Annotated in this window: 53 protein-coding genes (1 of these 53 running past the window's edge); 24 read left to right on the top strand and 29 right to left on the bottom strand. The window is 68.1% G+C overall.

Translation table 11 applies throughout. From position 1 onward, the window contains the following. Positions 1-854, bottom strand: the 5' portion of a protein-coding gene (locus HDC94_RS08020; RefSeq protein WP_179498938.1) for an FAD-binding oxidoreductase. 529 nt of this gene lie to the left of the window's left edge; the window shows 854 of its 1,383 coding nt (coding positions 1-854); its start codon is at positions 852-854; its stop codon lies beyond the left edge, outside the window. Between the two features lie 111 nt (positions 855-965). Here HDC94_RS08020 and HDC94_RS08015 point away from each other — a divergent pair, with 111 nt between their 5' ends. From HDC94_RS08015 to HDC94_RS08005, 3 genes are read left to right on the top strand one after another with little or no spacing between them, the layout of a single operon-like run. Next, a complete protein-coding gene (locus HDC94_RS08015; protein ID WP_179496479.1) occupies positions 966-2,462 on the top strand; it encodes an AlkA N-terminal domain-containing protein in 1,497 nt (498 codons plus the stop codon). A gap of 16 nt (positions 2,463-2,478) precedes the next feature. Then, a complete protein-coding gene (locus HDC94_RS08010; RefSeq protein WP_179496477.1) occupies positions 2,479-2,988 on the top strand; it encodes a DUF6328 family protein in 510 nt (169 codons plus the stop codon). Next, the gene (locus HDC94_RS08005; protein ID WP_179496476.1) at positions 2,985-3,995 is read left to right on the top strand and encodes a YihY/virulence factor BrkB family protein; all 1,011 of its coding nucleotides are present in this window, start codon (positions 2,985-2,987) and stop codon (positions 3,993-3,995) included. Before HDC94_RS08010 ends, HDC94_RS08005 begins: the two co-directional genes overlap by 4 nt. Here HDC94_RS08005 and HDC94_RS08000 read toward each other — a convergent pair. Then, positions 3,992-4,861, bottom strand: coding sequence for a Ku protein (locus HDC94_RS08000; RefSeq protein ID WP_179496475.1), 870 nt, complete (start codon positions 4,859-4,861; stop codon positions 3,992-3,994). The two genes, HDC94_RS08005 and HDC94_RS08000, sit on opposite strands and share 4 nt — an antisense overlap. Positions 4,862-4,970: 109 nt before the next feature. Here HDC94_RS08000 and HDC94_RS07995 point away from each other — a divergent pair, with 109 nt between their 5' ends. The 3 genes from HDC94_RS07995 to HDC94_RS07985 are packed head-to-tail and all read left to right on the top strand — an operon-like array spanning position 4,971 to position 8,020. After that, a complete protein-coding gene (locus HDC94_RS07995) occupies positions 4,971-7,493 on the top strand; it encodes an ATP-dependent DNA ligase (protein WP_179496471.1) in 2,523 nt (840 codons plus the stop codon). A 9-nt stretch (positions 7,494-7,502) separates the two neighbouring features. Further along, positions 7,503-7,817 (top strand): hypothetical protein, encoded by a 315-nt coding sequence (locus HDC94_RS07990; RefSeq protein ID WP_179496469.1) that lies wholly within the window; start codon positions 7,503-7,505, stop codon positions 7,815-7,817. Further along, positions 7,769-8,020, top strand: a complete 252-nt coding sequence (locus HDC94_RS07985; RefSeq protein WP_179496467.1) for a hypothetical protein — start codon at positions 7,769-7,771, stop codon at positions 8,018-8,020. Before HDC94_RS07990 ends, HDC94_RS07985 begins: the two co-directional genes overlap by 49 nt. 9 nt (positions 8,021-8,029) lie before the next feature. Here the strand turns inward: HDC94_RS07985 and HDC94_RS07980 are convergent, their stop codons facing one another. Beyond that, the gene (locus tag HDC94_RS07980) at positions 8,030-9,133 is read right to left on the bottom strand and encodes a polyprenyl synthetase family protein (protein ID WP_179496465.1); all 1,104 of its coding nucleotides are present in this window, start codon (positions 9,131-9,133) and stop codon (positions 8,030-8,032) included. Between the two features lie 277 nt (positions 9,134-9,410). Here HDC94_RS07980 and HDC94_RS07975 point away from each other — a divergent pair, with 277 nt between their 5' ends. The 7 genes from HDC94_RS07975 to HDC94_RS07950 are packed head-to-tail and all read left to right on the top strand — an operon-like array spanning position 9,411 to position 16,414. Beyond that, complete coding sequence (locus tag HDC94_RS07975) at positions 9,411-10,589, top strand: inositol-3-phosphate synthase (RefSeq protein WP_179496463.1); 1,179 nt, start codon at positions 9,411-9,413, stop codon at positions 10,587-10,589. Continuing rightward, entirely contained in the window at positions 10,589-11,497 is a 909-nt protein-coding gene (locus HDC94_RS07970; RefSeq protein ID WP_218870519.1) for an SCO3242 family prenyltransferase, read from the top strand. The genes HDC94_RS07975 and HDC94_RS07970 overlap by 1 nt, the downstream gene beginning before the upstream one ends. Continuing rightward, entirely contained in the window at positions 11,494-12,378 is an 885-nt protein-coding gene (locus HDC94_RS14440; protein ID WP_218870518.1) for a sugar phosphate isomerase/epimerase, read from the top strand. The genes HDC94_RS07970 and HDC94_RS14440 overlap by 4 nt, the downstream gene beginning before the upstream one ends. Further along, on the top strand, positions 12,375-12,992 hold the full coding sequence (locus HDC94_RS14435) for an EboA domain-containing protein (protein ID WP_218870516.1): 618 nt from the start codon (positions 12,375-12,377) through the stop codon (positions 12,990-12,992). Before HDC94_RS14440 ends, HDC94_RS14435 begins: the two co-directional genes overlap by 4 nt. A gap of 4 nt (positions 12,993-12,996) precedes the next feature. Then, complete coding sequence (locus tag HDC94_RS07960) at positions 12,997-13,890, top strand: TatD family hydrolase (protein ID WP_179496461.1); 894 nt, start codon at positions 12,997-12,999, stop codon at positions 13,888-13,890. Next, positions 13,887-15,008, top strand: a complete 1,122-nt coding sequence (gene eboE / locus HDC94_RS07955) for a metabolite traffic protein EboE (protein WP_257021643.1) — start codon at positions 13,887-13,889, stop codon at positions 15,006-15,008. Before HDC94_RS07960 ends, eboE begins: the two co-directional genes overlap by 4 nt. Next, positions 15,005-16,414, top strand: a complete 1,410-nt coding sequence (locus tag HDC94_RS07950; RefSeq protein WP_179496459.1) for a nucleotide pyrophosphatase/phosphodiesterase family protein — start codon at positions 15,005-15,007, stop codon at positions 16,412-16,414. Before eboE ends, HDC94_RS07950 begins: the two co-directional genes overlap by 4 nt. Positions 16,415-16,502: 88 nt before the next feature. Here HDC94_RS07950 and HDC94_RS07945 read toward each other — a convergent pair whose 3' ends face one another. Beyond that, on the bottom strand, positions 16,503-17,990 hold the full coding sequence (locus HDC94_RS07945; RefSeq protein ID WP_179498932.1) for an aspartate ammonia-lyase: 1,488 nt from the start codon (positions 17,988-17,990) through the stop codon (positions 16,503-16,505). A 41-nt stretch (positions 17,991-18,031) separates the two neighbouring features. Further along, the gene (locus HDC94_RS07940; RefSeq protein ID WP_179496458.1) at positions 18,032-19,879 is read right to left on the bottom strand and encodes a DUF2207 domain-containing protein; all 1,848 of its coding nucleotides are present in this window, start codon (positions 19,877-19,879) and stop codon (positions 18,032-18,034) included. Positions 19,880-19,927: 48 nt separating this feature from the next. On the opposite strand from HDC94_RS07940, the gene HDC94_RS07935 reads away from it, so the two are divergent. Next, positions 19,928-20,680, top strand: a complete 753-nt coding sequence (locus tag HDC94_RS07935) for a glycosyltransferase family 2 protein (protein WP_179496457.1) — start codon at positions 19,928-19,930, stop codon at positions 20,678-20,680. Here HDC94_RS07935 and HDC94_RS07930 read toward each other — a convergent pair. Both HDC94_RS07930 and HDC94_RS07925 read right to left on the bottom strand, forming a co-directional pair. After that, the gene (locus HDC94_RS07930) at positions 20,668-21,561 is read right to left on the bottom strand and encodes an alpha/beta fold hydrolase (RefSeq protein WP_179496456.1); all 894 of its coding nucleotides are present in this window, start codon (positions 21,559-21,561) and stop codon (positions 20,668-20,670) included. The genes HDC94_RS07935 and HDC94_RS07930 overlap by 13 nt on opposite strands. 20 nt (positions 21,562-21,581) lie before the next feature. Further along, positions 21,582-22,529, bottom strand: a complete 948-nt coding sequence (locus HDC94_RS07925) for an alpha/beta hydrolase (protein ID WP_257021641.1) — start codon at positions 22,527-22,529, stop codon at positions 21,582-21,584. 109 nt (positions 22,530-22,638) lie between these two features. Between HDC94_RS07925 and HDC94_RS07920 the strand changes: the two genes are divergently transcribed. Further along, entirely contained in the window at positions 22,639-24,024 is a 1,386-nt protein-coding gene (locus HDC94_RS07920) for a phosphotransferase (protein WP_179496455.1), read from the top strand. 20 nt (positions 24,025-24,044) lie between these two features. Here HDC94_RS07920 and HDC94_RS07915 read toward each other — a convergent pair whose 3' ends face one another. The 3 genes from HDC94_RS07915 to HDC94_RS07905 form a co-directional block, all read right to left on the bottom strand. Beyond that, complete coding sequence (locus HDC94_RS07915) at positions 24,045-26,183, bottom strand: DEAD/DEAH box helicase (protein ID WP_179496453.1); 2,139 nt, start codon at positions 26,181-26,183, stop codon at positions 24,045-24,047. A 169-nt stretch (positions 26,184-26,352) separates the two neighbouring features. Beyond that, complete coding sequence (locus HDC94_RS07910) at positions 26,353-26,697, bottom strand: DUF6804 family protein (RefSeq protein WP_179496451.1); 345 nt, start codon at positions 26,695-26,697, stop codon at positions 26,353-26,355. 21 nt (positions 26,698-26,718) lie between these two features. Next, on the bottom strand, positions 26,719-28,548 hold the full coding sequence (locus HDC94_RS07905) for a DUF2207 domain-containing protein (protein ID WP_179496449.1): 1,830 nt from the start codon (positions 28,546-28,548) through the stop codon (positions 26,719-26,721). 44 nt (positions 28,549-28,592) lie between these two features. On the opposite strand from HDC94_RS07905, the gene HDC94_RS07900 reads away from it, so the two are divergent. Beyond that, positions 28,593-29,921, top strand: a complete 1,329-nt coding sequence (locus HDC94_RS07900) for a M20/M25/M40 family metallo-hydrolase (RefSeq protein WP_179496448.1) — start codon at positions 28,593-28,595, stop codon at positions 29,919-29,921. Positions 29,922-29,936: 15 nt separating this feature from the next. Here the strand turns inward: HDC94_RS07900 and HDC94_RS07895 are convergent, their stop codons facing one another. The 7 genes from HDC94_RS07895 to deoC form a co-directional block, all read right to left on the bottom strand. Next, positions 29,937-30,809, bottom strand: coding sequence for a glycerophosphodiester phosphodiesterase family protein (locus HDC94_RS07895; protein WP_257021813.1), 873 nt, complete (start codon positions 30,807-30,809; stop codon positions 29,937-29,939). 87 nt (positions 30,810-30,896) lie between these two features. Then, positions 30,897-31,772: a ribokinase gene (locus HDC94_RS07890; RefSeq protein WP_179496446.1), complete on the bottom strand. Its 876-nt coding sequence runs from the start codon at positions 31,770-31,772 to the stop codon at positions 30,897-30,899. 3 nt (positions 31,773-31,775) lie between these two features. Continuing rightward, positions 31,776-33,254 carry an SDR family oxidoreductase gene (locus tag HDC94_RS07885; protein ID WP_179496445.1) on the bottom strand — a complete coding sequence of 493 codons (1,479 nt, stop codon included), beginning with the start codon at positions 33,252-33,254 and terminating at the stop codon, positions 31,776-31,778. 291 nt (positions 33,255-33,545) lie between these two features. Further along, positions 33,546-34,760, bottom strand: a complete 1,215-nt coding sequence (locus tag HDC94_RS07880; protein ID WP_308495667.1) for a Fic family protein — start codon at positions 34,758-34,760, stop codon at positions 33,546-33,548. A gap of 231 nt (positions 34,761-34,991) precedes the next feature. Next, positions 34,992-35,852, bottom strand: coding sequence for an aldehyde dehydrogenase (locus HDC94_RS07875; RefSeq protein ID WP_179496444.1), 861 nt, complete (start codon positions 35,850-35,852; stop codon positions 34,992-34,994). After that, positions 35,846-37,288, bottom strand: coding sequence for an aldehyde dehydrogenase family protein (locus HDC94_RS07870; protein WP_179496443.1), 1,443 nt, complete (start codon positions 37,286-37,288; stop codon positions 35,846-35,848). Before HDC94_RS07870 ends, HDC94_RS07875 begins: the two co-directional genes overlap by 7 nt. 3 nt (positions 37,289-37,291) lie before the next feature. Next, positions 37,292-38,311 carry a deoxyribose-phosphate aldolase gene (gene deoC, locus HDC94_RS07865; protein WP_308495666.1) on the bottom strand — a complete coding sequence of 340 codons (1,020 nt, stop codon included), beginning with the start codon at positions 38,309-38,311 and terminating at the stop codon, positions 37,292-37,294. Positions 38,312-38,378: 67 nt separating this feature from the next. On the opposite strand from deoC, the gene HDC94_RS07860 reads away from it, so the two are divergent. Beyond that, entirely contained in the window at positions 38,379-39,308 is a 930-nt protein-coding gene (locus HDC94_RS07860; protein WP_179496442.1) for an ROK family protein, read from the top strand. Here HDC94_RS07860 and HDC94_RS07855 read toward each other — a convergent pair. From HDC94_RS07855 to truB, 5 genes are read right to left on the bottom strand one after another with little or no spacing between them, the layout of a single operon-like run. After that, the gene (locus HDC94_RS07855; RefSeq protein ID WP_308495665.1) at positions 39,296-40,570 is read right to left on the bottom strand and encodes an MFS transporter; all 1,275 of its coding nucleotides are present in this window, start codon (positions 40,568-40,570) and stop codon (positions 39,296-39,298) included. The genes HDC94_RS07860 and HDC94_RS07855 overlap by 13 nt on opposite strands. A gap of 5 nt (positions 40,571-40,575) precedes the next feature. Further along, positions 40,576-41,526, bottom strand: coding sequence for a bifunctional riboflavin kinase/FAD synthetase (locus tag HDC94_RS07850; RefSeq protein WP_179496440.1), 951 nt, complete (start codon positions 41,524-41,526; stop codon positions 40,576-40,578). Further along, positions 41,526-41,936 (bottom strand): hypothetical protein, encoded by a 411-nt coding sequence (locus tag HDC94_RS07845; protein ID WP_179496439.1) that lies wholly within the window; start codon positions 41,934-41,936, stop codon positions 41,526-41,528. The genes HDC94_RS07850 and HDC94_RS07845 overlap by 1 nt, the downstream gene beginning before the upstream one ends. Positions 41,937-41,966: 30 nt before the next feature. Next, positions 41,967-42,353, bottom strand: a complete 387-nt coding sequence (locus HDC94_RS07840; protein ID WP_179496438.1) for a hypothetical protein — start codon at positions 42,351-42,353, stop codon at positions 41,967-41,969. Further along, the gene (truB, locus tag HDC94_RS07835) at positions 42,350-43,309 is read right to left on the bottom strand and encodes a tRNA pseudouridine(55) synthase TruB (protein ID WP_179496437.1); all 960 of its coding nucleotides are present in this window, start codon (positions 43,307-43,309) and stop codon (positions 42,350-42,352) included. Before truB ends, HDC94_RS07840 begins: the two co-directional genes overlap by 4 nt. A 51-nt stretch (positions 43,310-43,360) precedes the next feature. Here truB and HDC94_RS07830 point away from each other — a divergent pair, with 51 nt between their 5' ends. Further along, positions 43,361-44,365, top strand: a complete 1,005-nt coding sequence (locus tag HDC94_RS07830) for a ketopantoate reductase family protein (RefSeq protein WP_179496436.1) — start codon at positions 43,361-43,363, stop codon at positions 44,363-44,365. A 3-nt stretch (positions 44,366-44,368) separates the two neighbouring features. On the opposite strand, the gene HDC94_RS07825 is transcribed toward HDC94_RS07830, so the two are convergent. Continuing rightward, positions 44,369-45,034, bottom strand: coding sequence for a uridine kinase (locus tag HDC94_RS07825; protein ID WP_179496435.1), 666 nt, complete (start codon positions 45,032-45,034; stop codon positions 44,369-44,371). 79 nt (positions 45,035-45,113) lie between these two features. Here HDC94_RS07825 and HDC94_RS07820 point away from each other — a divergent pair, with 79 nt between their 5' ends. From HDC94_RS07820 to HDC94_RS07805, 4 genes are all read left to right on the top strand, one after another. Further along, positions 45,114-45,980: an A/G-specific adenine glycosylase gene (locus tag HDC94_RS07820; RefSeq protein ID WP_308495664.1), complete on the top strand. Its 867-nt coding sequence runs from the start codon at positions 45,114-45,116 to the stop codon at positions 45,978-45,980. 81 nt (positions 45,981-46,061) lie between these two features. After that, complete coding sequence (locus HDC94_RS07815) at positions 46,062-46,937, top strand: Fpg/Nei family DNA glycosylase (RefSeq protein WP_179496434.1); 876 nt, start codon at positions 46,062-46,064, stop codon at positions 46,935-46,937. Next, a complete protein-coding gene (locus HDC94_RS07810) occupies positions 46,934-47,395 on the top strand; it encodes a hypothetical protein (RefSeq protein WP_179496433.1) in 462 nt (153 codons plus the stop codon). The genes HDC94_RS07815 and HDC94_RS07810 overlap by 4 nt, the downstream gene beginning before the upstream one ends. Positions 47,396-47,412: 17 nt before the next feature. Then, positions 47,413-47,721 (top strand): hypothetical protein, encoded by a 309-nt coding sequence (locus tag HDC94_RS07805; RefSeq protein ID WP_179496431.1) that lies wholly within the window; start codon positions 47,413-47,415, stop codon positions 47,719-47,721. A gap of 7 nt (positions 47,722-47,728) precedes the next feature. On the opposite strand, the gene rbfA is transcribed toward HDC94_RS07805, so the two are convergent. From rbfA to HDC94_RS07785, 4 genes are all read right to left on the bottom strand, one after another. Next, on the bottom strand, positions 47,729-48,160 hold the full coding sequence (rbfA, locus tag HDC94_RS07800) for a 30S ribosome-binding factor RbfA (RefSeq protein WP_179496429.1): 432 nt from the start codon (positions 48,158-48,160) through the stop codon (positions 47,729-47,731). 168 nt (positions 48,161-48,328) lie between these two features. Continuing rightward, positions 48,329-51,076 carry a translation initiation factor IF-2 gene (infB, locus tag HDC94_RS07795; protein WP_179496427.1) on the bottom strand — a complete coding sequence of 916 codons (2,748 nt, stop codon included), beginning with the start codon at positions 51,074-51,076 and terminating at the stop codon, positions 48,329-48,331. Between the two features lie 95 nt (positions 51,077-51,171). Next, positions 51,172-51,441: a YlxR family protein gene (locus HDC94_RS07790; protein WP_179496425.1), complete on the bottom strand. Its 270-nt coding sequence runs from the start codon at positions 51,439-51,441 to the stop codon at positions 51,172-51,174. Between the two features lie 74 nt (positions 51,442-51,515). After that, the gene (locus tag HDC94_RS07785) at positions 51,516-52,487 is read right to left on the bottom strand and encodes a carbon-nitrogen hydrolase family protein (RefSeq protein ID WP_179496423.1); all 972 of its coding nucleotides are present in this window, start codon (positions 52,485-52,487) and stop codon (positions 51,516-51,518) included. A 184-nt stretch (positions 52,488-52,671) separates the two neighbouring features. Between HDC94_RS07785 and HDC94_RS07780 the strand changes: the two genes are divergently transcribed. Further along, a complete protein-coding gene (locus HDC94_RS07780) occupies positions 52,672-53,586 on the top strand; it encodes an AraC family transcriptional regulator (RefSeq protein ID WP_179496421.1) in 915 nt (304 codons plus the stop codon). Here the strand turns inward: HDC94_RS07780 and nusA are convergent. Then, entirely contained in the window at positions 53,583-54,563 is a 981-nt protein-coding gene (gene nusA / locus HDC94_RS07775) for a transcription termination factor NusA (protein ID WP_179496419.1), read from the bottom strand. The genes HDC94_RS07780 and nusA overlap by 4 nt on opposite strands. Before the next feature lie 90 nt (positions 54,564-54,653). Between nusA and HDC94_RS07770 the strand changes: the two genes are divergently transcribed. Further along, positions 54,654-55,439: an NADH:ubiquinone oxidoreductase subunit 4 (chain M) gene (locus HDC94_RS07770; RefSeq protein WP_179496417.1), complete on the top strand. Its 786-nt coding sequence runs from the start codon at positions 54,654-54,656 to the stop codon at positions 55,437-55,439. Between the two features lie 13 nt (positions 55,440-55,452). Here the strand turns inward: HDC94_RS07770 and HDC94_RS07765 are convergent, their stop codons facing one another. Beyond that, positions 55,453-57,219 carry a proline--tRNA ligase gene (locus HDC94_RS07765; protein ID WP_179496415.1) on the bottom strand — a complete coding sequence of 589 codons (1,767 nt, stop codon included), beginning with the start codon at positions 57,217-57,219 and terminating at the stop codon, positions 55,453-55,455. Positions 57,220-57,282: the final 63 nt, after the last annotated feature.

Here is a 57,282-nt window from a genome sequence, read left to right as displayed (position 1 = left end):
AACTGCACGATGAGCTGTGAACCGCCCGGATGCCCGAGGCCCAGATGGTTCGAGATGTGAACCATGGCCGACTCACCGATGAGCTCCATGACCGCGGGGGTGAGCCCGGACGCTGTGATGACCGCGGACGCCCTGGCCGCATCCTCGACGCTCGCGAACGTGGCGCTGATCACGGCGACCGGGCCGGGGACGAGACGACGCGTGCGGAGGGTGGCTTCGACCACGATTCCGAGAGTGCCCTCCGAGCCGATCATGAGCGCGGTGAAATCGAGGCCCGTGACGCCCTTGACGGTTCGGTGGCCGAGTTCGAGGAGACGACCATCGGCGAGCACGACCTTGAGCCCGAGTACGGATTCGCGCGTGACCCCGTACTTCGCGCAGAGCAGGCCGCCAGCATTCGTCGCGATGTTGCCCCCGACGGTCGATATCGCTCGGCTCGCGGGATCCGGCGCGAACCACAGGCCATGTGGCGCGAGAAGGTCGTTGAGTTCGGCATTGATGATGCCGGGCTGCACGACGGCGAGCTCGTCGTCCCTCGACACCTCGAGCAGTCGATTCATGGCGAGCATCGAGAGCACGATCTCACCAGCACCCGCCACGGCCGCACCCGCCAGACCGGTGCCGGCACCGCGCACGACGACGGGGGTGCGCGTGGCCGTCGCGATCCGCATGACGGCCTGCACGTGCTCGATCGTGCGGGGAGTCACCACAGCGAGGGGCGCCGCCTCGGACTCGTATCCGGACTTGTCACGCCGCGTCGCGTCGAGAGCGTCGGCGTCGAACGAGACCGCGTCCCCGAGTTCGTCGCGAAGCAGGCCGAGGGCGCTCGACTGGCCTTCGAGCGGGTGGTGCATCGATGCGGTACTCACCGTTCCAGTCTGACAGGTGGCGGACGGTGCGGGAGGGCGGTCGGCCGTGTCTGAATTCCGCTAGTGGATGTCACCACCCCGTGCGACGCTGGATGCATGTCCCCCGCACTCCCCCCGCCGGCGCTCCCGTCCCACGCGAGCTACGGACCGGGCGACCCGTCCTTCGAGGAGCGTTACCGCGCCATGCAGTCGCGTGACTCGCGGTTCGACGGCCAGTTCATCACGGGCGTGCACTCCACGGGCATCTACTGCAGGCCGAGCTGTCCAGCGGTCACACCCCGCGAGCGCAATGTGCGCTTCTACCGCACCGCGGCTGCGGCCCACGAGGCTGGCCTGCGGGCGTGCAAGCGCTGCCAACCCGACGCAGTGCCCGGCTCACCCGACTGGAACCTCCACGACGACCTCGCCGCGCGTGCCATGCGACTCATTGACGATGGGGTCGTCGACCGCGAGGGGGTGCCCGGCCTCGCCGCTCGTCTCGGCTACACCCCGCGGCACCTCACCCGCGTCCTCACGGCGGAGCTCGGCGCCGGACCCCTCGCGCTCGCCCGTGCACACCGCGCCCAGGCGGCGAGGACCCTGCTCGCGGCAACCTCGATGCCCGTCGCCGAGGTCGCGTTCGCCAGCGGCTTCGCGAGCATCCGACAGTTCAACGACACCATCCAGGCCGTGTACGAGGTGACCCCGTCACAGCTCAGAACCCTCGCGCGAGCAGCCGGCCGCCAGGCGCCAGCTGCGGACGGGACGACGTCGATCACCCTCCGACTCCCCGCCAGGCCACCCTTCGACGGTGCTGGGCTCCTGCGATTCTTCGCCGACCACGCGATCACCGGGCTCGAGGTGGCGGATGACACGGCCTTCGAACGCGTGGTGCGCCTCCCGCACGGCCCCGCGCACGTGCGCATCGCACTCGAGGGGGACAGCGCGATCTCGTGCACTGCCCGCCTCGACAACGTCGCAGACCTGTCGACGCTCGTCTCGAGGGTCCGCCGCCTGTTCGATCTCGACGCCGACTCCGTCGCGATCGATGCAGCCCTCGCGCGGGACGCGGATCTCGCACCGATTGTTCGTCGCGTGCCGGGCATCCGACTCGCCGGCTCCCTCGACCCGGAGGAGGCGCTGTTCCGCACGCTCGTCGGGCAGCAGATCTCGGTCGCGGCGGCACGCACCGTGCTCGGCACCCTCGTTCGCGACCTCGGCGATGGCACCTTCCCCACGGCTGAGGACTTCGCGACGAGGGGAAGGGAGGTGCTTCGCGGGCCGGCCTCCCGTATTTCCACGATCATCGGAGCGGCAGAGGCGCTCCTCGACGGCCGGCTGCGTATGGATGTCGGGATGCCCGCTGCCGAATTCACCGCGCAACTCACCGCGCTCCCGGGCATCGGCCCCTGGACTGCCGGGTACCTCGCCATGCGTGTGCTGGGCAACCCTGACACGCTCCTGTCCACCGACCTCGTCATGCTGCAGAGCGCTCGCGCCCTAGGCCTGCCCTCGACCGCCCGGGATCTCGCACGACACGGCGAGCGCTGGGCGCCGTGGCGCAGCTACGCGGGCCTTCACCTCTGGCGAGCACGGCCTACGATCGGTGGATGAGCGAAGGAGCCGGGGCATGACCGATCGAGCGACGGCGCATCCCGACGCGGCGGTCGAGGAGCGCGCGGACGATCGCGACGAGAGCGAGACCGAGCGCCTGGACCGCAACTGGGCGGAGCTGCTGCAGGAACTCCGCGTCATCCAGACGGGAACCCAGATCCTCACGGGCTTCCTGCTGACGCTCGCCTTCCAGCCCCGCTTCGCCGATCTGGACACGTACCAGGTGAGCACGTACCTGGGCCTCGTGATCAGTGCGAGCATCGCAACCATCCTCGCGCTCACCCCGGTCAGCCTGCATCGCGCCCTGTTCCGGAAGAAGGCCAAGGCCGAGATCGTTCGGATCGCCAACCGGGTGCTCAAGGTCACCCTGGCGACCGTCGCGATCACGCTCGTCGGCACGGTGATGCTCATCTTCGATGTCGTCGTCAGCCGGCAGGCCGGTTGGATCGCGGGGGGCTCAGCCCTCGTGCTGGTCATCCTCGCCTGGGTACTGCTGCCCTTCGGGGCCAGCAGGCAGCACCAATGAGCCAGCCGACCGCCCGCGGCCTGCCCCGCAGCTCGTGGGCCTTTGCCGCTCGACGGGCCTGGCACGGGTTCGTGAGGCACAGCGGAATCGACTCGGCCGCCGCGATGAGCTTCTTCTCCGCCCTCGCCATCTTCCCCGCGGCCCTCTCGATCGTCTCGGCACTGGCGATCGGCAATGGCACAGGGAGACGTGCGACCGACTTCCTCCTCTCCGTCGCGGACGAGCTCGCGCAGCCGGAGACCGTCGAGACGATCCGCGCACCACTCGAAGCCCTGCTCTCCATCAACAACCCCGGCATCGCACTCGCGATCGGACTGGTGCTCTCACTGTGGTCACTCGCCAGCTACGCGACCGCCTTCGGCCGTGCCGTCAACAGCGCCTACGAGGTGCAGGAGGGCCGCCAGATCTGGAAGTTCCGGGGGCTCATGCTCGTGGTGTCGGCGTTCCTGCTCGTCGAGTTCACTCTCATCGCGGCGCTCCTGCTCTCCACACCTCGCGTCACCGAGGCCATTGGCGCGTCGATTGGCGTCGGTGAGCCGTGGATCACGCTCTTCGACATCGCACGCTGGCCACTTCTCGCCGTGCTCGTGGGCCTCATGATCGGGGTCCTCTACTACTTCACACCCAACGTCACGCACGAGCGCATCCGTTGGGTGAGCCACGGCGCCCTCTTCGCCATCGTCGCCTGGCTCATCGGGAGCGCGGGGTTCGTCCTGTACGCGACGACTGTCGCGCCGTACGACAGGATCTACGGATGGCTCGGCGGCGGGCTCGTACTCCTGATCTGGCTGTACATCAGCAACCTGGTCTTCGCGCTCGGTGCGGAGGTCGACGCCGAGGTCATGCGGCTGCGCCAGTTGCACGCGGGCATCGCCGCGGAGGAATCGATCCGCGTCACGATGCGGGACACCGCCCGGAACCTCATGCTTGCGCGGCAGCGCGCGGAGGACGAAGCGGAGGGCCGCAGCATCCGCGAGCGCTACGGGAAGTCGGAGGAGTCCGCCTAGGCCGACTTCTTCTTGGCTGGCGCCTTCTTGGCGGCCGGCTTTTTCGCAGCCTTGCCACCGGATGGTGCATCCTTCGACGCCTCGCGGTTCTTCTCCACGCTCCGACGGAGTGCCTCCATGAGGTCGAGCACCTCTCCCCCGCCGTCGCCCTCTGCCGCATCGCCGAAGGTCTCCGCGGTGTCGAGGGCGTCGCCCTTCTCGAGCTTGGCCTCGATGAGGTCGCGCAACTGCTCCTGGTAGTCGTCGGTGAACTTCTCCGGCGAGAAGTCGGATTCGAAGGATGCCACGAGCGCCTGCGACATCTGCAGTTCCTTGTCGGTGATCGTGACCTTCTCGTCGAGGGACGGGAACTTGGCCTCGCGCACCTCGTCGTCCCAGAGGAGTGACTGCAGCATGAGCACGTCCCCACGAACGCGGAGTGCACCGAGGCGGGTCTTCTGGCGCAGTGCGAACTTCACGATCGCGGTGCGGTCGGTCTCCTCGAGGGTTCGACGCAGGAGAGCGTAGGCCTTGACCGACTTCGAGTCCGGCTCGAGGTAGTAACTCTTCTCGAACATGATGGGGTCGACCTGATCACTCGGCACGAACTCGACGACATCGATCTCGCGGCTGCGTTCGGCAGGCAGGAGGGCCATGTCAGCATCGGTCAGCACGACCGTGCGCTCGCCGTCGTCGAAGGCCTTCGCGATGTGCGCGTACTCCACGACCTCGCCGTCGAGCTCGCAGACCCGCTTGTAACGGATGCGCCCGCCATCCTTGTCGTGCACCTGGTGAAGGGATACGTCGTGGTCCTCGGTCGCCGAGTAGACCTTCACCGGTACGTTCACCAGGCCGAAGGTGATCGCGCCCTTCCAGATCGACCGCATCGCGCTGACTCCTTATGTGGACATGGTGAACATGGACCTCCAGTAGACACCCTGCGGCCTAGCGGTGCCACCCCTGTATTTTCGGGCACCCACGACGGAAGATGGGGATATGGCACAGACGGGGGACGACCAGGTCGTCACGATCGACGGCCACCGCCTCAAGCTCACGAGCCTCGGCAAGGTGCTCTACCCCGAAGCGGGCACGACGAAGGCCGACGTGCTGGACTACTACGCGCGAGTCGCGGAACCCCTCATCCGTCACGCCGCGAACCGTCCGGTCACCCGCAAGCGCTGGGTCAACGGTGTGGGAACGGCGGATGCCCCCGGCGAGATGTTCTTCCAGAAGAACCTCGACGAGCGCTCAACCCCGCAGTGGGTGCTGCGCCGCGACATCCAGCACTCCGACCACGTGAACTCCTATCCACTCGTCAATGACACCGCGACGCTCATCTGGCTGGGCCAGATCGCGGCCCTCGAATTGCATGTGCCGCAGTGGCAGTTCGGGCGCACCGGTAAGCCCAAGAACCCGGATCGCCTCGTGCTCGACCTCGACCCCGGTCCGGGAGCCGGCCTGGCGGAGTGTGCAGAGGTCGCGCGTCTGGCCCGCACGATCCTCCGGGGCATGGGCCTGGATCCGATGCCGGTCACGAGCGGATCCAAGGGCATCCACCTCTACGCCGCCATCGACGGCAAGCAGACGAGCGATCAGGTCTCCGCCGTCGCGCACGAGCTCGCGCGGGCCCTCGAGGCCGATCATCCCGACCTCATCGTGAGCGACATGAAGAAGACCCTGCGCGAGGGTCGGGTGCTCGTCGACTGGAGCCAGAACAACGGGAGCAAGACCACCATCACCCCCTACTCGCTGCGCGGTCGACTCCTGCCGATGGTCGCGGCACCGCGCACCTGGGACGAATTGGATGACCCGGACCTCGCCCACCTCGACTACCGGGAGGTCATCCGCCGCGTCGAGGAGCGCGGAGATCTCCTCGAGGGCCTCACAGCGGGACATCTCGCCTCGCTCGAGCCCACTCCGGAGCGGATGGCTGGTTTCATCGCGGCCAGTTCCATCGAGGCAGGCGGGCCCGACGACAGGCTCGCGGCCTACCGCAGTATGCGCGACCAGGCCAAGACGCCGGAGCCCGTGCCGAGCGAGGCTCCGCCGACGTCGACCGGCAACTCCTTCGTGATCCAGGAGCACCACGCGCGCCGACTCCACTACGACTTCCGGTTGGAGCACGACGGTGTGCTCGTGAGCTGGGCACTCCCGAAGGGGGTGCCCACGGATCCCGGCCAGAACCACCTCGCTGTGCAGACCGAGGACCACCCGCTCGCGTACGGCGCCTTCGAGGGCACGATCCCCGCCGGCCAGTACGGGGCCGGAGAGGTGACGATCTGGGACAGAGGAACCTACGAGCTCGAGAAGTGGCGTGACGGCAAGGAGGTCATCGCCACCCTGCACGGCGAGAAGCACGGTTCGCACCGCTACGCGCTCATCCAGACCGGCGGACGGAATGGCGACGAGAACAACTGGCTCATCCACCTCATGAAGCCGATCGACGAGCAGCCGCCGCGCACGGCGAGGGCCGACTCGCGTCGCAAGGTCATCGGGGGCACCCGTTCCGTGCGTTCCACGAGCGAGCGGCGCTTCGCCCCCATGCTCGCGAGCCCTGGAACGGTCGGCGAGCTCGGGGACACCGAGGCATGGGCGTTCGAGATGAAGTGGGACGGTATCCGAGCAATCGCCGAGGTGCGCGACGGGAGGGTGACGCTCCTCAGCCGCAACGGGGTGGACATCACGGTGAGTTACCCCGAGCTCGAGGGCATCCCTGGGATGCTGCGTTCTCGGGGGCACGGTGCCGACGCCGTGCTCGACGGCGAGATCATCGCGCTCAACAAGGCGGGTCGCCCCGACTTCGGCGTGCTACAGACCCGCATGAAGCTCACAAAGAAGAAGTACGTCGACGAGGCGCGTGTGACCACGCCCGTGCAGTTCATGGTCTTCGACCTGCTGGAGTTCGACGGTGACACGCTCACGGGAGAGAGCTACGACGAGCGCCGCGAGCGCCTCGTCGACGTGCTGGACGCGACGGGCGCCGTCCAGGTGCCGCCCGCCTTCGACGGCGACGCGAAGGCGGCCTTCGCCACGAGCAGGACCCTGGGACTCGAGGGCATCGTGGCCAAGCGTCGGGACAGCGACTACCTTCCCGGTAAGCGGGCGCGGTCGTGGGTGAAGCTGCGCCACAACCTCAGCCAGGAGGTCGTGATCGGAGGCTGGCGACCGGGCTCCGGGGCCCGGAGCCACCACATTGGCTCGCTGCTCATGGGTGTGCAGGACGAGGACGGGCTGCGCTACGTCGGGAGGGTCGGCTCCGGCTTCACCGACAAGGAGCTGGATTCGCTCGCCGCGACGTTGCGCAGGAGCGAGCGGGTCACGAGCCCGTTCGTCGGACTCCCTGCGGCCGACGCCGCCGACGCTCACTTCGTGACTCCGAAGCTCGTCGGCGAGGTGACGTTCTCGGACTGGACGCCAACAGGCAAGCTGCGGCATCCGTCCTGGCGCGGATGGCGACCGGACAAGGACCCGGCGTCGGTTCGCGCGGAAGCAGGGCCCACACTCAGCGAGCATGGCTAGGGTTGATCCATGAATCCTCGAATCCTCGCTCTCGCCGCCGGTGTCGCCGTCGGATACGTGCTCGGTACCCGTGCGGGGCGCGAGAAGTATGACGCGATGAAGGCGAAGGCCATCGCGCTCTGGGAGGATCCGCGCGTGGCCAAGGCGCGGCGCGACGTTGAGGAGTACGCGCGCCAGCAGGCACCCATCATCCGTGAGCGCGCCGAGGCCGCAGCGAAGGCAGCACCGGCCGTGGCCAAGGATGTCGCGGACAAGGTCGGGCCACGGCGAAGGACGTGGCAGGCAAGGTTTCCACCACGGCGAAGGATGTCGCGGGCAATGTGACCACGACGGCCAAGGACGTCGCGGGCAACGTGACCACGACGGCCAAGGACGTCGCGAGCAACGTCTCGTCAACCGCCAAGGATGTCGCCGACAAGCTAGCCACGACCGCGAAGGACGTCACGGAGCGCGTCACCGAAGCCGCGGCAGACGCACGCGACGAGGCCCTCCACGTGATCGAGGACGAGGACGCCCCGAAGTCCTGACCCCGGCGATCAGCTCTCGCGCGGAACCACGAGCTCGGCGCCCCGCGTGAGGTAGCGGGTCAGGTCCGCTGGGATTCCCGGCGCTCGCTCCACCTCGTCAATGGCCTGTCGCACGAGCACGGCCATGCGCTCCTGGTGCACGGTCAGCGCACCGCTGGCGACGAAGATCTCACGCAGGCGACCGGCCTGGGCCTCGTCGAGACTCGAGCGACCGATGAGGTTGTCGAGGACCACACGCTCGTTGCCGTCGGCGAGCTCGTGGGCGAGCCTGAGCAGGCCGGTGCGCTTGCCGCTACGAAGGTCCGCCGTGACCGACTTGCCGGTGGTCTCCGGGTCCCCGAAGATCCCGAGCTCGTCGTCCTTCATCTGGTACGCGACACCGAGCGCCTCGCCGTAACGCTGGAGAGCATCCATCGTGGGCGCGTCCACGTCCCCGCGCGCGATGGCGCCCAGGCGGAGTGGGAGCACGGTCGTGTACCGCGCAGTCTTGAGAGCGGCGATCGCGTCGGTCGGTACCTCACCCGCTGGCGCGGTCTCGCCGCGCACGTCGAGCCACTCCCCACCGATCGTCGTACCGAGCGCATCGAGCAGCTCGTCGACCAGCGCGATGCGCGTCTCGGCCGGCAGCGGAGCCGCCAGGAGGAGTTGCTGGCTTCTGGCGATCGCAAGGTCACCCGCGAGCACCGACGCGGTCATGGCCTCGTGCGCGGCACGCGCGGTGTCACTGCCCTCGGCGAGCGCACGCGCCGAGGCGCGGCCGGCGACATTCGGGCGGCCGTGGCGACGGGTGTCCCCGTCGATGAGGTCGTCGTGCACACACAGCCCCAGGTGGAGGAGCTGCACGGCCGCCGAGATGGCGTCGGATGCGGCATCCGTCGTTCCCCCGAGGCCGAAGTACGTCGCTACCGCGAGCCGCGACCTCAGGTACTTGCCCCCGGTCATCTCGGAGAGCAGCCGTGCGGGGTGCGCGGCCTCCGTCGGGAAGGCGCCGAGGCCAGCCTCGAAGTCCGACCACGATGAGGCGATCACGTGCGCGGTACGGTCGACGGCCTCGTCGACACGATGGGAGAGGGTGCCGCTGCGAGTGTCTGTACTCGTCGCGCTGGACTCCACGTGCGATCTCCTCTGAACGCTCGACCGCTCACCCCTGTGTGAGCCCGCCGTCCGGTCCAGTATGTCATCCGGTGTTCATTTGTTTGGGAGTAGCAGAAATTGCCGATTTCGCAAGTGACACGACGTGTCTACCAGCCCTATGGCAGCTAAATGAGCGGGCGTCAAGGCGCGAGGGATGTTTTGTTTTGACGTCCGGTAAATTATCGCCTACGGTCGGGAGCACCGACGAGATCGGGATGTGTGCGATGGCGGACACCGAGGATGGAGCAGTTCGACGATGAATGGTGTTTCTGGCAAGGGAACGGGCCTGTGGCTCGTCGGTGGACGCGGAAGCGTTGCCACCACAGCGGCGGTGGGAATCGTCGCCCTGAGTCGCAATCTGGCGGGGCCCGTTGGCCTCACCACTGCGAGCGAGGACTTCGTCGGCGTGCCGCTCGCCGAGTTCGGTGACATCGTCATCGGCGGCCACGACGTCGGCACGACTCCCCTCGCGGAGAAGGCCCTCGCGCTGAGCACCGCTGGCATGATCGATGGCGCTCTCGTCGCCGCGGTCTCGGACGGGCTCACGGCATTCGACCCCAACATCCTTCCCGTGCCCACCGCGCCCACCCAGCAGGGCGAGATCGAGAAGCGCGCCCAGGACATCCTCGACTTCCAGGCGAAGTTCGACCTCGCGCGCGTCGTCGTGATCGATGTCTCCTCGACCGAGCCGCTCCCCGCCTACCGCAGCGAGTTCGAGGATCGCGCGCTCCTCGAGGCGTCGCTCGCGACCCCAGGTGAGAACGTCCTCCCCCCGAGCTCGATCGGTGCCCTCGCGGCCGTCAGCGCCGGTGCTGCTTACGCCTGCTTCACCCCCTCGACCTCCCTCAACCTGCCCGTTCTCTGGCAGTGGGCGACGGACGCCGGCATCCCCTTCGCCGGCCAGGATGGCAAGACCGGCGAGACCCTCCTGCGCACGGTGCTCGCCCCCATGTTCACGTCGCGCGGCATGAAGGTGCGCTCGTGGGCCGGTACCAACCTCCTCGGTGGCGGCGACGGTTCCACGCTCGCCGACCCTGAGGCCGTGCGCTCGAAGCTCGCGTCCAAGAACCGCGGCCTGCACGCCCTCCTCGGCAACGACGTGGTCGCCCCGCTGCATATCGACAACGTGCCGGACCTCGGCGACATCAAGACCGCGTGGGACCACGTGAGTGCAGAGGGCTTCCTCGGCAGCCGCGTCATCCTGCAGACCACGTGGAGCGCCTACGACTCGATGCTCGCGGCACCGCTCGTGATCGATCTCGCGCGCCTGCTCTCGCTCGCCCAGGCCAGTGGCGAGTCGGGCCCGATGGCGGCGCTCGGCTGCTTCTTCAAGGACCCGTGGGGCAGCGACATCCACGCCTTCGCCGAGCAGTCGAAGGTGCTCACGGAGTGGGCTCAGCACGTAGCGACGCGCCTGCCCGTCGGTACCCCGTAATGCCCCTGCGCGACTACCGGGAACTCGTGCGCGCCCCCGCGGCGTTCTCCGTTCTCGGTGATGCCGTCGTGGGCGCCAGCTGGGCTGGTCGTCCACTGCACGGTCGCGCGCTCGGCATCCCCATCGCTTCCGCACTGCTCTACTGGTCGGGCATGGCGCTCAACGATCTTGCCGATGCCGACCTCGACGCGATCGAGCGTCCGGAGCGGCCGATCCCCTCCGGCCGTATCTCGCGGCGTGCCGCCGGCATCACGGCAGCCGCGCTCGCTGCGGGAGGGATCGCGGCCGCCGGCATCTTCGGAGGTCGCCGATCCGTCGCCCTCGCCGTGCCGCTCGCCGCCGCGATCGCCACGTACAACCTCGTCGCCAAGGAGGGGCCGTTCGGTCCCGCCGTCATGGCGGCCTGCCGCGGCCTCGACGTGCTCATGGGCGCTGGCTCAGACCGGATGCTCGCCGCAGCGCCCGCCGCCGCCATCGTGGCCGCGCACACCGCCAACGTCACCGTGCTCTCACGGGGTGAGGTCCACGGATCCACCAGTCGCGCCGTGGCAGGGTCCGTCGCCGCGACCGCCGGTGTCGCCGCCGCCACTGTCGCCGTGCCAGCACCCGCCGCGGCCGGCGTCGATGCCTCGCTCGGACGCACTGCGGGCGCCCTCGCGACGGCGCGCTTCGGTGTGACCGTCGGCGTGCCGCAGTCGGAGGCCGTCCTCGACCCCACGGCCGGGACCATCCGCACGGCCACGCGCGCGGGCATCATGGGCATGATCCCGCTGCAGGCCGGCCTCGCCGCGCGAGCCGGGAATCTGGTTGCCTCCATCGCGCTCATCGGACTCGACATCACCCTCAAGTCCCGCGCCGCCAAGGCGCGGTCGGCGCAGCGGGGTCAGGAGGGGGGCTCGATCACGTGATCGCCCCCGACACTCCCCCCGTTCCCGTCCTCGGCTACGGCACGAACGGTTTCACCGACCACACCCTCTCCGACACCCTCGACGTGCTGTCGGGCTACGGCTACGGTGCCGTCGCCCTCACTCTCGGGCATCCCCACTTCGATCCCTTCGGCGACGACTGGGAGGCACGTGCCCGAACGCTGCGTGACGATCTCACAACCCGGGGCATGCGAGTGGTCGTCGAGACCGGGGCCCGGTACCTTCTCGACAAGCATGTGAAGCACCGGCCGACACTCGTGGACGTCGATGCGGCTCGACGCATGACCTTCCTCGCCCGCGCGATCGAGATCGCGGGAGTCCTGGGAGCCGACTGCGTCTCGATGTGGTCCGGGGTCACGCCGGAGGGGATGTCAGACGCCGAAGCCTGGCGACTGCTCGTCGATCGCACGGCAGACGTCGTCGCTCTCGCGAGCGTCCGTGGCGTGCGACTGGGCTTCGAGCCGGAACCGGGGATGCGCGTCGAGACGGTCAGCGACTCGCTCGCGCTGCGCTCCGAGCTCGGCAACCCCGAGGCACTCGGGATCACCGTGGACCTCGGTCACTGCGTCGCCGTCGAACCGGGGGGCGTCGTCGAGGCACTGCACCAGGCAGGCGACCTGCTCGTCAACGTGCAGGTCGACGACATGATGCCCGGTGTCCACGAGCACCTCGAACTCGGCACCGGACAACTCGATATCGACCTCGCGTTTCGTACCCTCAGCGAGATCGGGTACACAGGAGTAGCGGCAATCGAACTCCCCCGGGACTCGCATGCTGCACCACGACTGGCCAAGGAGAGCATCGCGAGGATGCGACAGGCTCTCGACACCATCACCCACGACGTTGTGAGGAGTGCACGATGACAGCAGAGGACTGGATGGCGACAGCGCGCGACGCCGTGCGCGAGAAGCCGACAGCAGCGCTGCGGTGGCTTGCGCAGGCCGGACTCGGTGTTGGCCGCGACCTCGTGGACGAGGCGTCCGACCCGAACGGCCAGGTGCTCGGCACAACAGCGGATGCCGCGCGCGCCGAGCTCATCACCGTGCTGGCCGAGGCGCAGTCGCCGCAGGACTTTGCGACCTCCGTCACGACGCTCTACGACCAGGGTGACAACGAGGTGAAGCGCGGGATCCTGCGCGGCCTCAACCTGCTCACCGAGCGTGGTGCACTGCCCGAGGAGGCCGTGGCCGCGGGTGTTGCCCTGGTGCACGATGCCTTCCGCGCGAACGACCCCAGGCTCGTGGCATCCGGCATGGGCGCTTTCGCCGGTGCGCACCTCGACCAGGACACCTGGCGCCAGGGCGTCATCAAGCTCGTCTTCATGGACGTGCCGTTCACGGCCGTGGCTCAGCTCGACGAGCGGCGCGACGCCGAACTCGAGCGCATGGCCCGCGACCTCGTGCGCGAGCGCAGCTCGGCTGGCCGCGTCATCACCACAGACCTCAGCACTCTCGCCGAGCCGATCGCGAAGGGATAGCGCGATGCGCATCTTCGACCCCCACATCCACATGTCCGCCCGCACGACGGACGACTACGAAGCCATGTACGCCGCGGGTGTGCGTGCCGTCGTCGAGCCGGCCTTCTGGCTCGGGCAGCCGCGCACGAGCGTCGGCTCGTTCGTCGACTACTTCGACCTCATCACGGGGTGGGAGCGGTTCCGCGCGTCGCAGTTCGGCATCCGACACCATGCGACGGTCGGCCTCAACCCCAAGGAGGCGAATGACCCGCGCTGCCGCGAGGTCATGGCAGAGCTCCCCCGGTTCCTGGTGCGCGAGTCCGTCGTGGCGATCGGCGAGACCGGCTACGACTCGATGACCGTCGAGGAGCAGCAGGTCTTCGAGGAGCACATGGCGCTCGCGCTCGAGTACGAACTCCCGGTGCTCGTGCACACCCCGCACCGCGACAAGCTCTCGGGCACGCAGCGCACCCTCGACGTCGTGGCCGCCTCCGGCGTCGCACCGGAGCTTGTCGTCGTCGACCACCTCAACGAACTCACCGTTGACCTCGTGGCCGACAGCGGCTGCTGGATGGGCTTCTCGATCTACCCGGACACCAAGATGGACGAGCAGCGTATGGTCGCCATCCTCCAGCGCATCGGCACCGACCGAGTTCTCATCAACTCGGCGGCCGACTGGGGACGCTCCGACGTGCTCAAAACGCTCAAGACCGCGAAGCTCATGCTCGAGTCCGGCTTCACCGAGGCCGACGTCGACCGCGTGATGTGGCAGAACCCTATCGACTTCTACAACCAGAGCGGCCGCGTGGATGTCACGCCCCTCCCCGGTTTCGAGGCGCTCCTCGCTCCGCCGCTCTTTGAGGGCAACTCCGTGCAGCGCGGAGCCCCGGCCACCGCGCCGGATGCGGTCCAGGCATGATGCACCTGTCGTACTGCACGAACGTGCATCCGGCAGAGGACCTCGACGGTGTCATCGCGCAGCTGCGTGAGTACGCCGGGCCAGCCAGGGAGGCTGCCGGCTTCGACGTGCTCGGCGTGGGCCTCTGGCTGCCAGCAGACCTCGCGCACCAGCTCGCCACCGACGAGTCATCCCGCGATCGCCTCCGGGCCGTGCTCGACGAGCAGGGCCTCGAGGTGCGCACCCTCAACGCCTTCCCCTACGCGGCGTTCCACGCCGATGTCGTGAAGCTCGACGTCTACGTGCCGGACTGGACCGACCCGCGTCGCCTCGAGTACACGATCGACACGGCACGCGCGCTCGCCGCCCTCCTGCCGCCACGAGCCGAGGGCAGCATCTCCACACTCCCGCTCGGCTGGCGCACCGGCTGGGGCCCCGAGCAGGATGCCGCGGCCACCGAGGCCTTCGCGACGCTCGTTGCAGCACTTCGCCAGATCCACGACACCACCGGCCACATCATCCGCATCGGTATCGAACCGGAGCCCGGCTGCATCCTCGACAACGTCGCCGACATCGTGGAGTGGCTCTCGGCACGCAAGGACGTCATCGACCCGGAGTTCGTCGGTGTGTGCCTCGACACCTGCCACCTCGCCGTCTCCTTCGCCGACCCCGTGGCCGCGGTCCAGTCGATCCACGACGCCGGACTCAAGGTCGTGAAGATCCAGGCCTCCGCAGCCCTGGAGGTGCTCACACCCGCCGACCCCGCGTCACGCGAGGCGATCTCCGTCTTCGCGGAACCGCGCTATGTGCACCAGGTGCGCGAGAACCAGGGCGACCAGATCCTCCGCGTGGACGACCTCGACGAGGCCCTCGCGACGCTGCCCGCCGAGGGCCCGTGGCGCGTGCACTTCCACGTGCCCCTGCACATGGTTCCGGATGCACCCCTGACGGCCACCACGGATGTGCTCCTCGCGGCCGTAGACACCGTCGTCAGCGCGCGTCCGGAGCACGATGTGCACGTGGACGTGGAGACCTACACCTGGGCCGTCCTGCCCGAACCGCCCGCCGACCTCGCCGCGGGTATCGCGAGCGAACTCCTCTGGGCACAGCGCGAACTGATGGGAACCCGAACAGAATGACCACTCGCCCGATCCTGCTTCTCGACATTGTGGGGCTGACCGCTCCGATCCTGAAGAACATGCCGCGACTGTCGGCCCTCGCGAGCAAAGGTGCACAGGCAAGCCTCGGCACAGTGCTGCCTGCGGTCACCTGCTCGGTGCAGTCGACCATCCTGACCGGCACCATGCCGTCAGAGCACGGCATCGTCGGCAACGGCTGGTACTTCAAGGGGCTCGGCGACATCTACCTGTGGCGCCAGCACAACAAGCTCGTGCACGGCGAGAAGGTCTGGGAGACGGCACGCCGCAGCCAGCCCGACTACACCGCAGCCAACCTCGGCTGGTGGTACGCGATGGGCGCGACGACGGATGTCACGGTCACCCCGCGTCCGATCTACCACGCGGACGGCCGCAAGTCCGCGGACGACTACGTGCGTCCGCCCGCCCTGCACGATGACCTCGAGAAGCGTTTCGGTGTGTTCCCGCTCTTCCAGTACTGGGGACCGACGGCCACGATCAAGTCGTCGCAGTGGCTCATCGACTCGACCCGCTACATCCTCGAGGGCGGGGGCACCGGCGGCAAGGTTCCCGAGCTCACCATGACCTACCTCCCCCACCTCGACTACGACCTCCAGCGCTTCGACCCCGAGGGCCCCGAGGCCGCCGCGGCCGCCGCCGAGCTGGATGCCGCGCTCGCCCCGCTCCTCGACCAGGCCGAGGCCCAGGGCGTCACCGTCGTCGCGCTCGCCGAGTACGGACTCGCCGCAGCGGACAAGCCCATCGACATCAACCGCGCCCTCCGCCGCGCGGGCCTCCTCGAGGTCTACGTGCAGCAGGGTCTCGAGCAGCTCGACCCGTGGACGTCGCGCGCCTTCGCCGTCGCCGACCACCAGATCGCCCACGTCTACGTCGACAACCCCGAGGACATCCCAGCGGTTCGCGCGATCCTCGAGGGCCTCGACGGGGTTGACGAGGTGCTCGACCGCTCGCAGCAGGCGAAGTACGGTCTCGACCACGAGCGCTCCGGCGAGCTCGTCGCGGTTGCGAAGCCCGGCGCCTGGTTCACCTACTACTTCTGGCTGGACGACGACAAGGCGCCAGAGTACGCGCGTGGTGTCGACATCCACCGCAAGCCCGGCTATGACCCTGCTGAGCTGTTCTTCAACCCGTCAGACCCGCTCGTGAAGGTCAAGGCGGCGGCGAACCTCGCGAAGAAGGCGGTCGGCCTGCGCTACGCGATGAACGCGATCTCCCTCGACCCGTCGATCGTGAAGGGCACCCACGGGCGCCTCCCCAGCGGCCCGGCGGATACGCCGATCATCCTGTCGTCGGATCCGACCTTCCTCGCGGGCGAGGGCGACACGGTCCCGGCCACGTCGATCAAGAACCTCATCCTTCGCGCGCAGGGGTTCGAACCCGCGGGTTGAGGAGGCCACGAAGTGGCCGTCTCGAAACCTCACATCCGAGCAACCCCGGACGTGAGGTTTCGATGACGCCGGGCTTCGCCGCGGCTACTCAACCCACAGTGTCCGGCGGCGGCTGGAGCGGGAGGCGCAGGGGGCCCGTGAGGGGCACCATGCCCGACAGGCGCTCCGGGGAGAGTACGCGGTCGACGGTCTCGGGCTGCATGAGGCCCGCCTCCACGACGAGGTCGCGGATCGACGCGTTCGACGTGAGTGCGACGTGGGCGAGGGATGCCGCGGCCTGGTAGCCGATGTAGGGGGTGAGTGCCGTCACCACACCCACGCTCGTCTCCACCTGCATTGCGAGGCGCTCCGTGTTGGCCGTGATGCCCTCGACACAGTTCACCCGCAGCGTGTAGCAGGCGTTCGTCATCCAGGCCAGGGACTGGAGGATGGAGCTCGCGATCACGGGCTCAAAGGCGTTGAGCTGGAGTTGGCCGGCTTCCGCGGCAGCGGTGACCGTGGCATCCGCCCCGATCACGGAGAACGCGACCTGGTTCACGACCTCCGGGATCACGGGGTTCACCTTGCCCGGCATGATCGACGACCCCGCCTGGCGCGGCGGCAGGAAGATCTCACCGAGCCCCGCCTGCGGTCCGCTCGAGAGCAGGCGCAGGTCGTTGCAGATCTTGGAGAGCTTCACGGCAGCGCGCTTGAGCGTTCCGCTGAGGGTCATGAAGATGCCGGCATCCGCGGTCGCCTCGATGAGGTCGGGGGCGGTCTCCATCTCGATGCCCGTCACGGCCACCAGGTGGCGCCGTACGGCCTCCGCATAGCGGGGGTCAGCCGTGATGCCCGTACCGATCGCGGTCGCGCCCATGTTGATCTCGTTGAGCCACGGGATTACCTCGGAGAGCCGGTCGTAGTCCTCGGAGAGGGTCGTCGCGAACCCGGCGAACTCCTGGCCGAGGGTCATCGGAACCGCGTCCTGGAGCTGGGTGCGACCGATCTTGAGGATGCTGGCAAACTCCCGGCCCTTGGCGGCGAAGGCCTTGGTGAGGAGCAGGTGCTCGGTGAGCAGGCGCTGGGTTCCGAACACCATGGCGAGCTTGATGGCTGTCGGGTAAACGTCGTTCGTCGACTGGCTGCGGTTGACGTCGTCGATCGGATGCAGGTGGGCATAGTCGCCCTTCGCGAAGCCGAGTAGCTCCAGGCCGCGGTTGGCGATCACCTCGTTGGTGTTCATGTTGGTGGAGGTTCCCGCGCCACCCTGGATGACACCGACACAGAACTCCTGGTGCAGCACGCCGCTGGCGATCTCCTCACAGACCCGGTCGATGAGGTCGGCCTTCTCGGGGCTGAGCACGCCGAGCTCCTTGTTCGCGCGGGCCGCCGCCTGCTTGACGCGCGCGAGTGCCTCGATCAGGTACGGGTAGTTGTAGATCGCGCGCCGGGTGATGGGAAAGTTCTCGAGCGCCCGCGCCGTGTGGATCCCCCAGTACGAGTCTGCCGGGATGGCCATCGTGCCGAGCGAGTCGGTCTCGGTTCGCGTCGGAATCTCGCCGCGCAGAGCCGCAAGGAACTCCCGTCGCGGTGACATCTCGTCCCCCGTGAGCAGGCCCCTGTTGTCCGTCGACATCGCTATCTCCCTCCGCCGCCTCCGCCGCCGCCACCGCCGCCGGAGAACCCGCCGCCGCTCGACCCGCTGGAGAAACTCGATCCGCCCGATGACGACCAGCTCGAGCCGGAGGACGAGGACGTCACGATCGGTCGGATGGTGGAGACCGATGCGGAGCTGAAGTTGCTCATCAGCTGCGGGGTGAGGCTCGTGCCATCCAGCCACGATGGCCCACCACTCGACCACTCGGCGCGCAGCTCCTCCACCCAGCGGTCTTCGACGCCCCAGAGCACGGCGTACGGCAGCAAGCGCTCGTTGAGCTTGACGATGGCGTCATGGTCGGCGACATCCACGCGCAGGGCGCCCTCAGGGGACTGCAGCATCCGCATACGCTCCTCCTCGGCGACAGTGAGGTAGAGGCGCAGGCCCTCGAGGTAGTCCCTGGCCTCAGCGCCGGCCTCGGTGAGGCGCGGGGGAAGGATGAGCACCATGGATGTCACGAGCGCGAGTACCGACGCGACGATGGCGGGCAGCACCACCTCGACCCCGAGTGCACCGAACCAGGCCGCCCACGCCCACACGGGCGCGAAGGCGATCCAGGTGAGTCCTGCGCCGCGTCGGATCCACGTGGGCACTGTGGTCACGGGCCGCGCGCGAAGCCCCTCGGAATCGGCAAAGGTGGCCGTCGAGCTGCGCATTGCGTAGATCGCCGACCCCTCACCCGCCGAGAGCTTGCCCGGGTTGACGCGCTTGCCCGGGGTCAGCTTCGTGCCGAAGAGTGCGACCAGCACGCGCCGTTCCCTCGCGCTTGCGCCCTCGCCCGTGACGAGTTCGAGCTCGAACTGGTCGTTCGATGAGCCGCCGGGTTCGGTATCGATGATGCGGATCATGCCGCGCACCGCGAAGTCGATGAGAAGCGCGGGGAATCCCGACTCCTGCCTGCGGAGCAGTTCGGCGTCGAGGAGCAGGTCGCTGCTCTCCGGCGGTGAGTACTGGGCAATGATCGTGCCCCGCCCCTTGGCGTCTCGCCACAGGAGGGATCGCAGCACGAAGGCCAGCAGCAGCCAGAAGCCCGACAGCGCGAGAAGCACCTTGGGAACGACCTGCACGATCCAGCTCTCGGTCGGCGGCGTCGGCTGCACGACCGTTCCGCCATCGAAGCCGATCGCGACCGTGAGCGTGTTGTACGGGAGCACCGGCCCGAGACTCGCGGAGAACGTCGACCCCTCGCGCTCGAGTTCGCACTGGCCCACCTCGCCGTAGTAGCCGAGGAAGCAGCTCGCGTCTCCCGTGAGGCCGCCCTCCAGGGATGCTGAGAGGTGCACCGTGGCACTCACCGTGCCGAAGGACTGCGCCCAGCCGTCACCGTTGATGTCCCAGTAGAACTCGTCGCCGCCTGAATCCTCGAAGTGGCGGATGACGTCGCGCATCGTGTACTCGATGACGTAGGTCGTGCGCCCCTGCACGTAATCGTCTGTTCCCAACGCCAGTTCTGCGAAGTCCCCGTAGTCGTCGCGCTCGTACGGCACGTTCGCACCGTTCTCGTCGGTGATGGACACGACCGAGGGCTCAAGCCGCACGTCGCCGTAGGTCAGCGGCAGGGCGCGGATGATGCCGCGGTTCTGGTCGAAATCAGGGAAGATCGCGACGATCGTCTCCACAACCCGCAGGGTAGCCCGACCCTCCGAGTTCGTATCGAGGTAGTACTCGGCGTCGAATGACTCGAAGGAGAAGTCGTTAACGTCGGTCGGCGTGCCGCCCACGGATGCCGGGGTCGCCTGGCTCCCAGTCGATTCCGCCGCTAACGCGGGGGCCGCCGCAGATCCGAGGAGGAGGATGGCCGCAAGGGCGGCCACGCGCACGAGCTTCACCAACCCAGACTATCCCCGCGCCCTCCGCTGGCTATGCTGGGGATCGCCATGGTTCGCGTCTCGGTCGTCATCCCGGCCCTCAACGATTCGGCCATGCTGGATCGCTGCCTGAGTGCCCTTGCAGCGCAGACCCGGCTTCCTGACGAGATCATCGTCGTCGACAACGGCAGCACGGATGACACGGCCGACGTTGCCCGCAGGCACGGCGCCACCGTCCTCCCCGAGCCCCTCCGAGGCATCTTCCCTGCCTCGGCCGCGGGATTCGACGCAGCGCAGGGTGACCTCATCCTGCGACTGGACGCCGACTCAGTACCTCCGGCGGACTGGGTGGGCAGGGTGGTCGCCACGTTCGGCGAGGAGCCCTCGCTCGACCTGCTGTCCGGTCCCGGCACGTTCTACGGCGGTTCGCGAACCGTTCACTGGGTGGCCGAGAACCTCTACATCGGCGGCTACATCTGGTTCGTGGGCCTGCTGCTGGGGCATCACCCGCTCTTCGGCTCGAACCTCGCCTTCCGCAGGAGCGCGTGGGAACGCCTGCGCGGATCGGTGCACCGCACCCTCCGGGAGATCCACGACGACCTCGACCTGGCGATCCACGTCGCGCCCGACATGACGGTTCGGTTCGACCGCACGCTGCGCGTTGGGGTCTCCGCCCGGCCCTTCGCCTCGTTCGCGGGATTCCGCCGTCGCATCCGCTGGGCATTCGGCACCCTCGAGCTCAACCGCCGCGAACGCTCCTACCGGAGCCGACGGGCGGAGCGCCGTGCGGTGCAGCGAGCGCGAGGCGCTCAGGCCCGGTAGGTCTCCAGCAGGTCGAGCACAAGCTCGTTCGGCGCCGTCTCGCACGGGCTGTGTCCTGTGGCATACACCGCGAGCCTTGCCCCGATGGACTCGGCGAACTCCCGGTGCAGGTGGGACGGCCACAGGTCGTGCTCCCCGACGGCCACGAGCTTGGGCAGGGGGGATGCCGCGAGCACTCCCCTCACGTCGGGTGCCCGCTTCATGAGCGAGATGATGTCGCGTACCGCGTTACGCCGCGTCAGGGCGAATCTCGCCCGCACGAAGGCGAGGCGGCCGGGCGGCACGTGGGTGAAGTTCTGGCGCACGCCCCAGATCATGAGCGCTGCGCCGACACCGCCCGTGGCGAGGCCAGTGAAGGGCCCGAGCCGCTTGACGCCCCGAAACCCCTGGCCGGGCTCGGGAGGGCAACTCAGGAGCGTGAGGCTCGCGAAGAGTTCCGGGCGCTGCGCGAAGGCCAGCTGCGACACGGTTCCCGCGAAGGAGTACCCGAGGACGTGGACGGGCGCGCTTCCCGCCTCCAGCACGGAGATGAGGTCGTCGACGAAGAGCTCATGGTCGTAGTGTCTCCGTGGCGGGCTGAGGTTCTGCGGTCCGGCCTCCCACGATTCGTACTGGCCGGCCATGTCGAACGACTCCACCCGGTAGCCCGCTGCCGCGAGCAGCGGCATCATGAGGATGAAATCCTCCTTCGAGCCTGTCACGCCAGGGACGAGCACGACGCGCGGTGCCGCCGGGTCCCCGAGAGCTATCGTCGCGAGTCCGCCGCTCGGTGCCGGGTGCACATATGTCTCGGTGCCCTCGGGCAGGGCAGTCCAGTCGAGGTCGGGAATGGCGGCATCCCGTCGACGCGCCTCAGCGCGAGCCCCGGACTCATCGATCACGCATCACAAGATAGCGCCGATCAGGTGACGGATCGGGGCGCGAGGGCGACGCGTCCCACGAAATCCTGCAGGCGCGCGTAGACATCGGCCGATCGCGGATGATGCGAATCCTGCTGCCACGTGTGCTGGGCGTCCTCGTCGACATGCACCTCGACCGGAACGCGGTGCCTGCGCAGGGCCGCGGCGAAGTTGAGGCTTGCGCGGTAGAACGGGTCGGGACGCGAGGTGGTGACGAGCGTGGGCGGGAACGTCGGGTCCACCCATTCGATGGGCGAGAGGTATCGGGATGCTGCGCGGATGGCGCTCGACGCGATACCCGCGGGCAGCAGCATCCGCACGAACTGCGTGCTGAGGATGAAGCCCCGCTCGAAGATGACGGAGAAATCGAGGGCGGCACAGTGCTGCACCACACCCCGCACGCGTGTCGTCGGCGTGGGCTCGAGACCGTAGTGCTCAGCGAGCTCCGCATTGCGGGTCGTCGCCGTGACGAGCGCGGCGAGCTGGCCGCCCGCGGAGTCCCCACCGACGATCACGGAGCGTGGGTCACCGCCGAAGTCCGCGATGCGCTCGCCCACCCAGTGGAGGGCGGCCGAAGCATCCGCGATCATGTCGGCCATGCGGTGTCGCGGCGCCCTGCGGTAGTTGACGTTGACCACGACCATGCCGCTCTCGGCCTGGCTCGCGCAGTACTTGGTGAGGGTGGACTTGTCGCCCGACGTCCATCCGCCGCCGTGGAAGTAGACGTACACGGGCAGTCCCGCACCGTCGCTCGGGGCGCCCTTCGGCACGATCACGTCGAGGCGGTGTTCGCGGATGCCGTCGCCGACGTAGTCCAGGTCGAGGGTGTAGTCGACCGAGGTGAGCGGGTTGGCGTTGAATCGCCGCACTTCGCGGGGGGTGAGGTGCGCCATGAGCGCGCGCCAGACCCACACGGGTACCCGCGAGAGGGCGGGCGGCGATGCGGGCATGACAGCACCGTATGCGCCCGGCCCGAGCGGAGGCTGGGTGCGAACTGCACAACAGCCGCGAGCCCGCCACCCCTTGACCGTAGGGGCCTGCGCGTGCCTAATCTGACGCATGACTTTCCCGCCACAAGTCCCCGGCCCCGCAGCCGACCTCGACCTCGTGGGCCCGTGGATGACGCGCCAGCGCTGGTTCGCCAACAAGGGTGCTCGGCCCAGGCTCGAGGAGATCGGACGCTGGGAACTCGCGCCCGAACCCGGCGTCCGCTTCGTCACGCACCTGCTCATCGACCACGCCGCCGGGGGCGCGACCCTGTACCAGGTGCCGCTCTCCTACCGCGACGAGCCCCTGGTCGACGTCGCGCCGATCGGGCGTCGTGGGCTCGCCTGGGTCTACGACGCGCCGCGCGACAACGACTACGTCGCAGCCCTTCTGAGGATGCTCGAGCACGGGAGCGCAGCCAGTGGTGCGGGAGCCTCGGCGCTCGGCGAGCGGAACCCGGCATCCGTACCGTTCGACGCGGACTCCCCCTCGCTGCACTCGCGCGTGCTGTCGGGCGAGCAGTCCAACACGTCGATCATCGTGGAGTGGCCGGGCACCGGCTCGATCCCCGTCATCTGCAAGCTGTTCCGCGCCCTCCATCACGGCGAGAACCCCGATGTCGAGCTGCAGGGCGCGCTGGCCGCCGCTGGTTCGACTGCCGTCCCGCGAGCGGTGGGTGCGATCGTGGCCGAGTGGCCGGACAGCGGACGAGCAGACGGGCGCGCTCGCGGACACCTGGCGTTCGCCCAGGAGTTCCTGCCCGGCGCCGCCGATGCGTGGCGGCTGGCGCTCGAGTCGGCCTCCGCTGGCGAGGACTTCACCGAGCCTGCACGACGCCTCGGCGTCACGACGGCGACGGTTCACGCGATGCTCGCCCGGGCCCTCCCCACGCGCGAGGCGACCGCGTCGGACATCGCCGAGACGCTCGACCAGATGCGGCGTCGACTCGATGCCGCGCTTCGCGAGGTGCCCGAGCTGGAGGCCCATCGCGCGGCCCTCGAGGAGACTCTCGCCCTCGCGAGTGCCTCGCGGTGGCCGGAGCAGCAGCGCATCCACGGTGACCTCCATCTGGGTCAGGTGCTCGACGTGCCGGGTCGCGGATGGTTCGTCGTCGACTTCGAGGGAGAGCCGCTGCGTCCGATGGCCGAACGCAGCCAGCTCGACAGCCCGCTCCGCGACGTTGCGGGCATGCTGCGCTCGTTCGACTACGTGGCGGGAGCGCTCGGGGTCACGGCCGGGGTGGACGCGAGGGAGTGGGCTCGCGCCTCGCGGCTCGCCTTCGCGGAGGGCTACGGCGAGGCATCCGGAACCAACCTCGCGGAGTGCCGCGCGGTCCTCGATGCGTTCGAAGCCGACAAAGCGCTCTACGAGGCCGTGTACGAGGTCCGCAACCGTCCGGAGTGGCTGGCGATCCCCGTGGCGGCGATCGAACGCATCTCAGCGCGCGTACCCGGCTGAGCCAGCCCCTCGGACTCTGCCTAGTCGCTCAGCGCGCTGCGCAGCAGGCTCGAGAGTGCTTCGAGCTGGATGTTCGACTCCTCGGCGACCTCGTCGTCCGAGCCGTCGAGCGCCCGCGCCGCGAGTCCCGCCTTGCTGCCGATGAGCTCGGCGATCCTCGCGTCGATCGTGTGGGCCGCAATGATGCGCCAGGCCGTGACCGGGAGCTCCTGGCCGATGCGGTGTACACGGTCGATCGCCTGGGTCTGCTCGGCATTGGTCCAGCTGAGTTCGGCGAGCACCACGTTGGATGCCGCCTGCAAGTTGAGACCGACACCCGCCGCCGTGAGGGATGCGACGACCACGGCCACGTCGGGATCGGTGCTGAACGAGTCGATGGCCTCCTGGCGAGCCTTGGCGCTCTGGTCACCTCGGATCGAGACGGACTTGAGGCCCACACGCTCGAAGTGCTCCTCCGCGGCATCCATGACGTCGATGTGCTTCGCGAAGAACACGACCTTGCCGACCGACCGTGCGAGCTGCGCCGTGTAGTCGGCGGCGAGGGTGGCCTTGGCCTGGCCGATCCTGCGGACCATCGTGAAGACGTTCTCGCCGGTGTTCTGGCCCTTCGACTCCTCGAGCTCGGCGTGGGCCACGACGCGGATGAGGTCCTCGTCCGAGGCATCGGGCTTGATGGCGCGCACCCGGCGGAACCGGTCGAGCAGGCGCGCGGTGAGCGCGGCCTCCGCCGCGCGGATCGAGCGACCCAGTTCGTCATCTAGTTCGACGGGGATGTCGGCGATGCGACGCGCGGGGATGTCGGCTGCGACATCCACCTTCTTTCGGCGAACGATGCCCATGTCGACGACGGCCCGGCGGGCCTCCGCGAAGAAGCCGGGATCGGCCGGGGTCAGGCCGGTGTCCTCGAGCTTGGCCATGAGTGGCGCGAGTGGCTTCTTGTCGTCGATCCAACCGAGGAACTGCCAGATCGCGCGGAAGTCCTCGATCGAGTTGATGAGAGGCGTACCGGTCAGCGCGATCATGAGCGCCTTCGGGTACGTGGCGCGGATGCTGCGCGACAACGAAAGCACGTGCTTCGAGCGCTCCGACTTGAGGTTCTTGATGAAGTGCGCCTCGTCGACGACCATCCCCTTGAAGCCGAAGCGGCTCAGCCAGCCGACGTGCCGGTCGAGGATCTCATAGTTGACGATCACAACATCGCTGAAGGCGTCGACGTCGTTGCCGTCACCGTGGACGACGGTCGCCGTGCGTCCGGGGGTCCAGCGCTCGACCTCGCGCGCCCAATTGGTCTTGACGACGTTCGGCACGACGACGAGGAGCGGGTAGGAGTTCGACGCGGCCGCGGCGAGGAGAGCCTGAGCCGTCTTGCCCAGACCGGGCTCGTCGGCAAGGAGGAACGTGCGGTGACCGCGTCGGACCTCCTCGACGAAACGCGCCTGGTGGCGCATGAGTTCGAGATCGCCCTGGGCGTGGAGCGAGCCCGCCTCCGGAAGGTCCATGGTGGCAGCGCCACCACCGGCGCCGTATTCGAAGGAGCGGAACAGTGGCTCGATCAGTTCCCAGTTCGCGAGGCGGCTCGGCTGCGTGCTCGCTGCGGCTACGGCACTGAAATCGGGGGCGAGGAACGGGTTCGACATCTGCATCTGGCGCACGGATGCCGGCACCACCTGCTTCTCGACCTGCTTGTCGACCGGCTTCGGCTCCGTGGTGATGATGAGCTCATCGGGGCTGAGCTCGACACCGGCGGCCAGCAGGAGGTCGCGGCGCAGCGCCTTGGCTGCGGCAGTGACCGGTGCATCCTCGCTCAGCATGGCGATGAGACTCGTGTCGCGCGCGGCGGTCTTCGCGAGGATGCCCGCGAGCCCGTCGAGGCGCTTCTGCTCGTTGGCGCGCTCGCTGTCGGAGAGCGTGGCATCCGTCTTGACCCGGGCACGCTCCTCGCGGAGGAGCAGGGCAGCCACCTGGAAACGAGCACGGTTGGCGGGCTTCAGCGGTCCCTTCTGCACGGCGGTCTCCACCTCACGTGCGGCGCGGGCGAGGATCGGGATGACCCCGACATCGTCGCCGGGGCGCACACGACGGCGCTGCGAGGCTGTGCCGCGCTGGGTGCGCTGCTTGGTCGAGCGCCTGCCCGAGTCTGACTGGCCGGTAGTTGCCACGTGGTCTCCCTGCGCGGATGCTGCGACCCGACGCCTGATCAGTGAACGGTCCCCGGCGAGATCACCGGGAGACGGCAACGATTCGAATTTCTCCAGACCCAGTCGCGGTGCGGCTGGTGGAAGGAATCGTCGTTGGCACCATTGTACGCCCAAACGACGGCGCCCGGCGTTAGCGCTCCGTGGACGGTGGCGTGACCTTGATCAGGATGCCCGCAACGCTGAACACGAGGGCCGCAACGTACTGCAGCCCGAGCCACAGGTCCGGCGCTCCCAGATCGATCGGGAAGACGGGGTTCCACAGGATCGCGATGGGCACGAGGCCGACGAGCCACCACCACTGGTGCGCCTGCCACGCGAACACGGCCACGATGAGCGCGAAGATGCTCACGACGTAGCGGATGACCGTGAATCCGTCGGACTCGATGAAGGCCACCCCGGCGAGCAGGGCGATCACGGCGATGATGGCGGGTATGAGCGCCGTGCGGCGGGCTGGGTTTGGGTATGAAGCACTCATCCGCCCCAGCCTATTCGCGATCTAGACGCCGCCTCCGCCACCGCCTCCTCCGCCGCCGCCGGAGGACCCGCCTCCGCCGGAGCCACCGCTGGAGCTACTCGACGAGGTACCCGAGTAGGAGGTCGAGATCGATGACGACAACGAGCCGATGCTTGAGGCGAAGACGGCGGCGTTGAAGCCCGACGTGCCCGAATACCAGTCGGGGCTCGAGTCGGTGTAGTACTTGCCGAGTTCCTGGGCCCACTCCCGTTCGAGCGAGAAAAGAACGGCATACGGCAGGAGCTTCTCGTAGATATCGAGAACCTGGCGGGGATCGTCCAGGCTGACCGGCTCGCGCTCCGCGCCGGTCGGCGACTGCAGCATGCGCAGGCGGTCGGCCTCCGCCAGCCTGATGTAGAGCGAGAGCCCCTTGAGGTGGTCGCGCAGCTCCGACCCCTTCTCAGTGAGGGGCACTCGCGCCACGAGAGCGAACACGAGGGGGACGACGAGGACGGCCGGGATCACCAGGAGGAGCGGGATCGCGCCACCCAGCGCATCCTCCGTCATCGTGACACCGAGGATGAAGGTCGCGACGAGTGATCCGATCGCCACGATGATCGGGAGGGCAGCCGCGAAAGCCCGGTACGACGCGCGGTATCCAAGGCTCGTTGCCCGGGATGTCGCCGACTGGATGATCGCGCGCACGTGCTGGCTCAGCGCCGTGTCGTTCTTGGACATGAGGTAGCCCGTTCCCGGCGCGAGTTGCCACCCGAAGAGCGCGGTGACGAGCTGCCTCTCGTGACCCTCGAGGCCCGTGGCATCCTGCAACTCGAGAAGGTAGTCATTGCCCCTCGCGAACCAGCCCGTCGCGGGGGTCTCGATGATCCTGATGTGCTTGCGCACCGCGAGGTCGACAAGTGTCGCGGCAATCGCGCGGCGTGACTTGCGGACGACGATCGCCGAGATCAGGATCCCGGGCTCCGCTGGCGGGGTGTACTCGGCGATGATCGTCGGGCGGCCCCGGGCATCCCCCAGATAGGTCGAACGCAGCACGATCGCGATCACAAGCGAGAACACCGACCCGACGAGCGAGAGCACCTGCAGCCACCCGAGGGCAGAGCCGAAGTACGAGTCATCCCGGGGAACAAAGGTGCCGGGGTCGAAGCCGATCGCGAAGGTCATGTTCTGCAGGGGCTCGACGTTCGTCACCTGCATCGTGAACACTGTGCCGCCGGCATCCCCCGAGGCCTGGATGTCGCAGGGGGTGTCGACACCCTCGTACCCGAAGTAGCACGCCGCTTTCCCGGTGAGGGATGCCGCGAGCGCAGCCGGAACGTGGACCCGCGCGGTCAACGTGCCGAACGGCTGGTACCAGCCCGTGCCGTTGGTGTCCCAGTAGAACTCGTCGGCGGTGGTGTTCTCGAAGAATCTGGTGACGTTGCGCTGGTCGTAGGTGAAGACGTAGGTCTGCGTGCCGTGCACGTAGTCGTCCGCGGCGCTCGTGACGAGCACGAAGCCCTCATCGTCGGTCTCCACCTCGTAGGGCCGCGGCACGCCGTTCTCATCGGTCACGGACACGACGCTGACATCGGTCGGAGCGCCCTGATAGCTACCGGGGATGGCCCTCCTCATCCCCCGGTTCTGGTCGAACTCGGGGAAGACCGCGACGAACGTCTCGACGGTGCGGAGAGTGCTTCGCCCGGCGTCGTCGACGTCGAGGTAGTAGTCGATACTCAGGGAATCGAAGACAAAATCGTCGACGCCCGCCGTCGCGGAGCCGGATGCCGGGGCTGCTGTGGCGGGGCCGGGGACCCCGGCGAGGGGTGCCGCGACGAGGAGCGCCGCGAGGATGACTCGTGCGAAACGGTTCACGCTGCCACGGTAGCCGATCAGGGCCCGCTGGGTAGGCTCGCAGCATGCACGACGACCGCGCTATCGAACGCCTGCAGGAGCTCGTCCGGATCCCCACGATCTCCCGGCTCGACGAGGCCGAGGTGGACTGGGCGCAGTTCGATCGGTTCATCGAGACGGTGGCCCGGCTCTACCCGCGCACCCACGCCACCCTCACGCGCGAACTCGTTGGGGGACGCTCGATGCTCTACCGCTGGCCTGGAGCGGGGAACAGCGAGCCCACCGTGCTTATGGCCCATTACGACGTCGTCGCGGCAAGCGACGACGGGTGGACTCATCCCCCCTTCGCGGCCGAGGTGACAGGCTCCGGCGACGATCGGATCATCTGGGGGCGAGGCACTCTCGACGACAAGGGTTCGCTCGTGGCGATCCTCGAGGCGGTCGAGCGGTCGCTTGAGTCCGGGGTGACGCCAGCCAACGATATCTACCTGAGCTTCGGGCATAACGAGGAGACGGCGGGGACGGGCGCCGCAACGATCGTGGACGTGCTCGAAGGTCGTGGCATCCGCCCGGCGCTGGTGCTGGACGAGGGCGGCGCCGTCGCCCTCGACGCGTTCCCCGGTGTTGACCGGCCGCTTGCGGTCGTGGGAGTGTCCGAGAAGGGCGCAACGCTCATTCGCCTGGTCGTCGACCAGAAGGGCGGACACGCCTCCACTCCGCCGGCTCTCACGGCCACGGCGCGGCTCGCCCGTGCGATCGTCCGCCTGAACCGGAGTTCGTTCCCCTCAGGGTTCAACCCGGCCAGCCTCGCGATGCTCCGCACACTTGCACCCCATGCGACCGGCACGGTCGGACGAGTGCTGCGTTCGCTCAGGGTGACCAAGCCACTCCTGCTGCGGATCTTCGCGCGCTCGGACGAGACGCGCGCGATGATCCGCACGACGCAGGCCGTCACGATGCTGGAGGCCGGCCACGCGGCGAACGCCCTCGCCGAGCATGCCGAGGCCATTGTCAACATCCGCGTGGCCGTGGGGTCGTCCGTCGACGAAGCCGTGGCACATGTGCGGAGGGCGATTCGCGATGAGGCGGTGACGATCGAGATCGTGCAACCCGGAGAGCCGTCGCCGATCTCGCCGACCTCGGGGCGTGCCTGGGAGGCCATCGCCGAGACGGTGGCCCAGACGCATCCGGAGGCGATCGTCACCCCCTACGTGCAGAATGGCGCGACCGACAGCAGGCACTTCACCCGCATCTCCCGCAACGTGTACCGCTTCACACCCTTCGTGATGAGTCGTGACGAGCGCGACACGCTTCACGCCAAGAACGAACGGATGCACGTCTCGAGCTACCTGCGCGGGATCGAGTTCTATCGCGCCCTGATCGGCAGGTTCTAGCTCCGCGCTCCGGCGTTACTGGTCGCGCGCCCAGCTCCCCAGATCTGCCGGGGTGTCGGTGATGATGCCGTCCACGCCCAACGAGATCGCCTCGGACCACGAGCCCTCGTCATTGAGCGTGTAGAGCATCACCCCGAGGCCCGCGGCGTGGATGCGATCGACGACCTCGGGAAACCGCTGGACGAAAGAGATGCTCGTGACGATCCCGATCGCGCCACAGGCCTCGGCGAGCACTGCCGGATCACCGTTGACCTCGCGACTGATGATGACGCGTTCGATCGTGGGGGCCACCGACTGCGCGGCCTGAAGAGTCATGAGGTCGAAACTCGCCAGCACCACGCGCTGCGAGAGTTCCCACTCCTGGATCAGGGTCGTGACGATCGCCACCTGCTCGGCCGTCCACGACCCCTTGAGTTCGATGATCGCGTGCTTGTCCGACGGTTTGAGGATGCCGAGGAACGCGGGGAGGTGGGGAACGGAGAGGCCCGCATACTCCGAGCCGGCCCAGGAGCCGGCATCCAGCTCGGAGATTTCGTCCCAGGTGGCCGCCCACACCGGGCCCGTTCCGTCGGTCGTCCGGTCGAGGGTCCAGTCGTGCATGAGCACGGGTACCCCGTCGGCGGTCAGCTGCACGTCGGTTTCGACGAACTCCGCGGAGCTGTCGAGGACGGCTTGAAGTGCCGGCAGCGTGTTCTCGGGGCCGCCGCGCAGGTCACCGCGGTGGCCTGCAACCGACGGGACCTCCCCCGGTTGACGGAGGGTGGAGAAGGTCGAGGCGGAGGGTGCGCCGCCGGGGATGAGCACCATCACCATCACGAGTACGAGCGCACCGGCGGCAGCCAGAAGTGGCTGGCCCGGCACGGGTCGCCGTCGTAGCTGTGTCGGCATTGACACGCTCCATCAGTCTCGGGTGTGCCCGCCTCGTTGCGGGTCCCTCCACCATAACGGCTCCGTTACCTTTTCGTTACCTTTTGTTCACGCGAGCGCGTCGTCGATCTCGGCGCGAGTCGGAATCGACGGGACGGCCCCCTCACGCTGCACGGAGAGGGATGCCGCGGCAACCGCGAATCGCAGCGCATCCCGCGGCTCCGAACCCTCCCCGACCGCCGCGGCGAATGCACCACAGAACGTGTCACCCGCGCCCGTGGAATCCACGACGGACACCGAGGGCGCCGGTACGTGCACGACCCCCGCGCCCCGCTCGTGCAGTTCCGCTCCGGCACCCCCCAGGGTCACGACGACGGTGGGGACGAGCTCCGTGAGATCACCCACCCCGGACTCCGAGCTGAGCTGCGCGGCCTCGTGCTCGTTGACCACGAGCACGTCCACCGAGGCGAGCACCTCCCGGGACAGGGGCGCCATGGGTGCCGCGTTGAGGATCGCAGTGGTCCCGGCTGTGCGTGCGGCGATCGCCGCCTCGAGAACGGTGGGCAGCGGGATCTCGAGCTGGAGCAGCAGGACGTCGGACTGCGCGATCGCAGCGCGGTCGGCATCCTCGACGTGGACGGTGGCGTTGGCCCCGGAGTCCACGATGATCGTGTTCTCACCCGCAGCATCCACGGCGATGATCGCCGTCCCGGTGGGCGACGCCACCCGTCGGAGCCGCGAGATGTCGATGCCGTCCTCGATGAGACCCGCGCTCGTCATCTCGCCGAACGAATCGGTGCCGACCGCCCCGATGAACGACACCACGGCACCAGCCCTCGCCGCCGCGACGGCCTGGTTCTGGCCCTTGCCCCCGCGTGCCGTCGCGAACCCCGAGGCGAGCACCGTCTCCCCGGGAGACGGGATCCGCTCGAGCGAGTAGACCTGGTCGACGTTCGCACTTCCGACAACGCACACACGTGACACGGGCTAGCTCCTCGACCGGGATCGGGCGGCCGCCGTTGCGGTGATCTTGTTCGCCATGCCGCTGAAGATCACCCCATGGAACGGGAGGATCGAGAACCAGTAGAGCCGGCCGCCCAGGCCGGACGGGAAGAACACGGCGCGCTGGCGGTAGATCGAACCGCCGTTCGGATCGGCCTCGGTGGTCATCTCGAGCCAGGCCTGTCCCGGCACCTTCATCTCGGCACGGAGCCTCAGCGTGTGACCCCGGTCGATCGTCTCGACGCGCCAAAAGTCGAGGGCATCGCCGGGGCTCAGGCGCCGGGCATCCCGTCGGCCACGCCGCAGACCCACGCCGCCCACGAGCTTGTCGGCCCAGCCGCGAACCGCCCAGGCCAGGGGGAACGAGTACCAGCCGTTCTCGCCCCCAATGCCCTCCACGACATCCCAGAGATCATCAACGGATGCCTCGGAGTGCTGCTCGCGCAGATCTGTGTAGACCGTGTGGCCCGACCAGTCCGGGTCACTCGGCAGCAGGTTGCTGGGTGCGCCGGCGATCGTCGCGTTCTGCCAACTGGTCTCCACCTCGCCGTCCCGCACCTTTGCGAGCGCGAGGCGCACGGCCTTCCGATAGCTCGTGAGCCCACCCTCGGGGTCGGGGATGAACTCCGCGATGTCGTGCTCGCTGGCCACGCAGTCGTACTGGAGGCTCGCGATGATCGGCACGGCCAGCTGACGCGGGATCGGGGTCACGAGGTTGACCCACTGCGAGGCGAGCCACGGTGTGAGCACGGGGAGGGATGCGATGGGCCGCTGGTGCAGGCCCGCTTCCACCGCGTAGCCGTTCATCATCTGCCCGTACCGCAGCACGTCGGGGCCGCCGATGTCGAGCGTCCGGTTGACACTCGCCGGCAGCTTCGCCGCCTCGATGAGGTAGTAGAGCACGTCGCGAACGGCGATGGGCTGGATGAAGTTGCGCACCCACTTCGGCGCCGGCATGTACGGCAGCACGTCGGTGAGGTGCCGGATCATCTCGAACGACGCGGACCCGGAGCCGATGACCGTCCCAGCCTGGAACGCCGCCGTCGGCACCCCGGAGTCGAGCAGGATCTGCCCGACCTCAGCACGGCTGCGCAGGTGCTTGCTCAGCGTCGAGAGTGGAACGTCGGGATGCAGCCCGCCGAGGTACACGATGCGTGAGACTCCAGCGGCCTTCGCCGCCGTGCTCGCGTTCTCCGCAGACGCGACCTCGGTCGCCTCGAAGTCCCCGCGTGCACCCATCGCGTGCACGAGGTAGTAGACGACGTCGACACCCTCGAACGCCGCTGCGAGGGTCGTGGCATCCGTCAGGTCCCCCGCCGCGATGTCGACGCGGGAGGCCCACGGAACGTCGCGCAGCTTGCTGGGGTCACGCACGAGAACGCGCACCTCGTGGCCGGCTTCGAGGAGACGGGGCGTGAGACGCCCGCCGATATAGCCGGTCGACCCGGTCACGAGAATGCGCATGGTCAACCTTCTCCGGTTATCCCGCTCGTCGCCACCGATTGACAGGGACGCTCAGAGGAGGGACTTGGTGTGCCAGAAGGGGTTAGCTTCTGGTCTTGGTCGCATTCTCTCTTGTCGTCCGGGTCCATCTCCACATGCACTGGTCACCTCTCGTCTGCCTGGTCAACCCATGCAAGCTCATCGCTTCACTTCGAGAACAACGATAGGCCGCCGGCTCCTGCCCGGCACTGATGGCTTCGCTGCCGGACCGCACCTCCCATGGCGCGTGTGGCTGCGCCCGGACCCGTTCGTTCAATTCCCGCGCTCGACACGAATGGCGGCAGCAATGCGCACGTTGAGATCATCGAGCTCATCGAGGACGGCGATTGCCGCCCATACCTGTTCGCGCTTCCGGCCCGTCACCTCGCGCACGACACCCGCGTCTTCGAGGCGTCGCATCGCTCGATAGGCATTGGCAGTCTCGACGCCGGCGATCCGTTCAGCGTCGGCGGCGGTGATTATCGGGTTTTCGAGCAGTGCATCGACTAGCGTCTCCACTGCGCTTCCGCGACGAGGACGGGCGACCGCATACCACTCCCTCGGCAGGCCTCGGAAGGTGGCTGCAGTCTTCGCGGCTTCCCGAGATGCCACCTGCGCTCCGAGCGCGAGATCCTGCACGATCGCATCCGCGTCGCCTTCGCGGTATCGACCGAGCAATCCGAAGTAGAAGTTCTGGTCGGCGGCTAGCGCTGACGCGATAGGGATGACGACGGTCTTGGAGACCCCTGTGCGACGAAGCACCGAGTTCAGCAGCGCACGGCCAATGCGACCATTGCCGTCCGTGAACGGGTGGATCGACTCGAACTGCGCATGTGCTATCGCGGCCTGCGCAACCGGATGGATATCGTCCCGGTTCACGAATCGGAGCAGGTCATCCATATAGTCGGCGACGGTCTCGCCAGGGGGTGGCACGTAGAGCGCGCCCCGTGGCGAGTAGTCACTTCCGCCGATCCAGTTCTGCATGTCTCTGACTCGGCCGGCGTAGTCGCGCTCGGCGGGATCGTCCTCCATCAGCAACCGGTGGGCATCCAGAATCGCAGGCAGCTCGATAGCGGTGGCGGAAGCGTCGACGAGCCGTGTGACCGCCTTGGCCGCGGCGACCATGGACACTGCGGCAGAGTTCGATCTGACACCAGCGATCGCTCTCGCGTAGTCATCGGGTGAAGCTTCGACGGACTCGATCTTCGACGACGCCACCGACTCGATCCTGATCAGGAATCGACCAAGCGGCGCCATCAGGTCAGCCGCGTCGTCTTCGAGAGCCGTGGCTTCACGGACTGCACGATCGAGCTCTCGGGTCGAGCTTGGGGTGAACTCGAGCTCGGCGATCTTCGGCGGCAGCGACACCGCGACCTCGGTAAGCATCCGATCTGCGCGGGAGCCCCGGCGCCCGCGACTCACCCACGGCACCAGCGCCGTCTTCTGTGCGGCCCATGCCGTGACGGGCTCACTCTGGTTCTCAGACACGGACGCTCCTAACCATCAACAGCGTAGCGGTTATTCGCGTTTATCCTACGTAAACGATAATAATGAGAGGGCTATTCTCGGTTCTGTGATGTGTAGCTGGAACCGGTCGGACCTACAAAAGAAGCGACGACACGAAGCACCGCACGGCTGCGCTGAGCTGGCGGCATCGAACGAGAAACCGCCGCAGCTCTGAGCCCCAACCTGACCTTTCGGCTTCCGTGGCGACGAATATTAAAGAAGACTCTTGGTGTGCCAGACGGTCTTCGTCTCCGTGAAGGCGACGATGCGCTCGAGGGACGGCGAGGGCACTCCCGGCTCGGGGGCGAGCACGCGCTTGAGGGTGTCGGCTGCCGCGATCTGCAGGTCGACCCACTCGAGGGCGCCAGCGCCCGCGAGGTCCAGCCCGTTGACGTCGGCGTGCGCGGCGAGCCACGGTGCGATTTCCGCAGGTGACCCCGTCAGCACGTTGACCACTCCCCCGGGAACGTCACTCGTGGCCAGCACCTCGGCGAGCGAGATCGCCGTGAGCGGTGCAGACTCGCTGGCCACCACGACGACGGTGTTGCCGGTGAGGATGGCGGGCGCCACAACGCTCGCAAGACCCAGGAGCGAGCCACCGGACTGCGGGGCGATGATCGCCACGACACCCGTGGGCTCGGGAGTCGACAGGTTGAAGTACGGGCCGCTCACGGGGTTACCGTTGCCTGCCACCTGCACGTATTTGTCGGCCCAGCCCGCGTACCAGACCCACGCGTCGATCGCCGCGTCCACCTGCTTGGTGGCGGCTGGCTTCGCGAGACCCTCGGATGCCACGATCTCCTCCACGAACTGGTCGCGGCGACCCTCGAGCAGCTCGGCGATCCTGTACAGCACCTGGCCGCGGTTGTAGCCGGTGGCCGAGGACCAGCCCGCGAAAGCGGAGCGTGCTGCCACGACTGCATCCCGGGCATCCTTACGGCTGGCGAGGGCGGCGTTCGCGAGGAACGTGCCCTTTGCGGAGACGACCTCGTAGGTGCGTCCGCTCTCGCTACGCGGGAACTTGCCGCCGATGTAGAGCTTGTACGTCTTGGGCACTGCCAGGCGACCTACCATGATGATCCCTTCAGGTACGCAGCGAGGCCGTGACGGCCACCCTCGCGCCCGTAGCCGGACTCCTTGTAGCCACCGAACGGGCTCGCGGGGTCGAACCTGTTGAACGTGTTGGCCCAGATCACACCGGCGCGCAGCTGGTCGGCGACGGCGAGGATCTTCGATCCCTTGTCGCTCCAGATGCCGGCGGACAGCCCGTACGGGGTGTTGTTGGCCTTGGCGATCGCCTCGGCCGGCGTTCGGAAGGTGAGCACGCTCAGCACCGGTCCGAAGATCTCCTCTCGGGCGATCCGGCTCGAGGTCGAGACGTTCGTGAAGATGGTCGGGGCGAACCAGAAGCCCTTGGCCGGGATCTCGCACGGTGCGCTCCAGCGCTCGGCACCCTCGGCCTCACCGATCTCGCTGAGCTCCCGGATGCGATCGAGCTGCTCGCGCGAGTTGATCGCACCGATGTCGGTGTTCTTGTCGAGTGGGTCACCCAGGCGCAGGGTCGACAGTCGCGACTTGAGTCGCTCCACGACCTCGTCGTGGATGTTCTCCTGCACGAGCAGGCGCGAGCCGGCACAGCAGACGTGGCCCTGGTTGAAGAAGATGCCGTTCACGATGCCTTCAACGGCCTGGTCGATGGGCGCGTCATCGAACACGATGTTCGCGGCCTTGCCGCCGAGTTCGAGGGTCACCTTCTTGTCGGTGCCGGCGACGGACTTCGCGATGGAGCGACCCACAGCAGTCGACCCGGTGAAAGCCACCTTGTTGACGTCGGGGTGGTTGACGAGCGCCTCGCCGGTGTCACCAGCGCCCGTGAGGATGTTCACGACCCCGGCAGGCAGGTCGGCCTGCTGGAGGATCTCCGCGAAGATCAGCGCCGTGAGGGGCGTGGTCTCCGCTGGCTTGATGACGACGGTGTTGCCCGCGGCGAGCGCCGGGGCGATCTTCCAGGCGAGCATGAGCAGCGGGAAGTTCCACGGGATCACCTGGGCGGCGACACCGAGCGACTGCGGGTTGGGGCCGAGCCCCGCGTAGTCGAGCTTGTCGGCCCACCCGGCGTAGTAGAAGAACCATGCCGCGACCAGGGGAACGTCGACGTCACGCGATTCCTTGATGGGCTTGCCGTTGTCGAGGCTCTCGGCGACGGCGAGTTCGCGCGCACGCTCCTGCACCAGCCGCGCGATGCGGAACAGGTACTTGCCGCGGTCGGCACCGCTGAGCTTCGACCACGTGCGGTCGTAGGCGCGGCGGGCCGCCGCCACCGCGGCATCCACGTCCTTCGCGTTCGCGTTCGCGATCTCCGCGATGCGCTCCTCGGTCGCGGGAGACACCGTCAGGAACGGCTTGCCGTGCCCCTTCACGAACTGGCCGTCGATGAACAGCCCGTAGCTGTCCTGCAGCTTCAGGACGCTCGTCGATTCCGGCGCGGGCGCGTAGTCCAAGAAACTCATGGGTCAGTCCATCGTCACGTAGTCGGGGCCGGAGTACCGGCCGGAGCGGAGCTTCTGGCGCTGCAGAAGAACATCGTTGAGGAGGCTCGACGCACCGAAGCGGAACAGGTGCGGCTGGAGCCACTCCTCGCCCACGGTCTCGGCGACGGTCACGAGGTACTTGATCGCGTCCTTCGACGCGCGGATGCCACCCGCGGGCTTCACACCGATGCGCTCGCCCGTCAGCCGGTGCCAGTCGCGCACGACCTCGAGCATGAGAAGGGTGACGGGCAGAGTCGCGGCGGGCGACACCTTGCCCGTCGAGGTCTTGATGAAGTCGCCACCGGCGAGGATCGACAGCCAGGATGCCCGGCGCACGTTGTCGTAGGTGTTCAGTTCACCGGTCTCGAGGATCACCTTGAGACTCGCGTAGCTACCGTCCTCACGACGGCAGGCCTCCTTGACCGCCACGACCTGGTCGAAGACGAGCCCGTAGTTGCCCGCGAGGAACGCGCCGCGGTCGATCACCATGTCGATCTCGTCGGCGCCTGCAGCGACTGCGTCCGCGGTGTCCGCGAGCTTCACCGCGAGCGAGGCACGACCACTCGGGAACGCGGTGGCCACGGCCGCGACCGAGACACCGCCGTCGTCGGGATCACCGTGGGCCTCGCCCAGCGCGGCCACGGCGGTCGGCACCATGTCGCCGTACACGCACACCGCGGCGACCCGGGGGGTCGTGGCATCGAGCGCGTCGGGCACGAGCGCCTTGGCGACGAGCGAACGAACCTTGCCGGGGGTGTCAGCACCCTCGAGGGTCGTGAGATCGATGAGACGGATGATCGTGTCGAGGGCCCAGGCCTTGGATGCGGCCTTGATCGACCGTGTGCCGAGACCGGCGGCCCGCTGCTCGAGGCCGACGGCGTCGACTCCGGGAAGACCCTCGAGGTACTGGCGGAGGGACTTCTCTGTGAGGTCCGATCCGATGAGCTCTATCGCACGCTCTGCGGGGGCCAGGGCGGCTCCGACCTGCTTTGATGCGTTCACCGTCACAGTCTACCGAGGGGCCCTGTGGGTGATCTGGGCGGGAGGCGACTTCTCCTATGCTGGCGGGATGACCAGTTGGGTAGTGGCAGCGGACCTCGGCGGAACGAAGGTCGAGGCGGCGCTCGTCGACTCGGACGGGCGGGTTCTCGCCGGCTCGCGATTCCGAGCGCCCACCGGTCGCGAATCGACGAGCGAACAGCTCGAGGCGAACGTGCGCTCAGTGCTGGTCAATGCGGCGGCCGCACTCCCCCAGGGCGATGTTCTCACGGGGGTGGGCATCGGGTCGGCTGGCCCCATTTCCGTGGACACCGGGCGGGTCTCGCCGCTCAATCTGCCGGCCTGGCGCGACTTTCCGTTGCGGGATCTCGCGGTGTCGCTGCATCCCGACATCCCCGTCGTGCTGCGTGTCGACGGCGAATGCATCACGCTCGCCGAGCACTGGCTCGGAGCTGCCCAGGGTGCGAGGAACCTCATGGGCATGGTCGTCTCGACCGGCATCGGTGGCGGCCTCATCCTCGGCGACCGCTCGGTCGCCGGTCCCACGGGCAACGCAGGGCACATCGGCCACGTCGAGGTCGGCGGGTTCGACACTCCGTGCCTCTGCGGTGGTACGGGATGCGTCGAGGCCGTCGCATCCGGGCCTGCGACAACCGCGTGGGCTCGAAGCCAGGGCTGGAACGGATCGACCGGCGAGGAGCTCGCCGCGAGCTACGCCGCCGGCGACCCGATCGCGCGGGCAGCGGTGGTCCGGTCGGGCACTGCGATCGGACAGGCGATCGCCTCGGCGACCGCGCTCCTCGATCTCGATGTGGTCGCGATCGGCGGCGGGTTCTCTCGAGTGAGCCCCGACCTGTTCGACATCATCCGATCGGCCATCGCCCAGAGGAGTCCGTTCCCCTTCGTGGCCAAGGTCACCGTGCTGCCCTCCGGACTTTCCGACGAGGGTCCGCTCATCGGTGCCGCGGCGCTCGTGCACCGCCCCGACTACCGCTCCTGAGCGGCGGCGCGTTCCTCGCGTGCCCTGCGTGCCCGCTTGGCCGCGCGCGTGTCGAGTTCGTCCTCCACGAAGCGGGGCCGCGCAAGCACGATCGCGGCGAAGCCGGCGGGGAGAGCCGCGACCATGAGCACGATCAGGGGCACCGTCCAGGAGCCGGTCGCGTCGTGGAGAATGCCGATCACGAGCGGACCCAGCGCGCCGATGCTGTAGCCGACGGCCTGCGAGAACCCGCTGAGGCCCGCGGCGGCCGCGGGTGTTCTCGTGCGCAGCCCGATGAGGGCCAGCGAGAGCGGGAAGCTCAGCGGGCCCAGTCCGACAAGGGCGACCCATACGACGGTCCCGTAGGTGGGCACGAACAGCAGTCCGAGGTAGCCCACGAGGAAGCAGCCGAGCCCCGCCCAGATGATCGGTCCGACGTTCCGGACGTGCGCGGCGATCACGGGGGCCAGGAGCGAGCCCGGCAGACCCATGAGAGCGAAGACACCGAGGAGCGACCCGGCCGTGGCCGCATCCACCCCCGCGATATCCACAACCAACTGCGGCAGCCAGGCGAACATCGCGTACGCACCGAAGACTGTCACTCCGATCGTCACCGCGATCGCCCAGGCCGTCACGGAGTGTCCGATGCGTCCGACCAGCTCGGGCGGAGCCTCGGGCAGCTCCTCGTCGAGGCGTGCCTGCTGTGAGATCCTGCGCTGTCGGAGAGCGAGCGTGATCCAGGGGGTGACGGCGACCGCAGCGACGACACCCCAGAGCCCGATCGACACCCGCCAGCCCGCGGCATCCGCGATCGGCGACGCCACGATCGGCGGGGTCGTTGCCCCGATGGCCAGGAGGCTCGCGTAGATGCCCGTGACGAGTCCGATTCGATCCGGGAAGTACTCCTTGACTGCAGCGGGGAGCAGGATATTGACGAAGCCCATGCCGGCGAGCGCCAGCGCACTGCCGATGAAGAGCGGAGCGTAGGCGGTCGCGAGCGCGCGGACGATCGGCCCCGCGATCATCCCGAGGCACGCGATCACGATCGTCACCTCGAGGCCCAGGCGACGCGCGACGGCGGGCGCGACAAGTCCTGCCGCGGCGAAGGCAACCGGGGCGAGCGTGCCGATGATCCCGAGCCCGACCGCATCGATGGGCACATCGTCGCGGATGCGGGAGGCGATCGGCGACAGCGCCGAGACCGCGGTCCGAAGGTTGAAGGCGAGCAGGATGATGCCCACCAGGACCGTCACCCGACCCGTCCAGAGAGGGCGTCGGGTCACGGAGTTCACGGTCGGACTCGCGGGGCGATCCCGAGGATCTCGCGCGCGGCTTCCTCGTCGCGCGCGATCTGGGCGACCAGCTCATCGATGCTGTCGAACTTCCACATCCCCCTGATGCGGTCGACGAACTCGAGCGTGACGGTCTTGTCGTAGAGGTCGAAGTCCTGATCGATGGCGTGCGCCTCGACCTGCTTCTCCGGCACCCCGTCGAAGGTCGGATTGTTGCCGATCGATACCGCGGCCCCGTAGCGGTTGCCGTCGACCACGAGCCACGCTGCGTACACGCCGTCCGCGGGCGCGAGCCCCTCGAGATCGGGGGCGAGGTTTGCCGTCGGATAGCCGAGTTCGCGACCCCGGTGCGCGCCGTGCACGACCGTGGATCGCACGCTCGGCAGCCCTCCGAGCAACCTCGAAGCCTGCTTCACGTCGCCTTCGGCAAGGAGTTCTCGAACCCATGTAGAGGAGACTCGTCGCGGTCCGTGGGGCGCGACATCCTCGATGCGGATCACCTCGAACCCGTGCTCGCGGCCGAGCGATTCGAGCATGGCGACGTCGCCGGCACCCCTGGCACCGAAACGGAAGTCGCCGCCGACGAAGATGACCTTGGCGTGCAAAGCATCCACCAGGATCCGCTGCACGAACTGCTCCGGCGACATGTCGCGCAGCGCCTCGTCGAAGGTCACCATGAGAACGGCGCCCACACCGGCCGACTCGAGCAGCTCGACCTTCTGTGCGTTGCTCACGAGAGGCTCGGGGCACAGCTCGGGTCGCAGGAGGCTGAGCGGGTTCCTGTCGAAGGTGACGACCGTCGGCACGAGTCCGCGGTCGTTCGAGATGAACCGCAGCCGGTCGATCACGGCGCGGTGTCCGGCATGGAGTCCGTCGAACTTGCCCACCGTGACGGCACTCGGGCCGAAGTCCGGTGGCACCGCCGCAGTGTCCGTCCAGAACTCCATCAGGACTCCTCGGGGCGCGGGCGCGAACGCACCAGCCAGAGGATGCCGAGGATCGGCAGCACGAGCGGAATGAACAGGTATCCCCTGCCGAAGTACGACCACACCGTGTCGTGGGGGAAGTACTCGGGATGCACGATGCTCAGGGTTCCGACGACGAGCACACCGAGGAGCTCGATTCCGATCGCGATCCACGCCACGACGTACCAGCGCCGGCCCTTGCCGATGAGCGCGACGGTCGCGAGCACGTAGACGAGACCGGCGAACGCGGACAGGGAGTATGCGACGGGAGCCTCGGAGAAGCGACCGGCGAGCTGCACGATCGACCTGGCCGTCGCCGCGAGCGCGAGGATCGCGTAGACGGCGATGAGGACGCGGCCGACACCGACCGCACGCGAGGAGAGCTGTGACATCGGGGCCAATTCTAGTTGCGGGCTGTTCTGCTACTGGCCGAGGAGGGCGCCGGGGCCCTGCACGAACCAGATGACGTTCATGCGGTAGACCATCACGGCGATAGCCAGGCAGGCGACCCCGATCACCACCGTGCTCCAGCGGGTCCGATCGATGAGCGCCCAGAAGACGGCGAGCGGAGGTAGAAGAACGGCGGACACGAGGTACACCCAGAACTCAAGTCCACTCCCCGTCGGCACATTCCCGAAGGCCGGGGCGACGATCGCGATGACGACCTGGACGATGAGAAGAAGCTCCACGACGGCTGCTGCACCGAGGATCAGATCGTTGGGGCTCCGCTTGGCGAGCCCGAGGATCACGCAGAGCAGGCCAGCTGCGACCGCGACGGCGATCTGGACAGTAGTGAACCACTCGATCATGGGGCACCCTCCGAGTCGGCCGCAGGCGCGGGAAAGTTCACGAGAACGCGCGCGACACCGCGGGAGATCTCCACGAGACCCACGAGGCGACCGGAGGGATCGAGGGCCGCCACGGGCGAAGCGTCCGGAGTGCCGAGGGTGATGCGCTTGCCGTGGCCGAGGTCGATCGCTGCCTGCTCGTCGAGCGCGACCACGGGGAAGAGCTTCTCGGCAACGGCAGCTGGTGGCGTGAGGTGTACGGGCAGGTCATCGTCCAGGGACGCGGCATCCTCGACACGGAACGGGCCGACGCGCGTACGTCGCAGGGCCGTGAGATGCCCGCCGACGCCGAGTGATTCGCCAAGGTCGCGGGCGAGGGCGCGGATGTAGGTGCCTGAGGTGCAGTCGACGACCGCGGCAACGTCGATGAAGCCGGCCCCGCGGTCGATCGAGAGCACCTCGAACCGGCGAACGGTGACGGGGCGCGCCGGGAGTTCGACGGTCTCGCCCTCGCGCACGAGCGCATAGGCGCGCTTGCCGTCGACCTTGATGGCGCTCACGGCGCTCGGTCGCTGAAGCAGATCACCCGTCAACGCGGCGACCCCACTCACGATGGCCTCGTCCGAGACGTCGGCGAGCGCGGACTCGGATGCGACGGGCCCGAGTTCCCCCTCGGCGTCGTCCGTGTTCGACCCGGCGCCGAGCCGGATCGTCGCCTCGTAGGTCTTGTCCGCCCCGACGATCCACGTCAGGAGCCGGGTTGCGGAGCCAACCCCGAGCACCAGGAGACCCGTCGCCATCGGGTCGAGGGTTCCCGCGTGGCCCACCTTGCGCGTGCCGAGGCCACGGCGGGCGCGAGCAACGACACCGTGGCTCGTGATCCCGGCTGGCTTGTCGACGAGCAGAACGGCATCGGGGGCCGGGCGACGCGCCTCAGGCTGTGCGTCGGCCGCGTCATCCCCCGGCCGAGCATCCATGGTTCGATTCTACCGGCCAGCATTCGACAGCCCCGCGCCTAGGATCGAGGCATGCGGGTGGGAGTGATCGGTGCGGGTGCAGTGGGCGGTGCCATCGCGGCGCTCCTGGTGCGCGGCGGCCACGAGGTCGAGGTGACCGCCCGGGGTGACCACCTCGCGGCGATCCGAGCCGAGGGCATCAAGCTCACGGGAGGCTGGGGCACGTACACGGCCATCGTGGATGCCAATGCGACACTCACGTTCTCGCCCGAACTCGTCATCGTCGCGACCAAAGCGCAGGACGCCGTCGCAGCCATCCGCGACAACATCGCACTCCTCCGTGGTGTACCCCTCCTGGTGGTGCAGAACGGTCTCGACTCGATCACCGCGGCCCGAGCCGCGTCGCCCCGGTCCGATGTCATCGGTGGCCTGGCGACATTCGCGACGAGCTACCTCTCCCCCGGGGAGATCACGGTCACGACCGCCGGCCCCACCTACGTGGGTGTCGACGGCGAGTACGACGTGCCAGCGCGCTACGTCGCGAGTGTGCTGGCTCCGGTCATGCCGACGACGGTGATCCCGAACTTCCGCGGAGCGCAATGGACGAAGCTCATCATCAACCAGGTCAACGCACTCCCGGCGATCACGGGACTCAGCGTGCAGGAGGTGGTGGCCGACGACGGCCTCCGTCGCGTCTTGACCGCGAGCATGCGGGAGGCCGTACGGATCGGCCGCAGGTCCGGTGTGCGCTTCGAGAAGCTCCAGGGCCTGAGTCGTCGGCTGTTGCGATTCTTCGCCCTTGCGCCGCTGGCCATCGGTGAGTTTCTGCCGAGGGCGATGAGCGCCCGGATCGGCGCCGTACCCAACCCGGGCTCGACCCTGCAGAGCATCCGCCGCGGGCAGACGACGGAGATCGACCACCTGAATGGTGCCGTCGTGACGGCCGCCGGCGCGATCGGTCGCACCGCGCCCGTCAACGAACTCCTCACCTCGCTCGTGCACGAGGTCGAGGAGAGCGGCACGTTCCTCACCTCGCGGCAGGTTATCGACCGCTACCGGGGGCTGGCGAGGCGCTGAGCCCTAACAGCTGTCCGCGAAGACCCTGCGCGGCAGCTCGGCATCCGTGTTGTCGACGATCGCGGATGCACGGGCGCGAGGGTTCGCCTCTGCGAGGTACAGCCGCTCCCCGCCGGCATAGCGCGGGCTGCGCGGCGCCGCCCCGTCCACGGTGATGGCGGGCAATGCGTAGGTGTCGAGCCAGACCGAGAAGTTCCACAGCCCGCGAAGCTCAGGCCTGCCGAGGAACGGACCATCAACGATGAGCGTGGCATCCTGCGGACCGGTCAGCCACTCCATCTCGACCGGAACATCGCGCTCGGCGTCGAAGGCCGACGTGACGAATCCGGTGCTGCCGCCGAGCCTGAACGGCTCGACCAGCACGCGGCGGAACAGGTCGTAGTCGTACGAGTCGTAGTAGTACCCCTCCGCAGAATCCACTCCGCGCGCGAACCGCTCGGCGCGCGGCCGGTGGAAATCGTCGATGGATGCCCGGAACACCGCGTGGCCGCCACGCCCGAGCCGCTCGGCCAGCGCATCGGCGAAATCCCTCCGGCAGGAACCATCGATGCCGTCCACCGACAGGAACGTGCGGCCCTTGGCGTACTGAGCGAGGAACTCGTCCGCGAGCGCATCGAATGCCGCACGCTTCTCGGACGTCCATCGGGTTGCGGATCTCAGCTGCACCATGTCACCTCATCTGGTCGTGACATCCAGTCTAGATTTCGGCCGACCGGAATGGGCCTGCCGAGCCGATTAGGTTGGTGAGGTGCAGATCGCCCCGGCCGTGAACGCGTGGTTCCGCGCTCACCAGCGCGACCTCCCGTGGCGACGGGACGGGTTCGGGGCGTGGGGCATCCTCGTGAGCGAGGTCATGTTGCAGCAGACGCCCGTCGTGCGGGTGATCCCACGGCTCGCCGAGTGGCTCGACCGGTGGCCGGATCCCGCAGCACTCGCCGCGTCGCCGCCCGGGGACGCCGTCCGGGCGTGGGACCGGCTCGGGTACCCGCGTCGAGCCCTTCGGCTGCACGCCGCAGCCGTGGCCATCGTCGAGCGTCACGGCGGGGTCGTGCCGCGGGACGTGTCCGCGCTGCTCGCGCTCCCCGGCATCGGCGACTACACCGCGCGTGCCGTTGCCGCGTTCGCCTACGGAGACCGGCACCCCGTCGTTGACACGAACGTGCGCCGGGTTCTCGCCCGCGCCGTTGACGGTCAGGGCGAGCCGGGTCCCCCCTCCACCCGCCGCGATCTGGCCGCCATGGAGCAGGTGCTGCCAGAGGATGTCGCGGAGGCGCGCGTCACGAATGCCGCCGTCATGGAGCTCGGGGCCGTCATCTGCACCGCGCGGGCGCCGCGCTGCGAGGAATGCCCGATCAGGGACGACTGCCGCTGGCGCGCGAGCGGTTACCCGCCCTACGAGGGCGCCCGCACCCCCGTGCAGGCCAGGTTCGAGGGCAGCGACCGCCAGGTGCGCGGCCTCATCATGGCGGAGCTTCGAGCCAGTGACATCCCGGTGACAACCGCAGAGATCGCCACCCTGTGGCCGGAGGCAGCACAACGCGACCGCGCCCTCGCGAGCCTGCTCGCGGACGGCCTGGTGATCGCGGTCGACGGCGGGTTCGAGCTGCCAGGCTGAGCCGCTGGTGTTTGCGCAACCCGCGGTCGCCGCGAACACGCGCAGATTGCGCAAACCAGCGCGCGAACCGACACTGGAGGAATGCCGGAGCTGCCAGAAGTGCATGCGCTCGCCAGCGACCTGCGCGGTCGCCTCGTGGGCCGCACTGTGGAGCGCCTCGACATCGTGGCCTTCCCGGCACTGAAGACGTTCGACCCGCCGGTGAGCGCGCTCGCTGGCCAGGAGATCGTGAGCGTCGACAGTCACGGCAAGTTCCTCGACATCGGTATCGGCCAGTTGCACCTCGTCATCCACCTCGCCCGCGCGGGCTGGCTCCGGTGGCGGGATGCCGCGCCTCAGCCTTCCGCGCGCCCGGGCCGCGGCCCCCTCGCCGCCCGACTCGTCCTCGTGCCAGACGATGAGCGCCCCGGCAGCGGCTTCGACCTCACCGAGGCCGGCACTAAGAAGAGCCTCCAGATCCACGTCGTGCGCAGCCCGGCGGATGTCGCGAACCTGCGCACGCTCGGCCCGGACCCGCTCGACCCCGCGTTCACGGAGGAGGCGTTCGCGGCGATCCTCGCCGCGCAGGGGCGGGCGCAGATCAAGGGAGTGCTGCGCAGCCAGTCGATCCTCGCGGGCATCGGCAATGCCTACTCCGACGAGATCCTGCACACTGCCAGGATGTCCCCCTTCGCACCGGCCTCGATGCCCGCGGAGAGGGTGTCGGAGCTGTATGCGGCGATGCAGGGGACGCTTCGGGCCGCCATCGAGCGAGCGGATGGGCTCGCGGCATCCGAGCTCAAGAGCGAGAAGAAGTCGAACCTGCGGGTGCATGGCCGAACCGGCGAGGCGTGTCCGGTCTGCGGCGACACCATTCGCCAGGTGATCTACAGCGACTCGACATTCCAGTACTGCCCGACCTGCCAGACGGGCGGCAAGCCGCTCGCCGACCGGGTGCTCTCGAGGCTGCTGAAGTGAGGCTCGACGAACTGGTCGCGGACGCGGCCGCCCGATTGGATGCCGCGGGCGTGCCCGACGAGGCACTCGCGGAGTTGCGCCCCGAGCGTCGACTTGGACCACTGACGCGCCCGGCGAAGTTCGTTCCCGTTGGTCGTGCGTGGCGCCTGGGCGACCTGCTTGTGACCCGCGACGGAGAGCTCCTCGCGACGGGAAGCGTCGTGCGCGCGGTGGTCCCGAAGGACTTCTCCGCCAACAAGAGCCCGGCGGAGGAGCATCGTCGCAACCTGCAGCGCGCGGCGGCGCGTGGACCGTTCGCCACGGGCGAGTCGGTCAACTACGACTTCCGGCCCGCGCTTGGCCACACGGTCGTGGAGCACGACGGTACCGTGACACTCCGGCTCGCCTACGCCGAGGTCGCCCTCGAGGCCTATCTTGCCGACCGCGTCAGATTCGCGATAGCTCCCGGGCCTGACTGACCAATAGGCTCGCGGGCATGACGGAGTCCACGACCTCCACACCGCGCCCCGCACGGCGCACCACGGTGCCGAGAACGATCGCACTGCTGGGCCTCGGCGGGATGCTCGTGCTGTGGGTCCTCGAACTGCAGGCTCTCACGTGGGAATCCGGCGACAGGGTGCTGCACCTCAACTACATCGGAATCGGGGTGTGTGTCGTCACCACGGTCGCAGCAGCCGTGTGGACAGCCCGGAGCCCGCGGAAAGGTTGGGCGATCGTGGTGCTTGTGTTGAGCATCCTGATCAATCCGATCTGGCTGCTCCTGCTCATCCTGGCGTTGGGGTGAGGCCGCTCTAGTCCTCGAGCTCGCGCGGCTTGATGTACGGGTCCTCGTCGCCGGCGTACTGGGCCTTCTTCTTGAGCGACTCGACTTCGGCGTCGCGCGCCGCGGCCTCGTCGAGGAGAGTCGCGATGAGAGCGGCGTTCTCGGGGATGCCGTCGGGGATGAACTCAAGGGAGGGAGTCAGGCGCGCGGTGAGGTTCTTGCCCACCTCGCTGCGCAGCATACCCGTTGCCGACTTGAGCGCCGCCGCCGTGTCCGCACGCTCCTCATCGGAGCCGTAGACCGTGTAGAAGATGGAGGCGTGCTGCAGGTCGCCAGTGACTCGAACGTCGGTAATCGTGACGAACCCCAGTCGCGGGTCCTTGACCCCGCGTTCGAGCGTCTTCGCGACGATGACCTTGATGCGGTCGGCCATCTTCGCCGCCCGTGCTGCGTCAGCCATGTTCTACTCCTACCTTCGTCGCAACTCTGGGCTCCTCTCCCGCTTCCTCAGCGAGGGAGAAGCCCGACTGGAGGTATCCGGCGGCGATGTTCGGCTAAGGAAACTCGGGGTCTCGCGGGGCCCCCGTTTTCCGTGCCGAACATCGCCGCCGGATACCGTAACCACGGGCTACACGCGCGGCTTTTCCTTCATCTCAATCGTCTCAATCTCGTCGCCGACCTGGATGTCGTTGAACTTGCCGAGGCCGATACCAGCCTCGAAGTCCGTACGAACCTCGGTGACGTCATCCTTGAAGCGACGCAAGCTCTCGATCGTGAGGTTGTCGCCGACGACGACGCCATCGCGGATGACGCGTGCCTTCGCGTTCCTCGTGATCGTTCCCGAGCGCACGATGACACCGGCGATGTTCCCGACCTTGGAGGAGCGGAAGATCTCGCGGATCTCGGCGACACCGGACTGCACCTCTTCGAACTCGGGCTTGAGCATTCCCTTGAGGGAGTTCTCGATCTCCTCGAGCGCGGCGTAGATGACGGAGTAGAAACGCACGTCGACGCCTTCACGCTGGGCGCGCTCGCGCGCCTTGGTGTCGGGTCGAACGTTGAATCCGATGATGATCGCGTTGTCGATCGTGGCGAGGTTGACGTCGCTCTCGGTGACGGCACCCACACCACGGTGGATGATGCGCAGCTGGACACTGTCGTCGACCTCGATCTTGAGCAGCGCATCCTCAAGTGCCTCGACGGCACCGGACACGTCACCCTTGATGATGAGGTTGAGGGCTTCGACCTTGCCGTCTTCGAGGGCCTTGGTGAAGTCCTCGAGGCTGATGCGCTTGCGAGCCTTGGCGAGGAGAGCGTTGCGCTCCACGGCCTCGCGCTTCTCGGCGATCTGGCGGGCGGTGCGGTCCTCCTCGGTGACGATGAAGGTGTCGCCTGCGCGCGGCACGGTCGACAGACCCTGCACCTGCACGGGGCGGGAGGGATAGGCCTCCTCGACCGGCACACCGTTCTCGTCCATCATCGCGCGAACGCGGCCGTAGGCCGTTCCGGCGACGATCGCGTCTCCGACGCGGAGCGTTCCCGACTGGATGAGCACGGTCGCAACAGCACCACGGCCCTTGTCGAGCTTGGCCTCGATCGCGACGCCACGGGCATCCTTGTTGGGGTTGGAGCGCAGGTCGAGACCGGCGTCCGCCGTGAGGAGCACCGCGTCGAGCAGCCTGTCGATACCGAGGTTGTTGAGCGCCGACACGTCGATGAACATCGTGTCGCCGCCGTACTCCTCGGCAACGAGGCCGAATTCGGTGAGCTGCTGGCGCACCTTGGCGGGGTTCGCACCCTCCTTGTCGACCTTGTTGACCGCGACCACGATCGGCACGTTGGCCGCCTGCGCGTGGTTGAGGGCCTCAACGGTCTGGGGCATGATGCCGTCGTCCGCCGCGACCACGAGGATCGCGAGGTCGGTGACCTGTGCACCACGTGCACGCATGGCGGTGAACGCCTCGTGACCCGGGGTGTCGATGAAGGTGATGGCGCGCTCGATGCCCTCGTGCTCGGTCCAGACCTGGTACGCACCGATGTGCTGGGTGATTCCACCCGCCTCACCGGCAACCACGTTGGCCTTGCGGATGGCGTCGAGGAGCTTGGTCTTTCCGTGGTCGACGTGACCCATGACGGTGACGACGGGCGGACGGATCTCGAGGTCCTCGTCCGTCTCGTCCTCGAGCTCCTGGTCGAGGTCGAGGTCGAAGCCGGCGAGCAGCTCGCGGTCCTCGTCCTCGGGCGAGACCATCTCGATCTTGTAGCCGAGCTCCTCGGCGAGCACCTGGAAGGTGCCCTCGTCGAGCGACTCGGTTGCGGTCGCCATCTGGCCGAGGTGGAACAGGGCGGTCACGAGGCTGCCGGGCTGAACGGTCAGGCCGGTCAGCGTCTCCAGCTTGTCGGCGAGATCCGAGATGGAGGCACCGCGACGCAGACGGATGATCGTCTTGCCGTCACCACGGGGAACGGCAACGCCACCCAGCGACGGGGCTTCCCTCAGCTCGAATTCTGCGCGCTTCGTACGCTTCGACTTGCGAGCCTTGCTCTTGCCGCCACCACGACCGAAGGCACCAGCGGTACCACCGCCAGGCCCGCGACCGCGACCGCCACCACCTGCCGGCGGACGGTTCGGGCCGAAGTTGTTGCCGGGAGCGCCACCGGGAGCACCGGGACGGAAGCCGCCGGGACCACCCGGGCGCGGAGCACCCGGACGCTGCTGGAAGTTGCCACCGGGGCCACCCGGGCGCTGCTGGAAGCCGGGACGGCCACCCTGTCCGGGACCACCGGGACGCGGTGCACCGGGACGGGGAACGGGCGCACCGGGGCGACCCATCCCCTGGTTGGAGGCGAACGGGTTGTTGCCGGGGCGCGGGATGCCGGGGCGTCCCATTCCCTGGTTCGATGCGAACGGGTTGTTACCGGGGCGCGGGGCACCCGGGCGCGGGATGCTGCTCGGGCGCGGGGCATCCCCGGCGGGGGCTGCGGGCGTCGCGCCAGCGGGGGCGGATGCCGCGGCCTCTGCCGCCGCCTTGGCCTCTGCCGCCGCGGCCTCAGCCTGCGCCTGCCGCTCGGCGACCGTGAGGGGCGCTGCGGGAACCGGCGCGGCATCCGCGACGGGTTCGGGCGCGGCGACCGGCTCCGGGTTGGGGTTCACGGGCTTCGGTGCCGCCTTGGGGGCGGCCTTCGGCTTCTCGGGCGCGGGAGTCGGCTTGATGCCGTCGGCCTCGAGGGCAGCCTTGACACGACGGGCTACCGGGGGCGCGATGCTGGAGGACGGTCCCTTGACGAACTCGCCCATGTTCTTGAGCTTCTCAAGAACGACTTTAGATTCGATGCCGAGCTCAGATGCGATCTCGTGCACGCGTGGGTTTGCCACATTTCTCCTGTTCTGAGCCTGCGCCCAGAACATGGGGGCAGGCGATTAGCGGACGGGTCTCATTTCGAGCCGCTCATTAGTTGTCCATAGGTCAATCAGCCTGTTCGTTCGGATGACTCGGTCGAGCCATCGACTGCTGCACGTACCGCCGTCGCGTCCAGCCCCGCCGTTCGAAACGCTCGGGACCAGGCCCGGCGCTTGTCTGCGGCGTCAACGCAATCGAGTGTGGGATGAACCCACGCTCCTCGTCCATCGAGGCTCCCGGACGGATCCGGAACCACGTGGCCCTCTCGCACAACCAGCCGCAGAAGAGCGGAGCGGTTGTCGCGAGAACGGCAACCGAGGCACGTTCTTGCGGGTTCCATCTTACCCCCGGTTCTGGGTTTGGCCGTCTCACGATTCGGCCAGGGCGTCGAATGACCGCCCTGGCCGAGTCTAGCTACGCGCTCACGAGCTCCTCATCGGTGTCCGGAATCGATTCCGGGGATGCCGCCCCTTCCAGGCGCACCACGGGACGGGCCGTCCGATCCACCGTCAGCTGGAAGACGTCGGGCCGACTGTAGTGACCCACCGGGTCGGCGAACACCTTCGCGAAGGACCCGACCGCGAGATCGATGTCGGCGTACACGAGGCCTTCCGTGCCCGGATCGAGGGGCGTGGACACCGCTGTGCCATCTGGCCCGTAGACGACCGCAGAGAGGCCAGCGGCCACAGCATCCGTCCGATCGCCAGGCAGCATCTGGTTGGGTACGATGACGAACGCGCCACCCTCGAGGGCGTACGTGCGACTCAGCGTGAGGCACACCTCACCCGACAGCTGGGGAAGCGGCGATTCGCTCACGGGAGTGAGCGCCGGCCATCCCGCCACGTGGATCTCCTCGTGCTGGGCGTACATCGCGAACTTCACCAGGGGCTGCATGTGTTCCCAGCAGTTGAGCGCTCCAACCCTTCCGAGCGGGGTGTCGACGACCTGCAGGCCGGAACCGTCGCTCTCGCCGAACAGTGCGCGCTCGACGTGTGTGGGCTTGAGCTTGCGCCGATGCAGCAGGATCGCGCCGTCGGCACCGATGATGAGCTGCGACATGTACAACGATCCGTGGTCGCGCTCGCTGAGTCCGAGCACGACCATGATCCCGTGCTGCTTCGCTGCTTCGCGAATGGCCTCGATCTCTGGCCCGTCGAGCGCCGGGGAGTTCGCGCGGTAGTTGGCGATGAGCGGTACCTGCTCTCCGATGTTCTGCGACCAGATGAATGCGGGATATCCGGGCAGCCAGGTCTCCGGGAAGGCGACGAGTTCGGCGCCTCCCGCGGATGCCCCGGCGATCAGATCCACGGTCTTGTCTGTTGTTGCCGCGAGGTCGAACCAGACCGGTTGTGCCTGGATGGCTGCGACGCGAGTGGTGGGTGTCATGTGAGGTTCCCTTCGGGTGAGTGCTGTCGCGACGTGCGATTCTCGGCAGGCTAAGTCGGGACAATCCCGGGGCTGCAGACGATTCCGGCGTGGAACTGTGCGATTCCTGCACCAAGCCGGAGCAGAAACAGGAATGTCACACAGCGTGACTCTCCTTGACACGTGAGAGCGGCAGTGTTGGGTCATGGTGGTCCACTCGGTATCGACGGTCAGCGAATGGGAAGCTCTCGCATCCGCGACCTTCGTGCCCGTTCACGTCGAGTCGCCAGTCGAGAGGTTCATGGGGACCTTGGATCACCGCGGCGATCACGAGTGGGGTGTCACGGCGATCCGCAACGGCGCTGGCCGCGTTTCGCGCACCAACGACCTCTTGTCGTCCTCCCCCGATGACATGGCCCTGTTCTCGGTGCAGGTCCGAGGAACAAGCAGTGTCGAGCAGGACGGGCGGGTCGCGCACCTGCGGCCGGGCGACGGCGTGCTCTACGTCACGCGGGGCACCTACACGCTGACCTTCCCGGAGGCCGCAGAGCTCGCCATCCTGCAGGTTCCTGTCGAGAGACTCGGCCTCACGGACATGAGGGTGAGGGAGATGACGGCTCGCACGCTTCCCGTGCGAAAGGATGCCGGGCTGCGAACCTTCGCCCGAGTCGCACGATCGCTCTTCACCGATCGCCCCGTGATCGACGATCAACGGGAGGCGCTCAGGGTGGCCACCGAGATCCTCGGCTCGTCCCTCTCCCGACGTGGCGGTGGGGCGGCCCGTCCGCGGTCCCACTCAGCACTCTTCGCGGCCTTCGACCGGATCATCCACGATCGCCTCGCCGACCCGCGTCTCGACGTCTCAGCGCTGGCCAGCGCCGAGAACGTCTCCCCCAGGACGGTGCATGCGGTCTTCGCCGACCATGGAACGACCCCGGCTGCCTACATCCGCAGCGTCAGGATGCAACGGGCACGCCGACTACTCACGTCGACGCACCTTCCCCTCGTGGACATCGCCGTGCACTGCGGCAGCACCGACCCCAGCATCTTCAGCCGAACTTTCCGCAGAGACGCCGGCATGACCCCGAGTGCCTACCGGCAGCGGAGTCGTGACCTCTAGGACTCGAGGATGCTGTCCGGCTGGATGTCGATGCGTGCGCCCGTGAGCTTCGCGGCGAGGCGGGCGTTCTGGCCCTCCTTGCCGATCGCGAGCGACAGCTGGTAGTCGGGAACGAGGGCACGAACGGCCTTCGTCGACTCATCGATCACGAAAGCACTCGACACCTTGGCCGGCGACAGGGCGTTGGCCACGAACGTCGCGAGGTTCTCGGAGTAATCGACGATGTCGATCTTCTCGTTGTTGAGTTCCGCGGTGACTGCCCGCACGCGCTGGCCGAGCTCGCCGATGCAGGCACCCTTGGCGTTGACACCGGGCTCGGTGGCACGAACGGCCATCTTGGTGCGGTGACCGGCCTCGCGCGCGAGCGACGTGATCTCCACGATTCCACTCGCGATCTCGGGCACTTCGAGTGCGAAGAGCTTGCGGACGAGAGCCGGGTGGGTGCGGCTCACCGTGATCTGCGGACCCTTGAGCCCCTTGCTCACGGCGGTCACGTACACGCGGATGCGCGTGCCGTGGGCGTACTCCTCGCCCGGGACCTGCTCCTCAGGAGGCAGGATCGCCTCGACCGACCCGAGGTCGACGTGGATCATCCTGGGGTTCGGTCCCTGCTGGATCACGCCGGCGACGATGTCACCCTCACGGCCCTTGAACTCGCCGAGCACATGGTCGTCCGCGATGTCTCGCAGGCGCTGGTTGATGACCTGCTTCGCAGCGAAGGCCGCGATACGGCCGAAATCGCTCGGGCTGTCCTCGGCCTCGCCGATGACCGCTCCCTCGTCGTCGAGTTCTGGCACCCAGACACTCACGTGCCCGGTCTTGCGATCGAGCACCACGCGTGCGGCGGTCGGATCGGTTTCGCCGACGTGCTTCAGGTAGGCCGTCTGGATGGCCTGTTCGATGATGGTCGCAAGCTCCTCGAAGGGGATCTCGCGCTCGCGCTCCATAAGTCGCAGCACGCTCAGGTCGATGTCCACTGAGGGCCTCCGCTATTCACAATGTCTCGCACGGTCGGCGGTGGCCGACGGCGTCGAGGCCAGTTTAGCGTGGACCTCTAGGGTGATGGTGTGACGAGAGCCGCTGCATCCCTTGCGACACTCGTCGTCATCGCACTTCTGGCGGGCTGCGCCGCGGTTGGCCAGGGCGGCGCTGTGACCGAGACCGACGATGATTTCGGGAGCGTCGATGTCTACGCGGTGCTGGAGGACGGCTCGCTCAGCCCGACCGCGAGCGGTTTGACACAGGATGTGTGGGACACCTTCACCCGCGTCGCCACCCTCGATTTCGCCGCAGAGGTCGTTCTGGAGTACCGCGTGGGTGACAGCGACGACAGCGACACCCTCGCGTACGTCTACCAGGACGACGATCTCGAGTACTGGGTGCTCGCCGCCAACCTCGCGACGAGTGGCGACCACGAGCAGCTCGTCGCGACGCTCATCCACGAGTACGGGCACATCCTGACCCTGGAGACGAGCGAGGTCTCCCCCGATGTCGGCGTGTGCTCGACCCTCGACCTCGACGAGGGCTGCGCCGCGGAGGACTCCGTCGTGTTCGCCTTCCAGCGCAGATTCTGGTCGGGCTATGAGGATGCCCCCGATCCGGCTAACTCGGATGCGGATGTCGCGTGGGAGTTCTACCTCGAGCACGAGGACGACTTCGTGAGCGACTACGCCGCGACCAATGTCGTCGAGGACCTCGCCGAGACCTTCATGACGTTCGTGCTCGAGGACGAGCCGACGGGCACCAGCACGGTCGCCGAGAAGCTCGACTTCTTCTGGCGCTACCCCGAGTTCGTGGCGATCCGGGAACGCATCCGTGCCGAGTTCGCTGACGACCTCGGGCTGGCCGACTGAGACCCCTGGTGGTCTAGCCGAGGAGCGCGGCACCCACCTCGTCGAGCGCCACGGGGGTGCGCTCGCCCGTGCGGCGGTCCCAGATCTCGACGCGGCCCTCGGCCGCATCCCTGCCCACAATGACGATGAGCGGCACGCCCAGGAGCTCTGCGTCACCGAACTTCACACCGGGTGACACCTTGGGGCGGTCATCGAAGAGCACATCGAACCCGCTCTCCTCGAGCGACCCCACGAGGGCCTCCGCCGTGGCGTAGACAACCTCTTCGCGACCCGCGGCGATCACGTGCACGTCGAACGGTGCGACGTTCTTCGGCCAGATCAGGCCCTTCTCGTCGTTGTTCGATTCGGCGATGACCGCCATGATGCGGGTCACACCGATGCCGTACGAACCCATCGTGACGGTCACGAGCTTGCCGTTCTCGTCGAGCACCTTGAGACCGAGCGCCTCCGCGTACTTGCGGCCGAGCTGGAACACGTGGCCGATCTCCATGCCGCGTGCGAGCTCGACGGGGCCCGAGCCATCCGGAGCCGGGTCGCCCGCGAGCACCTCGGCCACCTGCACGACACCGTCGCCGACGAAGTCCCGCCCGGCGACCAGGCCGAAGACGTGTTTGCCGTGCTCGTTTGCGCCGGTGATCCAGCCGCTGCCGTCGGACACACGCGGGTCGAGGACATACCGGATGCCCGTCGCAGACTTCTCGCCGAGTACCGGGCCCGCAGCAGACCAGGGTCCGATGTAGCCCTTGACGAGTCCGGGATGCTTGCGGAAGTCGTCCTCCGTCGCGGCCTCGACGAGGGCCGGCGCGAAGGCGACCTCGGCACGCTTCATGTCGACGTCGCGATCACCGGGGAGACCCACGATGACGAGTTCCCGGTTGCCCTCGAGGTCGGTGAGCGCGAGCACGATGTTCTTGAGCGTGTCCGCAGCGGTCCACACGCGGCCGTCCGGGCGCGGGTGCTTCTCATTGGCGACGGCAACAAGGGTCGCAATGGTGGGCGTGTCCGGGGTGTCGAGCACCTCGGCCGGGGTCAGGTGCTCGTAGGAGCGGGCCGGGGGCGCTGCGGTCGTGAAGGCCTCGACGTTCGCGGCGTAGCCGCCGTCCGAACGCACGAAGGTGTCCTCGCCGATCGGCGTCGGGTGCAGGAACTCCTCCGACTTCGAGCCACCCATCGCGCCGGCATCCGCCTTCACGATCACGTACTCGAGGCCGAGACGCTGGAAGATGCGCTCGTAGGCGTCGCGGTGCTGCTGGTACGAGACATCCAGGCCTGCATCGGTGTAGTCGAAGGAGTAGCTGTCCTTCATGGAGAACTCGCGGCCGCGCAGGAGACCGGCGCGCGGACGGGCCTCGTCGCGGTACTTGTCCTGGATCTGGTAGATCGACAGGGGCAGGTCCTTGTAGCTCGAGTAGAGGTCCTTCACGAGGAGCGTGAAGACCTCCTCGTGCGTGGGCGCGAGAAGATAGTCGGCGCCCTTGCGGTCCTTGAGGCGGAAGATGCCGTCGCCGTACTCCGTCCAGCGTCCGGTCACCTCGTAGGGCTCACGCGGCAGCAGCGCAGGGAAGTGCACCTCCTGTGCCCCGAAGGCCTCGAGCTCCTCGCGGATCACGTTCTCGATCTTGCGGCGCACCTTCAGTCCGAGCGGCAGCCAGGCGAACACCCCCGGCGCCTGGCGACGGATGTAGCCAGCTCGAACGAGCAGGCGGTGGCTGGCCACCTCGGCATCGACGGGGTCTTCACGGAGGGTACGGACGAAGAGCTGGGACAGGCGTGTAGGCACCCGCCCATGTTACCGGCGGTGCGCGACTCCCCGACCTGACGGAGAACGTCGCTATCGGGCATC

It is taken from the genome of Leifsonia sp. AK011, from assembly GCF_013410945.1.
Taxonomy (GTDB): Bacteria; Actinomycetota; Actinomycetes; order Actinomycetales; family Microbacteriaceae; genus Rhodoglobus.
This window is presented reverse-complemented; position numbering and strand designations above follow the sequence as displayed.

Excerpts from the sequence above, each read along its gene's own strand:
- HDC94_RS07990 (WP_179496469.1), top strand. The coding sequence starts at position 7,503 with ATGAATCCTCGAATCCTCGCTCTCGCCGCCGGTGTCGCCGTCGGATAC.
- HDC94_RS08005 (WP_179496476.1), top strand. The coding sequence starts at position 2,985 with ATGAGCCAGCCGACCGCCCGCGGCCTGCCCCGCAGCTCGTGGGCCTTT.
- HDC94_RS07925 (WP_257021641.1), bottom strand. The coding sequence starts at position 22,529 with ATGCCCGCATCGCCGCCCGCCCTCTCGCGGGTACCCGTGTGGGTCTGG.
- HDC94_RS08015 (WP_179496479.1), top strand. The coding sequence starts at position 966 with ATGTCCCCCGCACTCCCCCCGCCGGCGCTCCCGTCCCACGCGAGCTAC.
- HDC94_RS07780 (WP_179496421.1), top strand. The coding sequence starts at position 52,672 with ATGGTGGTCCACTCGGTATCGACGGTCAGCGAATGGGAAGCTCTCGCA.
- HDC94_RS07900 (WP_179496448.1), top strand. The coding sequence starts at position 28,593 with ATGCACGACGACCGCGCTATCGAACGCCTGCAGGAGCTCGTCCGGATC.
- HDC94_RS07945 (WP_179498932.1), bottom strand. The coding sequence starts at position 17,990 with ATGTCACCGCGACGGGAGTTCCTTGCGGCTCTGCGCGGCGAGATTCCG.
- HDC94_RS07825 (WP_179496435.1), bottom strand. The coding sequence starts at position 45,034 with ATGGTGCAGCTGAGATCCGCAACCCGATGGACGTCCGAGAAGCGTGCG.
- HDC94_RS07920 (WP_179496455.1), top strand. The coding sequence starts at position 22,639 with ATGACTTTCCCGCCACAAGTCCCCGGCCCCGCAGCCGACCTCGACCTC.
- HDC94_RS07960 (WP_179496461.1), top strand. The coding sequence starts at position 12,997 with ATGCGCATCTTCGACCCCCACATCCACATGTCCGCCCGCACGACGGAC.
- HDC94_RS07970 (WP_218870519.1), top strand. The coding sequence starts at position 10,589 with ATGCCCCTGCGCGACTACCGGGAACTCGTGCGCGCCCCCGCGGCGTTC.
- HDC94_RS07975 (WP_179496463.1), top strand. The coding sequence starts at position 9,411 with ATGAATGGTGTTTCTGGCAAGGGAACGGGCCTGTGGCTCGTCGGTGGA.
- HDC94_RS07895 (WP_257021813.1), bottom strand. The coding sequence starts at position 30,809 with ATGCCGACACAGCTACGACGGCGACCCGTGCCGGGCCAGCCACTTCTG.
- HDC94_RS07785 (WP_179496423.1), bottom strand. The coding sequence starts at position 52,487 with ATGACACCCACCACTCGCGTCGCAGCCATCCAGGCACAACCGGTCTGG.
- HDC94_RS08010 (WP_179496477.1), top strand. The coding sequence starts at position 2,479 with ATGACCGATCGAGCGACGGCGCATCCCGACGCGGCGGTCGAGGAGCGC.
- HDC94_RS14435 (WP_218870516.1), top strand. The coding sequence starts at position 12,375 with ATGACAGCAGAGGACTGGATGGCGACAGCGCGCGACGCCGTGCGCGAG.
- HDC94_RS07815 (WP_179496434.1), top strand. The coding sequence starts at position 46,062 with ATGCCGGAGCTGCCAGAAGTGCATGCGCTCGCCAGCGACCTGCGCGGT.
- HDC94_RS07845 (WP_179496439.1), bottom strand. The coding sequence starts at position 41,936 with ATGTCACAGCTCTCCTCGCGTGCGGTCGGTGTCGGCCGCGTCCTCATC.
- HDC94_RS07850 (WP_179496440.1), bottom strand. The coding sequence starts at position 41,526 with ATGGAGTTCTGGACGGACACTGCGGCGGTGCCACCGGACTTCGGCCCG.
- HDC94_RS07995 (WP_179496471.1), top strand. The coding sequence starts at position 4,971 with ATGGCACAGACGGGGGACGACCAGGTCGTCACGATCGACGGCCACCGC.
- rbfA (WP_179496429.1), bottom strand. The coding sequence starts at position 48,160 with ATGGCTGACGCAGCACGGGCGGCGAAGATGGCCGACCGCATCAAGGTC.
- eboE (WP_257021643.1), top strand. The coding sequence starts at position 13,887 with ATGATGCACCTGTCGTACTGCACGAACGTGCATCCGGCAGAGGACCTC.
- HDC94_RS07910 (WP_179496451.1), bottom strand. The coding sequence starts at position 26,697 with ATGAGTGCTTCATACCCAAACCCAGCCCGCCGCACGGCGCTCATACCC.
- HDC94_RS07830 (WP_179496436.1), top strand. The coding sequence starts at position 43,361 with ATGCGGGTGGGAGTGATCGGTGCGGGTGCAGTGGGCGGTGCCATCGCG.
- HDC94_RS07885 (WP_179496445.1), bottom strand. The coding sequence starts at position 33,254 with ATGCGCATTCTCGTGACCGGGTCGACCGGCTATATCGGCGGGCGTCTC.
- HDC94_RS07790 (WP_179496425.1), bottom strand. The coding sequence starts at position 51,441 with ATGGAACCCGCAAGAACGTGCCTCGGTTGCCGTTCTCGCGACAACCGC.
- HDC94_RS07935 (WP_179496457.1), top strand. The coding sequence starts at position 19,928 with ATGGTTCGCGTCTCGGTCGTCATCCCGGCCCTCAACGATTCGGCCATG.
- HDC94_RS07805 (WP_179496431.1), top strand. The coding sequence starts at position 47,413 with ATGACGGAGTCCACGACCTCCACACCGCGCCCCGCACGGCGCACCACG.
- HDC94_RS07950 (WP_179496459.1), top strand. The coding sequence starts at position 15,005 with ATGACCACTCGCCCGATCCTGCTTCTCGACATTGTGGGGCTGACCGCT.
- HDC94_RS07870 (WP_179496443.1), bottom strand. The coding sequence starts at position 37,288 with ATGAGTTTCTTGGACTACGCGCCCGCGCCGGAATCGACGAGCGTCCTG.
- HDC94_RS07860 (WP_179496442.1), top strand. The coding sequence starts at position 38,379 with ATGACCAGTTGGGTAGTGGCAGCGGACCTCGGCGGAACGAAGGTCGAG.
- HDC94_RS07875 (WP_179496444.1), bottom strand. The coding sequence starts at position 35,852 with ATGGTAGGTCGCCTGGCAGTGCCCAAGACGTACAAGCTCTACATCGGC.
- truB (WP_179496437.1), bottom strand. The coding sequence starts at position 43,309 with ATGGATGCTCGGCCGGGGGATGACGCGGCCGACGCACAGCCTGAGGCG.
- HDC94_RS07840 (WP_179496438.1), bottom strand. The coding sequence starts at position 42,353 with ATGATCGAGTGGTTCACTACTGTCCAGATCGCCGTCGCGGTCGCAGCT.
- HDC94_RS08000 (WP_179496475.1), bottom strand. The coding sequence starts at position 4,861 with ATGCGGTCGATCTGGAAGGGCGCGATCACCTTCGGCCTGGTGAACGTA.